Annotated in this window: 49 protein-coding genes and 1 pseudogene (1 of these 50 only partly in view); 40 read left to right on the top strand and 10 right to left on the bottom strand. The window is 37.3% G+C overall.

Features of this window, described 5'->3' with window-relative positions; all coding sequences use genetic code 11:
• The 3 genes in view from GMD78_RS04640 to ulaA are tightly spaced (at most 36 nt apart) and all read left to right on the top strand, a layout consistent with a single transcriptional unit that may run on beyond the window.
• Positions 1-474 carry the final stretch of a PTS sugar transporter subunit IIA gene (locus GMD78_RS04640; protein WP_155667557.1) on the top strand. The gene continues 1,632 nt to the left of window position 1, outside the view, so 474 of the gene's 2,106 nt are visible here — the last part of the coding sequence; its start codon lies beyond the left edge, outside the window; its stop codon occupies positions 472-474.
• 24 nt (positions 475-498) lie between these two features.
• Complete coding sequence (locus GMD78_RS04645; RefSeq protein WP_155667558.1) at positions 499-765, top strand: PTS sugar transporter subunit IIB; 267 nt, start codon at positions 499-501, stop codon at positions 763-765.
• Between the two features lie 36 nt (positions 766-801).
• Complete coding sequence (gene ulaA, locus GMD78_RS04650; protein ID WP_155667559.1) at positions 802-2,166, top strand: PTS ascorbate transporter subunit IIC; 1,365 nt, start codon at positions 802-804, stop codon at positions 2,164-2,166.
• 112 nt (positions 2,167-2,278) lie between these two features.
• Here ulaA and gloA2 read toward each other — a convergent pair whose 3' ends face one another.
• Positions 2,279-2,665: an SMU1112c/YaeR family gloxylase I-like metalloprotein gene (gloA2, locus tag GMD78_RS04655; protein WP_155667560.1), complete on the bottom strand. Its 387-nt coding sequence runs from the start codon at positions 2,663-2,665 to the stop codon at positions 2,279-2,281.
• Positions 2,666-3,047: 382 nt separating this feature from the next.
• Here gloA2 and GMD78_RS04660 point away from each other — a divergent pair, with 382 nt between their 5' ends.
• The 5 genes from GMD78_RS04660 (at position 3,048) to glpX (ending at position 6,527) form a co-directional block, all read left to right on the top strand.
• Positions 3,048-3,452, top strand: coding sequence for a hypothetical protein (locus GMD78_RS04660; protein WP_155667561.1), 405 nt, complete (start codon positions 3,048-3,050; stop codon positions 3,450-3,452).
• A 23-nt stretch (positions 3,453-3,475) separates the two neighbouring features.
• On the top strand, positions 3,476-4,258 hold the full coding sequence (locus GMD78_RS04665) for a hypothetical protein (protein WP_155667562.1): 783 nt from the start codon (positions 3,476-3,478) through the stop codon (positions 4,256-4,258).
• A 59-nt stretch (positions 4,259-4,317) separates the two neighbouring features.
• Positions 4,318-4,767 (top strand): hypothetical protein, encoded by a 450-nt coding sequence (locus GMD78_RS04670; RefSeq protein ID WP_155667563.1) that lies wholly within the window; start codon positions 4,318-4,320, stop codon positions 4,765-4,767.
• Positions 4,760-5,338 (top strand): signal peptidase I, encoded by a 579-nt coding sequence (gene lepB / locus GMD78_RS04675; RefSeq protein ID WP_155667564.1) that lies wholly within the window; start codon positions 4,760-4,762, stop codon positions 5,336-5,338. The genes GMD78_RS04670 and lepB overlap by 8 nt, the downstream gene beginning before the upstream one ends.
• A gap of 247 nt (positions 5,339-5,585) precedes the next feature.
• Positions 5,586-6,527, top strand: a complete 942-nt coding sequence (glpX, locus tag GMD78_RS04680; protein ID WP_343042118.1) for a class II fructose-bisphosphatase — start codon at positions 5,586-5,588, stop codon at positions 6,525-6,527.
• 83 nt (positions 6,528-6,610) lie between these two features.
• Here glpX and GMD78_RS04685 read toward each other — a convergent pair whose 3' ends face one another.
• Positions 6,611-6,928, bottom strand: a complete 318-nt coding sequence (locus GMD78_RS04685; protein ID WP_155667565.1) for a CHY zinc finger protein — start codon at positions 6,926-6,928, stop codon at positions 6,611-6,613.
• Positions 6,929-7,064: 136 nt separating this feature from the next.
• Positions 7,065-8,465, bottom strand: a complete 1,401-nt coding sequence (gene hpaB, locus GMD78_RS04690; RefSeq protein ID WP_155667566.1) for a 4-hydroxyphenylacetate 3-monooxygenase, oxygenase component — start codon at positions 8,463-8,465, stop codon at positions 7,065-7,067.
• Positions 8,466-8,659: 194 nt separating this feature from the next.
• Here hpaB and manA point away from each other — a divergent pair, with 194 nt between their 5' ends.
• The 7 genes from manA to GMD78_RS04725 all read left to right on the top strand — a co-directional run bounded on the left by manA (position 8,660) and on the right by GMD78_RS04725 (position 15,522).
• Positions 8,660-9,616 (top strand): mannose-6-phosphate isomerase, class I, encoded by a 957-nt coding sequence (gene manA, locus GMD78_RS04695; RefSeq protein WP_155667630.1) that lies wholly within the window; start codon positions 8,660-8,662, stop codon positions 9,614-9,616.
• 25 nt (positions 9,617-9,641) lie between these two features.
• Complete coding sequence (locus GMD78_RS04700; RefSeq protein WP_155667567.1) at positions 9,642-10,499, top strand: ROK family protein; 858 nt, start codon at positions 9,642-9,644, stop codon at positions 10,497-10,499.
• 61 nt (positions 10,500-10,560) lie between these two features.
• Positions 10,561-11,424, top strand: coding sequence for an aldose epimerase family protein (locus GMD78_RS04705; RefSeq protein ID WP_155667568.1), 864 nt, complete (start codon positions 10,561-10,563; stop codon positions 11,422-11,424).
• A 384-nt stretch (positions 11,425-11,808) separates the two neighbouring features.
• Positions 11,809-13,302: a BCCT family transporter gene (locus GMD78_RS04710; RefSeq protein WP_155667569.1), complete on the top strand. Its 1,494-nt coding sequence runs from the start codon at positions 11,809-11,811 to the stop codon at positions 13,300-13,302.
• 228 nt (positions 13,303-13,530) lie between these two features.
• The gene (locus GMD78_RS04715; RefSeq protein WP_155667570.1) at positions 13,531-13,668 is read left to right on the top strand and encodes a hypothetical protein; all 138 of its coding nucleotides are present in this window, start codon (positions 13,531-13,533) and stop codon (positions 13,666-13,668) included.
• A 244-nt stretch (positions 13,669-13,912) separates the two neighbouring features.
• Complete coding sequence (locus GMD78_RS04720) at positions 13,913-14,722, top strand: LCP family protein (protein WP_155667571.1); 810 nt, start codon at positions 13,913-13,915, stop codon at positions 14,720-14,722.
• A 224-nt stretch (positions 14,723-14,946) separates the two neighbouring features.
• Complete coding sequence (locus tag GMD78_RS04725; protein WP_155667572.1) at positions 14,947-15,522, top strand: REP-associated tyrosine transposase; 576 nt, start codon at positions 14,947-14,949, stop codon at positions 15,520-15,522.
• Between the two features lie 66 nt (positions 15,523-15,588).
• Here GMD78_RS04725 and GMD78_RS04730 read toward each other — a convergent pair whose 3' ends face one another.
• Positions 15,589-16,713 (bottom strand): amidohydrolase, encoded by a 1,125-nt coding sequence (locus GMD78_RS04730; RefSeq protein WP_155667573.1) that lies wholly within the window; start codon positions 16,711-16,713, stop codon positions 15,589-15,591.
• 265 nt (positions 16,714-16,978) lie between these two features.
• Between GMD78_RS04730 and GMD78_RS04735 the strand changes: the two genes are divergently transcribed.
• Positions 16,979-18,772, top strand: a complete 1,794-nt coding sequence (locus tag GMD78_RS04735; RefSeq protein ID WP_343042119.1) for a S9 family peptidase — start codon at positions 16,979-16,981, stop codon at positions 18,770-18,772.
• A gap of 59 nt (positions 18,773-18,831) precedes the next feature.
• On the opposite strand, the gene GMD78_RS04740 is transcribed toward GMD78_RS04735, so the two are convergent.
• Both GMD78_RS04740 and GMD78_RS04745 read right to left on the bottom strand, forming a co-directional pair.
• Positions 18,832-19,104, bottom strand: coding sequence for a DUF3006 domain-containing protein (locus tag GMD78_RS04740; protein WP_155667574.1), 273 nt, complete (start codon positions 19,102-19,104; stop codon positions 18,832-18,834).
• 19 nt (positions 19,105-19,123) lie between these two features.
• Positions 19,124-20,404: an MBL fold metallo-hydrolase gene (locus GMD78_RS04745; RefSeq protein WP_155667575.1), complete on the bottom strand. Its 1,281-nt coding sequence runs from the start codon at positions 20,402-20,404 to the stop codon at positions 19,124-19,126.
• Between the two features lie 299 nt (positions 20,405-20,703).
• On the opposite strand from GMD78_RS04745, the pseudogene GMD78_RS22005 reads away from it, so the two are divergent.
• Positions 20,704-20,913, top strand: a pseudogene (locus tag GMD78_RS22005) (DUF3006 family protein); the annotation flags it as partial.
• Positions 20,914-20,942: 29 nt separating this feature from the next.
• On the opposite strand, the gene GMD78_RS04755 reads toward GMD78_RS22005, so the two are convergent.
• Entirely contained in the window at positions 20,943-21,722 is a 780-nt protein-coding gene (locus GMD78_RS04755) for a Cof-type HAD-IIB family hydrolase (protein WP_155667576.1), read from the bottom strand.
• Positions 21,723-22,230: 508 nt separating this feature from the next.
• On the opposite strand from GMD78_RS04755, the gene GMD78_RS04760 reads away from it, so the two are divergent.
• The 5 genes from GMD78_RS04760 (at position 22,231) to GMD78_RS04780 (ending at position 29,054) form a co-directional block, all read left to right on the top strand.
• Entirely contained in the window at positions 22,231-23,514 is a 1,284-nt protein-coding gene (locus GMD78_RS04760; RefSeq protein WP_155667577.1) for an L-lactate MFS transporter, read from the top strand.
• Between the two features lie 78 nt (positions 23,515-23,592).
• Entirely contained in the window at positions 23,593-25,944 is a 2,352-nt protein-coding gene (locus GMD78_RS04765; protein ID WP_155667578.1) for an FdhF/YdeP family oxidoreductase, read from the top strand.
• An 11-nt stretch (positions 25,945-25,955) separates the two neighbouring features.
• Positions 25,956-26,753, top strand: a complete 798-nt coding sequence (gene fdhD / locus GMD78_RS04770; RefSeq protein ID WP_155667579.1) for a formate dehydrogenase accessory sulfurtransferase FdhD — start codon at positions 25,956-25,958, stop codon at positions 26,751-26,753.
• A gap of 171 nt (positions 26,754-26,924) precedes the next feature.
• On the top strand, positions 26,925-27,935 hold the full coding sequence (moaA, locus tag GMD78_RS04775) for a GTP 3',8-cyclase MoaA (protein WP_155667580.1): 1,011 nt from the start codon (positions 26,925-26,927) through the stop codon (positions 27,933-27,935).
• A 216-nt stretch (positions 27,936-28,151) separates the two neighbouring features.
• Positions 28,152-29,054 (top strand): Gfo/Idh/MocA family protein, encoded by a 903-nt coding sequence (locus GMD78_RS04780; protein WP_155667581.1) that lies wholly within the window; start codon positions 28,152-28,154, stop codon positions 29,052-29,054.
• Between the two features lie 47 nt (positions 29,055-29,101).
• Here GMD78_RS04780 and GMD78_RS04785 read toward each other — a convergent pair whose 3' ends face one another.
• Both GMD78_RS04785 and GMD78_RS04790 read right to left on the bottom strand, forming a co-directional pair.
• Positions 29,102-30,709 (bottom strand): glycoside hydrolase family 43 protein, encoded by a 1,608-nt coding sequence (locus tag GMD78_RS04785; protein WP_155667582.1) that lies wholly within the window; start codon positions 30,707-30,709, stop codon positions 29,102-29,104.
• A gap of 97 nt (positions 30,710-30,806) precedes the next feature.
• Positions 30,807-32,003 (bottom strand): ROK family transcriptional regulator, encoded by a 1,197-nt coding sequence (locus GMD78_RS04790; protein WP_155667583.1) that lies wholly within the window; start codon positions 32,001-32,003, stop codon positions 30,807-30,809.
• A 228-nt stretch (positions 32,004-32,231) separates the two neighbouring features.
• On the opposite strand from GMD78_RS04790, the gene GMD78_RS04795 reads away from it, so the two are divergent.
• The 3 genes from GMD78_RS04795 (at position 32,232) to GMD78_RS04805 (ending at position 35,372) form a co-directional block, all read left to right on the top strand.
• On the top strand, positions 32,232-33,548 hold the full coding sequence (locus GMD78_RS04795; protein WP_155667584.1) for an extracellular solute-binding protein: 1,317 nt from the start codon (positions 32,232-32,234) through the stop codon (positions 33,546-33,548).
• Between the two features lie 109 nt (positions 33,549-33,657).
• Entirely contained in the window at positions 33,658-34,536 is an 879-nt protein-coding gene (locus GMD78_RS04800; RefSeq protein ID WP_155667585.1) for a carbohydrate ABC transporter permease, read from the top strand.
• 14 nt (positions 34,537-34,550) lie between these two features.
• On the top strand, positions 34,551-35,372 hold the full coding sequence (locus GMD78_RS04805; protein WP_155667586.1) for a carbohydrate ABC transporter permease: 822 nt from the start codon (positions 34,551-34,553) through the stop codon (positions 35,370-35,372).
• A 46-nt stretch (positions 35,373-35,418) separates the two neighbouring features.
• On the opposite strand, the gene GMD78_RS04810 is transcribed toward GMD78_RS04805, so the two are convergent.
• Positions 35,419-36,042: a YesL family protein gene (locus GMD78_RS04810; RefSeq protein ID WP_155667587.1), complete on the bottom strand. Its 624-nt coding sequence runs from the start codon at positions 36,040-36,042 to the stop codon at positions 35,419-35,421.
• A gap of 179 nt (positions 36,043-36,221) precedes the next feature.
• Between GMD78_RS04810 and xylA the strand changes: the two genes are divergently transcribed.
• From xylA to GMD78_RS04885, 15 genes are all read left to right on the top strand, one after another.
• On the top strand, positions 36,222-37,547 hold the full coding sequence (gene xylA / locus GMD78_RS04815) for a xylose isomerase (RefSeq protein WP_155667588.1): 1,326 nt from the start codon (positions 36,222-36,224) through the stop codon (positions 37,545-37,547).
• 34 nt (positions 37,548-37,581) lie between these two features.
• On the top strand, positions 37,582-39,081 hold the full coding sequence (xylB, locus tag GMD78_RS04820; RefSeq protein ID WP_155667589.1) for a xylulokinase: 1,500 nt from the start codon (positions 37,582-37,584) through the stop codon (positions 39,079-39,081).
• A gap of 114 nt (positions 39,082-39,195) precedes the next feature.
• Positions 39,196-40,179, top strand: coding sequence for an aldo/keto reductase (locus GMD78_RS04825; RefSeq protein WP_155667590.1), 984 nt, complete (start codon positions 39,196-39,198; stop codon positions 40,177-40,179).
• Positions 40,180-40,200: 21 nt separating this feature from the next.
• On the top strand, positions 40,201-41,202 hold the full coding sequence (locus GMD78_RS04830; protein WP_155667591.1) for a Gfo/Idh/MocA family protein: 1,002 nt from the start codon (positions 40,201-40,203) through the stop codon (positions 41,200-41,202).
• Positions 41,203-41,369: 167 nt separating this feature from the next.
• On the top strand, positions 41,370-42,362 hold the full coding sequence (locus GMD78_RS04835) for a sugar-binding protein (RefSeq protein ID WP_155667592.1): 993 nt from the start codon (positions 41,370-41,372) through the stop codon (positions 42,360-42,362).
• A complete protein-coding gene (locus tag GMD78_RS04840) occupies positions 42,359-43,771 on the top strand; it encodes a sensor histidine kinase (protein WP_155667593.1) in 1,413 nt (470 codons plus the stop codon). Before GMD78_RS04835 ends, GMD78_RS04840 begins: the two co-directional genes overlap by 4 nt.
• 169 nt (positions 43,772-43,940) lie before the next feature.
• On the top strand, positions 43,941-45,368 hold the full coding sequence (locus tag GMD78_RS04845) for a response regulator (protein WP_155667594.1): 1,428 nt from the start codon (positions 43,941-43,943) through the stop codon (positions 45,366-45,368).
• 99 nt (positions 45,369-45,467) lie between these two features.
• Positions 45,468-46,760 (top strand): ABC transporter substrate-binding protein, encoded by a 1,293-nt coding sequence (locus GMD78_RS04850; protein WP_155667595.1) that lies wholly within the window; start codon positions 45,468-45,470, stop codon positions 46,758-46,760.
• A 112-nt stretch (positions 46,761-46,872) separates the two neighbouring features.
• Complete coding sequence (locus tag GMD78_RS04855) at positions 46,873-47,802, top strand: carbohydrate ABC transporter permease (RefSeq protein WP_155667596.1); 930 nt, start codon at positions 46,873-46,875, stop codon at positions 47,800-47,802.
• Positions 47,802-48,623, top strand: a complete 822-nt coding sequence (locus GMD78_RS04860; protein WP_155667597.1) for a carbohydrate ABC transporter permease — start codon at positions 47,802-47,804, stop codon at positions 48,621-48,623. Before GMD78_RS04855 ends, GMD78_RS04860 begins: the two co-directional genes overlap by 1 nt.
• A 413-nt stretch (positions 48,624-49,036) precedes the next feature.
• A complete protein-coding gene (gene araD, locus GMD78_RS04865; protein ID WP_155667598.1) occupies positions 49,037-49,729 on the top strand; it encodes an L-ribulose-5-phosphate 4-epimerase in 693 nt (230 codons plus the stop codon).
• 13 nt (positions 49,730-49,742) lie between these two features.
• Positions 49,743-51,410: a ribulokinase gene (locus tag GMD78_RS04870; protein ID WP_155667599.1), complete on the top strand. Its 1,668-nt coding sequence runs from the start codon at positions 49,743-49,745 to the stop codon at positions 51,408-51,410.
• Positions 51,411-51,431: 21 nt separating this feature from the next.
• The gene (gene araA / locus GMD78_RS04875) at positions 51,432-52,916 is read left to right on the top strand and encodes an L-arabinose isomerase (protein WP_155667600.1); all 1,485 of its coding nucleotides are present in this window, start codon (positions 51,432-51,434) and stop codon (positions 52,914-52,916) included.
• Between the two features lie 136 nt (positions 52,917-53,052).
• Entirely contained in the window at positions 53,053-54,183 is a 1,131-nt protein-coding gene (locus GMD78_RS04880) for a GntR family transcriptional regulator (protein ID WP_155667601.1), read from the top strand.
• Between the two features lie 117 nt (positions 54,184-54,300).
• The coding region (locus GMD78_RS04885; RefSeq protein ID WP_343042128.1) for an HTH domain-containing protein at positions 54,301-54,469 on the top strand (169 nt) is incomplete at its 3' end.

The raw sequence follows: 54,469 nt of genomic DNA on the forward strand, positions 1-54,469 counted from the left end.
CAACAAGCAAAGGAGGTTCGAAAACCATTGCTCAATGAATTATTAACAGAAAAAACGATCCAGTTTAGAGAGAGAGTTTCAAACTGGGAAGAAGCTATCCGAGCAGCGGCTGAGCCTTTGGTATTACAAAAAGCAATTCGCCCTGAGTATGTTCAAGCGATGATCGATAACATACATGAACTTGGTCCTTATATCGTAATCGCCCCAAACATTGCGCTACCACATTCAAGGCCAGAAGCAGGTGTGGAGCGATTAGGAATGAGTTTTCTAAGATTAAAAGAGCCTGTATATTTTTCTGAAAAAGAAAAACATCGTGTACAGCTTATCGTTGTTTTAGCAGCAATTGATAATGAAACACATTTAAAAGCATTGTCTCAGTTAACAGAGATATTATCCAATGAATCTAATGTAAAAAAGTTAATAGATTCAGAGAAAATAGAAGAAGTTTTAGAGATTATTAATCAAATTAAATAAAAAATTTATTAAGGGGGATTTGTCATGAAGAAGATTTTAGTAGTTTGTGGTAATGGATTAGGAAGTAGCATGATTGTTGAAATGAATGTAAATGCAATTTTAAAAGACCTAGGAAAAGAAGCAGATGTTTCTCATACGGATCTTGCAACGGCAAAATCTGAACAAGCTGATGTATATCTTGGATCTGAAGATATTGTGGAAAGCTTAGAAGATGGGAAGAAAAATGTTGTGAAATTAAAGAATCTAATGGATAAAAATGAGTTGCGAGAGGCTTTAGAGAATAATCTCTAATCATCTTTATTTAAAAAATGAAGGGAGAGTTTATGAATGGTAGATTTAATTATGAATGATGTCTTAGGGACACCGGCGATTTTGGTTGGAATTTTTGCCTTAGTTGGTTTAATTGCTCAGCGCAAAAATATTGCTGATGTAGTTTCTGGTACATTGAAAACGATCATGGGTTTTGTGATTTTAGATGCTGGGGCAAATGTTATCGTTTTGGCATTAGGTCAATTTTCTAGTATGTTTAATGAAGCATTCAATGTAGATGGGGTAATTCCTAATAATGAAGCAATTGTGGCAGTTGCCCAGCAAAGTTTTGGAACTGAAACGGCGATGATTATGTTATTTGGTATGATTGTAAATATTTTACTTGCTCGTTTTACGCCGTATAAGTACATTTTCCTTACTGGACATCACACGATGTTTATGGCGTGTATGATTGGTGTTATTTTAACAACTGGAGGAATTACTGGGGTAACTATGGTAGTTGTTGGATCTATTATTCTAGGTGCTTTAATGGTATTATCTCCAGCAATGTTACAACCATTTACTAGAAAAATCACTGGTTCTGATGATTTTGCAATTGGACACTTTGGTTCAATTGGTTATTTTGTATCCGCTTTAGTAGGTAAAGCAGTTGGGAAAAATTCAAAATCAACAGAAGAATTAAAAGTACCTAAATCGCTAGGATTTCTACGTGATACATCCGTTTCTGTATCATTAACCATGGTGATCTTATTCTTCGTTGTTGCGGCATTTGCTGGTCCAGCATTTATTGAATCTGAGTTAAGTGGTGGGCAAAACTTTTTAGTATTTGCTTTCTTGCAAGGGTTAACATTTGCTGCTGGTGTGTACATCATTTTAGCAGGTGTTCGAATGCTATTAGGTGAAATTGTTCCAGCGTTTAAAGGGGTTGCAGATAGGATTGTTCCAAATGCAAAACCTGCACTAGATTGTCCGGCAATTTTCCCATTCGCAGGAAATGCGGTTATAATCGGTTTCTTATTTAGTTTTATTGCGGGATTAATTAGTATGTTCCTATTGCCATTATTTGGCTTGAAAGTAATCGTGCCAGGTTTAGTACCTCACTTCTTTACTGGGGCAGCTGCTGGGGTGTTCGGTAATGCAACTGGTGGACGTAGAGGTGCTGTCATCGGTTCGATGGCGAACGGATTTTTAATTAGTTTCCTACCAGCATTGCTGTTACCTGTTCTTGGTACACTAGGATTTGAAGGTACAACCTTTGGGGATGCTGACTTTGGTGTAGTCGGTATCGTTCTTGGAAATCTTATTAATCTAATTCAGTCAAATCTATTATTCATTGTTATCGCATTAGCTTTAATTGCTGGCTTATTCGCATTAGGTTGGAAAAAAGTACAAAAAGTAGAAGAAGAAACAAAAGCAGCATAAAACCAGATATAAAAAACACTTGGTTTACCTATTAGCGTAGGAACCAAGTGTTTTTTGGTTTTAATTCGAGTGGTGCCTGTCACTTGTCGAATTTCGACAAGTGACAGGCACCTTATTTTTCATAAAGTTCAATTGGTAATCCATCAGGGTCAGGAAAGAAGGTGAATTTTTTCCCTGTTGTTGGATCCATGCGAATTGCTTCTGCTACAATCCCATGTTGTTCTAATTCTCCAATAGCCTCGTCAACAGAATCTATTTCAAATGCTAAATGACGTAGACCTACCGCTTCTGGGTAACTAGGTCGATTTGGTGGTGAAGGAAAAGAAAATAATTCGATTTGATAGGCGTCTCCGAGTGCTAAATCTAATTTAAATGACTCTTTTTCTTCACGATAAGATTCTCCAACAATTTGCAATCCTAATACCTCTGTATAGAATTTCTTTGATTTTTCATAGTCTGAACAAATGATGGCGACATGATGAATTTTTCGTAGCTTCATAGACTTCTCTCCCTTCCACTCGGCTCCATTAAGACAAGTATACCGATAGATTTGATTGATTACTAGAGAAGAAGTATCTTTTATAGATCCGACATAGTTCGAGGTTTTGCAGGTACTTGTAACTATCCTATGCATAGAATGAACTAGTACGATATGTGATAGTTTGAGATATTATGATGTAGTTTTACATGGTTCGATAGGAAGTGTTCATTTCTTTTGTTGGTTAATGTATAAAAATGTAAGCAATGTAACTTATTTACTACTTAATATTTGGTGATTTTATCCGATTTAATCTTTCGAATTTTTTGTTAATGTGGGTACAGATAGATAAAAGACACCGTTTTAGTAGTCAAATTTTCATACGAAGAAAGGATAGGTGATAGTGAGGAAAATAGTAGTTTGTATCTTTTTAACTGGATTTGTTTTCCTATTTACAACGATTTTTACCCATGCTCAAAATGGGAACAATCTATTAGATCTCTACTTAAATAAACTAGAAGGTCTTTTAATGGAAAAGAAAAATACGTTAATAGATCTATTCGAAAATCAAAAAAATTTGTCTGATCGACGTCATGAAGAATTACTAGCCTTCTATAAAGAAATAGGTAGAGAAAAAAGCAGGAATGTAACCAATTATCAGCAAGACTACCTTTCTCGTATTGCAGAAACTAGGGACATCTTGGGAGAAAGAAACCTCGAAGATTTTGAAGAAGGAAAAAAACAAGAACTTCGTGAGGAAATTGGACAAGATGTAAAGCAGTATCTGGAAGAGTTATTACAGGAATAAAAAAATGAGAGGGAGTTTTGGAAATGAAATTAGGTTTAGGAACGGTGAAGGGAAAAATTGTTGCAGGAGTTTTAGCTGCTGGTGTGATTTCAGGAACAGGGGTTGTATTTGCCAATACTGATGCGGGAGAAAATTTAAGAGAATGGTATAACAGTATGTTTAACCAATCTGTTGCAACTATTGAAGAAGACGTAACGGCTTATGGTGAGAGTCAATTACCTGGATTACTCGAAGAATACGAAGGGTTGAAGACAGATGCAGAGCTGGATATTGATTTAACAAGAGAACTAGAAACAAACGAGTCATTAAATGAAATTTTGGCAGCTAAAATGAGTCATATTGAGTCATTAGATGAGGAGCAACAGGCAATCTTAGAAAGTATCGGTGCGGAATACTATAACGTGTTTCTAGATGGTTATTTTGAGATCCAACGATTACAAGCTGAAGGGCTGGCATATGCCACAAATGACCTAACAGATTTTACAGATGAGGTTGGACAAGAAGCAGTTACGCAAATGACTACGGACTTAAACACTGCTAGAGATGAGGCGGTTACAGAATTGGAGGATGCTATTCGTGAAGCGAAGGAGACTTTGACGGCAGAGATCGAAAACCAAGAAGAAATCACTACAAGAAACTTGATGAATCAAATTGATTGGCATATTGAAGATTTACGTGATGAGGTACAAGACTTATTGACAGGACTTGTAGAGGAGCAGCAAGCCATCATCACAGCTGCTGCACAAGAGTTGGAAAATGATGCTTTGGAAGCTTTAGATGAAGTAGTTTCCGGTATCAACGAGTAAAAGTAAAATCCCCACCGCCTTTGTGGTGGGGAAATTTCTATGAAGGAGGTAAAGGTAAGATGCAAGAGAAAATGCGGAAGATTGTAGTTGGAACTCTTTTTTTAATCATAGTTGTTGGAGGTAGTTTTACAGTTGTGTTTGCCGATCAGGATATCGGAGCAATGTTAACCAATTGGTTTGATCAGAAAACGGATGAATCGATCGGAGAGATAGAGAAAGTCATTTCGCAAGAGCAGAAAAAACAAACTGATCGTTTAAAGGAAGAGTTGCAATTAGCGATTGAAGCGGCGGAACAGGACTTAAATGAGTTTGTGCAGATGGAAAAAAATCAGCGGGCAGAAGAATTGAAGCGTTACTCAGATGAATTAATCAAAGAAATAGATATCGATAATGATGAGATAGAACAGGAAATCTTGGATGAGTTCGATCGTATATTGAAACATGCGAAAGAAGAAATGGAACAAATTTTAGAGGAAGTAGAGGACAACGGGGGAAATAGTAATGACTAAGGTACAAGAGGCAAACCTAGTGGATGCTGCTTTATCTCAGGAAAAGGATGCATCTCGTGATAATCGTTCTAGTGTGATGAGCTGGATTATGTTTACGGTGTTGATCGTAGGGGTCTTTTTGTTATTTAGGTTTGTCATTGGTTTTGCTGTCATAGCAGGGAATTCCATGAATCCAACCCTTGAAGATAACGATATCTTGTTGACGAGTGGAGTATTCTACACTGTGGAGCGGAGCGATGTCATTGTTTACCGAGATACAAATGGTTTCGATGTGATCAAACGGGTGATTGGAATGCCAAATGAAACAGTAGAAATTAAAGATGGCGTTGTTTTTGTTAATGGTACTCCGTTAGAAGAAAACTATGTCACAGGGATTCCTAATGATATGCCGAAGAAGGTGGTTAATGAGGGAAGTTATTTTGTGATTGGTGACAACCGACAACCAGGAGCAAGTTTGGATAGTAGAGATAAAGATGTAGGAACGATTTCAGATGCTCAGGTACAAGGAAAAGCAATTCTATCTATCTTTCCATTTGGAACGATGAAAGATTCGGCGAAAATCGAGGAGTGACAAGTAACAAAACAAGTTAAACATAAGTGGACGACAAATAACGACAAATAACGACAAGTGACAGGCACCTGTCTATTAATGTGACACATTTGACTTTTAGTATATCCTATATTAGGATTATGTATGTCGATTAGGATGTAATGAGTGTGTTTAGTAGATTAAGAGTAACACATTATTATTCATTACTGATTACATTCATGTAAGTATAAATTATAAACCATGAATAACATAAAGGAGTTTTTACAGGGTGGAACATTTACTAAAAGGTTTTCTTAACGTAACAGAAAAGGCTACTGTAGCTACTTTACCTTGGGTTGGTAAAGGAGATAAAAATGAAGCGGATCGTGCTGCTGTAACATCAATGCGAGAAAACTTGAGGCAACTTGATATGCAAGGTGTAATAGTAATCGGTGAAGGTGAGATAGATGAGGCACCGATGCTATATATTGGTGAAAAAGTTGGCAATGGAGAGGGTACTGCGGTTGATATTGCAGTAGATCCCATTGATGGAACCACCCCGACGTCAGCAGGAAAAGATAACGGTATAGCGGTAATAGCTGCAGCTCCTAAAGGAAGCTTGCTACATGCACCAGATATGTATATGGAAAAATTAGCTGTAGGACCAGAAGCCGCTGGGAGAATTGATATTGAGGCTCCTTTAGTTGATAATTTATATCATGTTGCGAAAGCAAAAGGTAAAAAAATGTCAGAAATGAATATCTTTGTTCAGGAGCGACCTAGACATGAAGAGGCTGTTCGTATAATGAAAGAAGCCGGTGCTACGGTGCATTTGTTCCGTGATGGTGATGTTATCCGTGCGATCACGCCAAGTATGGGGAATATGGATATGGATATGTTTTATAATATTGGCGGTGCACCTGAAGGCGTTCTGTCAGCAGTTGCAATAAACTGCCTAGGTGGAGAAATGCAGGCGAGACTATCATTTAGAAATGATGAAGAATATGATCGTTGCCTGAAAATGGGGCTTGATAATCCTAAAGCAGCCTTAAGACATGATCAATTAGTTAGCTCTGAACAAGGGTTATTTATTGCAACAGCTATTACAAATACCTTGTTCCTAAAAGGTGCGAACGAAGATGAAGACGGACTTGTAACGGAAAGCTTAGTAATAGATGGAACCACGAACGCCTGGAGGAAAGTTGCAACCAATCATTTAGTTACTGTATAACACAATGAAAACAACCTCGAATGGAAAATCCATTCGAGGTTGTTTTGTGTTCGACAAATTTCGAGGAGTGACAGGCACCGATTTCATTCCATTTCAAAGTAAATATGATAATGGTTCTGACAACCTTCATTAAATGATGATTGACATGTTGGGCAGGTGTTTGTTTGTACATATTCTGTAATAGTGAGTTCGGTTTTACAGACACCACATAATATTGCCTGCTCGTCAAACTCCTGTTTCGGCCATTTAATTATGCTATGGCCTTCACTTTCCTGATGACATTTATAGCATGGATAATATTTATTACAGCATTTAAATTTAATCGCTACAATATCATTTAGCGAATGATAGTGAATACAACGTGTTTCTTCATCAATAGTTGGCCCGTATACTCTTGGCATAAACCATCCTCCTTGCTAGTCTGTGTCGTAATTACTACTTAGTGTACTACAAACTAAAAGCTAGTAGGAGGAGAAACCTCTATTCGACATTAAACGACAAATAACGAGGAGTGACAGGCACCATAGGAATATAGCATTAGTTAAAGGTGTAGTTTTGATAAAGGTCACTTGCTATGGTACTTGGGTTACCGAAGAAGAATCGTTCGTATTGAGTTTGCCGGGTGGCGAATGGACTCATGGTCAGGTCCCAGGCTCGTCGAAAGAGTTCCACTCGATCTTTTGCAGGATGTTTGGCACTTTGTAAATACTGATCAAGATCTTTTCGAATGGAGGATTCAAAATCCGACTCAGTTGGGATAGTAACCATTCCACTTGCCCCTAGAAGCTGGATGATTTCGATAAGCCTAGGATAGATCTTTGGAAATGTGCAGCTAGCTACTTGTAATGAAGTTAAATCAGGTCTCATTAAACCAAACTCATCAACTGCAGCTTTGGTTTCGGCCTGTAGAAGGAGTGCCTTCATTGTCTCGATCGCAATAATAATTTCAGCCATTTTTTCATGAACATGACCGTAACCACTAATATCAATGCTTTGCACGATTTCCTCTGTAACACTTGCGATGAATTCTAATTTTACTATTTGCCTATTAATCACTTGATGCAAGGCAAATGGACGGAATGCACTTTGACTTAAAAAGCTATTTGCTACTTGGATATTTTTGTAGAAAAAAACTCGATCCCAAGGAACTACAACTTTATCAAATACGACTATCGCGTCCATTTCTTCAAAACGGGAGCTTAACGGATGATTAAATTCCCTATCTCCAAGAGCAAAGGACTCTCTGCAAATAAATTTTAAACCGTTCGTATCGGAAGGAATGGAAAATGCAAATGCATAATCGGGATCATTAATGCCTCCAGGGGAAATCACAAGAATTTCATCTGTCATTCCACCTTGTGTGGCTAATAGTCTAGCACCTTTAATAACTAGACCATCATCGATTTCATCTATAATTTTGGCAGCTATCGGTTCATCAGTTTCCTCTAAATAAAAGGGTGAACGATTGACTTGTGGATTAATAAACGTATGTGTGAAGGATAAATCCTTTTCCCTAGCTAGTTCATAAAAGTTTATGAGATTTTCAGGAAAACAGTTTTCTTTTCCTTCTAATAAACTAGCAGAAGCAGAAAGCGCCATTAGAATGCTATTCATATAATCTGGACTTCTACCGAGCATGCCATGATTTGTTTTAGCCCACTTTTGAATCATTTGACTCCGTTTTATAAGGTCATCCTGCGTTTTTGGTTGTTGGTATGATATTCCGATTTTATTACCAGTTTTGGGAGAAGTGTAGGTCATGACGTCTATTAACTCAGGGTCGTGCTGTAAATCATAAAGTGCTGCTTGACTTTTTATTGCCCCCTTAAAGGCAGCGTGCTCTGAAATTTCCCCGGTTAACGGCTCTCCGTTATACCAAATAGTAGTTTTTAACTGATTGATTCGCTCGATATATTCATTACCTGATATAGCAGGCATCTATATCCACCCCTAATAGTTGTAAAAAACCTTATATACCAATATATTTAGATACCAGCAAATCGTACCTTGTCATCAAGAAAAAACTATTCGAAAATAACCGTTGTTGACAGGATTCGACAAGTGACAGGCACCTGTCGAAAATGGTACATTTAGGGTAGTGAGTTTTTATGTATGGGGGGATATTTATGGTTATGTATAATGAGCCGGTTTTTTTGGAGCCTGTTTTGCAGGAGCGTATTTGGGGTGGAAAGAAGTTACGTACAGAATTTAATTATTCGATACCTTCTGACCAAACCGGTGAGGCATGGGTGATTTCAGCTCATCCCAATGGACCTAGTAAAATTAAAAATGGTTTTCTTGCTGGGAAGACATTGGAAGATGCTTGGCAGGAGTACGGAGAATTATTTAATAAGAATACGGAAAATAACGAGGCATATCCATTACTTGTAAAAATATTGGATGCGAATAGCGACTTGTCTGTTCAGGTTCATCCAGATGACCATTTTGCTCGTGAAGTAGAAGGACAACCATATGGGAAAACGGAATGCTGGTATGTGTTAAGTGCTGAAGATGGTGCGGAATTAGTTCTAGGACACCACGCACAAACAAGAAAAGAGCTTGAACACATGATGGAAGCTGGTGAATGGGACCGACTTCTAAAGCGAGTAAAAGTAACAACTGGTGATTTTGTATATGTACCAAGTGGCACGATTCATGCTATTGGAAAAGGAATCGTCATTTTAGAGACACAGCAAAGCTCTGATATTACCTATCGTGTCTATGATTATGATCGCACGGATGCTGCTGGAAATAAGCGCGAGTTGCATTTGGAACGTTCTAAAGAGGTCACAACAGTTCCGCACCAGGATGCAAAAGTTAATCAACGTGTAGCAGTAATTAACGATTTAACTTCGAAAAAGTTAGTAGAAGAAACGTACTTTACAGTTTATCATTGGCAGCTAAGTGGAAAGGCCTCATTAGCAATGGAACAGGACTTTTTACAAGTAAGTGTTATAGAGGGAAATGCAGAAATAATAATGAATGGTAAAAGTTTTCCGATAGAAAAAGGGACTCATTTTGTGATTCCCCATGGAATAACATCGTACGAAATTACGGGAAATGCCGAAATGATTGTATCACATGAATAATTTTTCTTAACCGGAGGGGATTTCTATGCTTGTTGGTGGAATAGAAGCTGGAGGAACAAAATTTGTATGTGCTGTTGGTGATACTTCTGGAAAAGTTGTTGATAAAATTTGTTTTCCAACACGGGACCCAGAAACTACGCTAGACGAAGTGCAACACTTCTTTGCCAAATATGAAATAAGTGCAATTGGTGTCGGTAGCTTTGGACCCATTGATTTACGTCGGGATAGTAACACCTACGGAACTATTTTGAACACCCCCAAAACAAAATGGAAACATTATGATATACTAGGAAGGTTGGAGCGAGATTTTTCTGTTCCCGTTTTTATTACAACCGATGTAAATGCTGCTTGTTTAGGGGAATACAAATATGGAGCTGGAAAAGATGTAAACAGTTGCTTGTACATAACGATTGGTACAGGAATTGGTGCTGGATTCGTACATGATGGGATCATTTTTCAAGGGAAAAATCACCCTGAAATGGGCCATATTTTTGTTCCCCAACATAAAGACGATGATTTTAAAGGTGTCTGTCCATATCATGGAAATTGTTTGGAGGGTCTTGCTTCTGGACCGGCGATTGAACAGCGTTATGGTAAAAAAGGCCATTTACTAAGTGATGATCAGCAGGTTTGGGAATTAGAAGCTTTCTATATAGCGCAGGCTATCGTGAATTACACAGTGATGCTATCACCAGAACGGATTATTTTAGGTGGCGGTGTGATGAAGCAAGAGCGATTGTATGAGCTAATACGTAAATATTTTATGAAGCAGATGAATGAGTATGTACATGTCGGTAATATAGATGAATTTATCGTTGCCCCTAAACTGGGTGATCATCAAGGAATAGTTGGTGCTTTTGGGTTAGTTGATGGTGTGGATTGAGTTTAGGATAGCCAACGTGTTTACGTTTTAACCACAAGGATAAGCAGATAGGAGACTGGTTATGTATCAGATTCAAACGTTTGAGGAGCAATCCTTTACGATGTATCAACTAAGTAATGCAGATGATAGTGCTTGGGTGACTATTTGTCCAGAAAGAGGTGGAATCATCACCTCCTTTGGTGTTGATGGGAAGGAACAGCTTTATATAAATAAAGAGACGCTATATGATCGTAGTAAAAATATTCGTGGTGGCATTCCGATTCTGTTCCCTATTGCTGGACAACTAGAGGAAGGGAAATATGAATGGGATGGGGAAACATATAATATGCCAAATCATGGTCTAGCTCGAATATATCCTTGGGAAGTGGTAGAGAAGAAGCAGGATGAAACACAAGCATCCATTACCGTTCGTTTTGTAAGCAGTATTAGCACGAAAGCAGTATATCCATTTGATTTTGATGTGTTATTTACGTACACGATTCGTGCGAATGAGCTTTTGATTGAACAAAGTTTTGGAAATGTATCAGACCAAGCAATGCCGATGTATGTTGGACTCCATCCTTATTTTAAAGCCAGTCAGAAAAATGTTGTGTTGAAGACAGATACTACGAAATTATTTGATTATAGTGATGAATCGGTACAGGATTTTCAAGGTAGCGTAGACATGGAAAATCGCAAGGAATCCGTTGTATTACTTGATGCAAAAGCGCGTAAGGTTTCGATGGAATTAGGAACTGGACAGGAAGTTCATATGGAAACCGGGGCAGAGTATAAGTACACAGTTATATGGACGGAAAAGGGCAAAGAATTTATCTGCGTAGAACCCTGGATGGCAATGGCGGGGGAATTGAATCGAAAAGAAGAGCTCGTCATGATTGAACCAAAAGAAACCCTCGACACATTTGTAAGATTTAGAGTAGAATAAGGGTGCCTGTCACTTGTCGTAAATTGTCGAATAAATGAATGGTAAACTGTTAATGTGTTGGGGAAATTCCCTCAAGGTATTAACAGTTTTTTTTGCAGATAGGAAATTATAAACTTTCCTATCCTACATTAGTGTAATTATGGCATTCATCTTAAGGGCTTGGCGAATGCCAAGTCTGCTAATTTTTTGGAGATTGCTAAAGGTTGTCTAGATCAAGTTTTATTAGGTTTTAGCATTTTAAAAAGCAAGCGGAATAATAGAAAGTGGTTTGAAATAATTTAAGATGGGGTATATCCTATTTATAGGAGGTGATTGGCAATGGGGTGAAAATCATAATGTTATACTGCAAAAAAACTGAATAATAAAAATTTAATGGGGGTAAACATGAAGAAAGTATCAAGTGTATTTTATGTTACAGTATCATTAGTCATCATTGCAGTTTTTATCGGGGCAATGTTTCCCGAGTTGTCAGAACAGGTAACCACCAACATTAACGCATTTCTATCCACGACATTTGGTTGGTACTACATGTGGGTAATGACCTTCCTGATTATCGTTTCCATTTTCATTATCTTTAGTCCATATGGAAAGATTCGCTTAGGAAAAAATCATGAACGACCTGATTTCTCTACATTAACATGGATTGCTATGTTGTTTTCGGCAGGATTAGGTATTGGGCTTGTGTTTTACGGTTCAGCTGAACCACTATTCCACGCATTTTACGATGCTCCATTATCAGAACCAGGTACGGAACAAGCTTTCAAAGAAGGGCTTGCTGTTACGTACTTTCATTGGGGAATCCACGGTTGGGCAATGTACGGCATTGTCGCTCTCGCACTAGCTTATTTCCAATTTCGTAAAGATGAACCTGGATTGATTTCCGCAACATTAAAGCCGTTGTTCGGCGATAAAATGAATGGTCCTTGGGGAAAGTTAATTGATATCCTTGCAGCGTTTGCAACTATTTTTGGTGTTGCAACATCACTCGGTTTTGGTGCTGCGCAAATTAATGGAGGTTTGTCTCATCTTTTTGGAATTGAAGTTAGTTTTCCTACACAATTTGTTATAGTACTAGTTGTAACGGTATTGTTTTTAATTTCTGCATGGTCGGGCTTGAGTAAAGGAATTAAATATTTGTCAAACGCCAATATGGTAATCGCGGTATTTCTATTTATAGCGGTTATAACGGTTGGACCGACATTATTGATTTTAAATATGTTTACTGAAACATTTGGAATTTACTTGCAAAACATCGTGAATTGGAGTTTCCGTACGGCTTCCTTAGAAGGAGATAATCGTGCATGGTTAGATGGATGGACTATTTTCTACTGGGCATGGTGGATTGCTTGGGCACCGTTTGTTGGAATGTTTATTGCTCGAGTTTCTCGTGGTCGTACAATTCGTCAGTTTATGGTTGGTGTGATCGTTGTACCAACATTAATTATTGGTATTTGGTTTGCAACATTTGGAACAACAGCTGGTGATGTACAACGTAGTGGAGCAATTGATTTAACTCAGTTTTCAACGGAAATGGTATTATTCAATATGTTTGATCAATTACCAATTTCAGGTATTTTATCGTTGCTTGCAATTCTACTAATCTTTACATTTTTCATTACATCAGCAGACTCCGCAACATTTGTATTAGGGATTCAGTCTACCCATGGCTCATTAACACCACCAAATCAGGTTAAAATTATTTGGGGTCTAGCGCAGTCATCGGTTGCATTAGTTCTACTATATGTAGGTGGACTGACAGCATTGCAGAATACCATTATAGCTGCAGCATTTCCATTCTCGTTCGTTATGATCTTAATGGTGATATCCTTATTAAAAGCATTAAATAATGAAGTACAGACAGCTAAACGAAAGAAATAACTAAGAAACGGTCTTTGAATGTGTTTGTCGGTGCCTGTCACTTGTCGAATAAGTGATAGGCACTATTTTTTGGATAAATTAAAAAGTATAAAACATTCCTATTCTGCATAAGTGTAACTAAGGTATTTGTCATAATGGCTTGGGATATGCAAAGTGTTTATGTTTGATTATGCATGAACAGTGTTCGTCCATGTATAAGGATGAAAATAAAAAGTGGAGGCGAAGCGAATGGAGTCCATAGTATTAGCTATAGTGGCATTATTTTTACTTATTATAGGATTGAAGATTGCTAAAAAGGCTATCAAAATTCTTTTATTTATTGGAGCAATTATTTTAGGATTATATCTGTTGAAAGACTTTTTTTGATGTAAGTTGAATGGAAGATTGTTATCCGGATCGTAAATAGTGCATAGGATATGTCATTACTGTATAAAACAGGGTTAATATAATCATTATTTCCCGGGGAATAATTTGTCGAACGGTAAATTAGAATAATATATTTAGGTTTAAGTTTCATAGTGTTACCTGCTATCTGGTTAGATAAAGTAATTATTGGCAATAATATCTAGTAAAATTCCAAGGTTATTGGACGTTTTACTGGAGGTTTCCTATGAAAAAATTAATCACGATAGCAGCTCTTTGGATAGTTGGATTGTTTATTATAATTGGATACGATTGGATTTCTACAGCACCGGAATCATCGGATAATAACATGGATTCCATTTATAAGAGTGTCAGTGAAAAGGTGAAGAATAAAATGCAGGATGTACTACCACCTACAAGAGATTATGAGGATAAACCAAATTTACAAGGCGATTCAAGGAAGCATATTTTATTTATAAGTACAGATGAGCAACACACGATTAATGACTTGGGGGCTATTCTAGTATTAGACCCTGTCAAGGAAGAATTCAATTTGATTCAATTGGCTGAAGAAGGAATAAATCTTTCAAGTATTGAAGGACTAGCTGTAGATGATACACAAGAGGCAATTGAGGTTGTTGAATCGGAATTAGATTTGGAAGTAGATCATTTTATAAAACTAAATGGGAATGTACTACCTGAGATGATAGATTCAATGGGAGGAATAACGATAAGTTCTTCTCAAGGGGATACAGATGCTAGTAAAGAAGAAATTCACCTAAGTGGTGAGGAGACGATGGAATTCATTCTATCCGGGAATCAAGGATCATTAGCTGAACTAGAACAAATGCAGCGTCAAATGTTGGTAACGGAAGCTGTGATGGAAGAATTAACAAGTTCTATGTCCCTCCAATTGGCGACTACGATGTTTAGTGCAGTAGGTGACAAGATAGAGACAGACTTAGGGTTGGGTGATTTATTGGGGATGTTTTGGACATATGCACGAATGGAAGAAGAATTAGAATCAATACCAGCTAATGGTGATGGAAATAACTAGAGCGTCTTTGAATTCGACAAGTGACAGGCACCTGTCGAAAAGATATGAAATTAATGAAATAGGTTTAAGATGATAATTTAATGCGATATGGATGGAAAAATTTCATATGGTGGGATACGAACTTTGATTTTAAAGTGATTTTACTTTCATAAAATGAGTTTTTAGCATTTAGACAATTATCTCCGTCTCAAATATTATCTTAGGAGAGAGGAGGTGAAAGTTAAATGCCAAGAAATAGACGAGTTTGGATACCTGAATATTTCTATCATATCGTATGCCGTGGAAATAGGCGGGATCCGCTTTTTAGAGAGGATAGTGATTTTCGCATCTTTCTGTACCTGTTACAACATGTAAATAAAGCAGCCCCTTTTGAGCTTGCCTCGTACTGCCTCATGACAAATCATTTCCATCTACTTCTGCGTTCTAAAAACCAACCTACTTCCAAAGTGATGTCGCTAATTAATAAACGGTATGCCGATTATTTTAATAATAAATATGATTTAACCGGCCATGTGTTTGAAAAACGGTATTTTGATAAGTTGATTGGAGATCGGTATGGAGTTTTGCGGATCAGTCAATATATTCATCTAAATCCGGTCGAAGCTGGAATTGTACAGAAAGCGGAAATGTATCGTTGGAGTAGTTATCGTTATTATTTGTATACTGCCGACGAACGTTTGTTGAGTATGAATACCATTTTGGAAAGCTTTCCAGGCGGAGAATTAGAAAAAAGAGAACTATATCGTCAATTCACAGAAGGAGAAGATATAAGATTAGAAATGGAAAGTGAATATAAATAGGTGCCTGTCACTTGTCGAATTTCGACAAGTGACAGGCACTACTCGTTTTTGGCACTACTCGCCTTCTTAAACTTCCTTCCCATCAATAAATACTTGTTCTGCTTTGTTCCTTAGGTCAAATGGATTGCCTGTCCAAATAACAAAATCTGCGTCTTTTCCAACTTCAATAGACCCAACGCGGTGAGCAACACCGATATGTTTAGCTGCATCTAGAGTGAGAGCTTGAAGTGCTTGTTCTTCTGTAATTCCACCTCTAATTGCATGAACTGCGCTAGTCACTAAGTACTCAATTCCTACAACTGGGTGATCCGTCGTTATAGAACATGATATTCCAGCATCCAGTAATGTTTTTATCGTTGTCCAGCCTTTGTCTTTGAGCTCTACTTTCGAACGTGTAGACATGGTTGGACCAACTGATACACGCACATCTTTGTGTTTTGCGATATAATCTGCGATATGATGACCTTCTGTGCAATGTTCAATCGTAATATCAATATCAAATTCACGTTTGATGCGGAGAATTGTTAAAATATCATCTGCTCGGTGCGCATGAACGCGTAATGGAATTTCTTTATTAATTACTTTTGCTAGATTTTCCAAGTCTAGCTTTCTTTCGTTTTGATCTCCATTTATGTAATTTTGCGTTTCAATTAGTTTTTCACGAAGTCGTGCCGCAACGCCCATTCGTGTAACAGGCATTTTTCCTTTATCTCCATGAACTCTTTTTGGGTTCTCTCCCATTGCAGCTTTCATACCAGAAGGTGATTTAATAACCATGTCATCAACAATATGGCCAATAGTTTTTAAAACAACCATTTCTCCTCCGATGACATTAGCACTTCCCGGCATGACTTGAACGGTAGTAATACCTGATTTACGAGCATCTTCAAACCCCTTTTCCATTGGATTAATCCCATCTATTGCTCTTACTTGGGGAGTAATTGGGCTACTTGTTTCATTAAAATCACTACCCTCTTTGCCTACGCCTTCCTCAGCTACACCTAAGTGAGTATGTACATCGATAAGACCAGGTGTAACAACCTTTCCAGCCGCATCGATTACTTGGTAGCTAACAGGTATATTTGTATCGTCTGTTATCTCTTCAAACTTTCCATCCTTAACAAGAATCGCTTTGCCCTCTAATTTTTTACCTGTTCCATCATAGATCGTTGCATGTTTAATCACAAGCATAACTAAATAAATCCTCCTAATTTTTGGAAGGTGCCTGTCACTTGTCGAATTTCGACAAGTGACAGGCACTACCCATTTTTTGTCATTATACCATTGATAAGGGAATGTATGGTTTGTTAATGCTGAATAATAGTGGAATTTTCTAAAATAATTGATTTAATAAACAAATTACTTTATGATTTTTCATAACACCTTGATTGGACAGATATCTATATAAATTCAGACTTTTAGTATAAGAAAGACACGTTGAAGGAGAGGGATACAAATGAAACTGATGACAGAGGAGCAGTTACTACTTGCTTATTTAAAAACGCATGGTGCAACGGCACCTAAGGTTATTCCAGGCAAAAGAGAGGTTACCTTTTTATCTAAAGCTACAGGTATTCCTCAAGTATGGAAATGGAGTCAAAAGGAAAACTCCCCGCAACAATATACGGAATTAAAGGATAGGGTTATGTCTGTCCATCATTCTCCAACTGGGACGAAAACGATTGTTGGAATGGATCACCATGGGAACGAAAAACAACAGTTATTTTTATTAACTGAAAATGAATCGAACGTGGATGAGCTTGTTGTTTCTAAGGATCATTTCCATCGATTCGGTGGTTGGTCACCGAGTGAAGAGAAAATCTCCTTTGCAAGTAACCGGCGTCATCCAGGTTATTTTGATGTGTATATTTTTGACCTAGAAAATAACACGGAAGAATTAGTTTATCAGTATGACGGTAGCTGTGCGCCCGTTTGTTGGACGAAGGACGGTAAGAACCTTATATTACGTTTGATTGATACAAATATTGATCAGTCGCTTTATGTTCTAAATTTAGAAACGAAGCAGTTGAAACAAATAGGACCTAAAGATATGAATGGTAGATATGGATCAATAATTGTAACGGGAAATGATGAGGGAGGAATTTTGCTAACGGACGCAGGGCGGGATACATTGGCCATATTTCATTTTTCTTTTCAAAACCCATCCATATTAAAGGAAGTCTTAGAAATAGATGGCTGGGATATTGAAGAAATCGAGCTATCTCTAGATGAATCAAAACTATCATTTACTGTTAATGAGGGCGGAATTTCTAAATTAGGAATCTATCAGTTAGATAGTCATACCTTCAATTATGTAGACGGATTACCATCTGGAGTGTATGATTCACTTTCCTGGTTAAGTAATCATGAGTTAATTGTTGGGGTGAAAAGCTCTATACATCCAGGGGATATATGGCTGGTAGATTTGCAGAAAAATGAAACGGAAAGACTTACTACTGTAGGGGAGGAAAAGTCTATCAGTCATTTATGGATGGAGCCGGAATTATGTAGCTTTTCCTCTTTTGATGGATTAGAGGTTCCCTATTTCTTATATGGGAAAAAGAACGAAGAACAGCCTGTTGTCATCTACGTACACGGTGGCCCAGAAAGTCAAATTCGTTCCGTTTTCAACCCTGTAATTCAATATTTAGCGGCTAAAGGATTTGCTGTAGCAGCACCGAATGTTCGTGGAAGCATGGGATATGGTAGAAAGTATGTAAAATTGGATGACGTTCGGAAGCGAATGGATGCCGTAGCAGATTTAAAATGGTTAGTCGAGGACCTGGTCAGAAGCCATGGCGTAGATGAAAATAAAGTTGGAATTATGGGGCGAAGCTATGGTGGATTTATGGTTCTAGCTGCGTTAACGCACTATCCAAACGTTTGGGCGGCTGGAGTCGATATTGTTGGAATATCTCATTTTAAAACATTCTTAGAAAATACTGGACCATGGCGTAGGAAAATTAGAGAGTATGAATATGGTTCATTAGAACACGACGTTGATTTCTTTGAGGAGATCGCGCCGTTAAACCATACCGATAAAATCACTGCACCATTACTTGTTTTTCACGGGAGAAACGATGTCCGTGTCCCAGTTAGTGAAGCAGAACAATTAACAGCTGACTTAAAGAAACAAGGAAAGCCGGTTGAACTGATTGTATTTGAAAACGAAGGACATCAAACAGAAAAGCTAGAAAACCACATAACCATGAACACCAAAATTGTAGAATTCTTTAGGAAATATTTGTAAGGTGCCTGGCACCGACAAAATTCGACAAATTTCGAGGAGTGACAGGCACCGACAATAGGTTATTTCTTTTTAAATTTGCTTCCTTGGTTTTTGGCTCTTAGTTTTGCTATTAGGTTGGATGTTTTATTGGTTGCTGCTTGGGTAGCTTTTTCGTTTATGGCGAGGATGGTAAAATCTCCATCTTCGTTTTTTTCTAGAGTGAAATAGGTATTAACCTCGCTACCGGCTGGTAGGGTATCTTTTGAAACGACTAATTCTTCCTTAAGCTCCTCAATAAGAATAACTGCTTGATTTTGATCTTCAAAACGATCAAGTACACCTTGCACCTGCATAGTTGAAACCTCCTATTCTTTACTCCACACAAGCTATTCCTTCATCTTTAATATCTTGAATTCTAGCAGGACCAATTCCATTAATAGCGCTGAGGCCATCAACAGATTTATATGGTCGTTTTTCGATTAATTCCTCTGCCCGGACAGTTCCAATATGTTTGATTTGTTGTACCTCTTCCACCGAAGCACTATTAATATTTACACAGCTTCCAGAAGGATTTGAGCTTTGATTAGATTTTTCTTCTTTTTCTGTTGTTTCATTTGTATTAGTAGCTGAATGGTTACTTTTTGGACTGATCGTACCATCTTTATTTGTGAGAATGTCATATTCTTTACCGTCGGTTTCAATAATAATTGTACCATGGACGTCTGTTCCAAATAGCTTTATTCCCAAATTCTGAATATGGGACACTACTTCAGCATGGGGGTGTCCATAGCTGTTGTCAGCTCCAGCACTATAGATGGCAACATCTGGTGAAACAGCTTCGATAAATGAAGGATCACTTGATGTGCTAGAGCCATGATGCCCAAGCTGTAAAATATCTGCGTCTAGATTAATTCCAACGTTCATCATTCTTCTTTCCGAGTTTGTATCTGCATCACCGGTAAATAAAAACTTCACATCTCCATAGGTAAACAATGCGGAAATGGATTCTTCGTTTGTCTTACCTGTGATTTTATCTGGATAAATGACCTCAATATTCATGTTACCCATTTCAAAGGATTCACCAGTTCGTGGTTCATAATAGTCCGCACCACTAGTTAAAACGGCCTCTAACGCATTTTGGAAGGTTTTCGATGTGCTTTCATTACCCGACATCCAAACCTCACCTACATCAAATGTTTGAACGACATCTTCTAATTGACCAACATGATCGGCGTCAGGGTGACTAACAATTACTAAGTCCAAGGTAGAGACATGTTGTGACTGTAAATAATTAACAACTTGATTTCCTCGCCAATCCCCTGTGTCAAAAAGTATAGTAAATTCCTCAAACTGAAGCAGTGTTGCATCAGCTTGCCCAACGTCAATGTAATGAACCTCTAATCCGGTTAGGGATTCGTTGTTTGCAGTCTTTTCTTCTGCGTCAGTCGTAGTCGAAACCTCTTCACTATTAATCTCCTCTTCATCAGTTTGTTCTGTTTCTTCAGAAGTATTGCTACTGTCTACACCTGAGCTATGTTGATCTTCCGTTACCGTTTCATTAGTTTGGTCAGGATTAGGTTGCTCTTTTATACCTTGCCCGCAAGCTATTAACAAGATAGCGATAAGCATGGATAAAAACAAATGATTTTTCAAGTAAAATTCCCCCAATTGATGTCAGTTCTCAGTCTCTATTTTACTTGATTATGGTAACAAAAATGTGTATTAAATACTAGGTTGATTCTTATGGAAAGGGGGTGGAAACAGTTATAGGTTACTTTTATTGCTTGAAATGGTGATTTAGGAATAGGGAGAGGTGCAATAAATTACTTTTCTCTAGTGAAAAAATGAATGATTAAGCTTTCTTCAATCTAGGTTTTGTCATTGTAGGAGTGTGCACGATATAAATTATCTTGGCATAATGAGGAAAATGAAAAAAAGACGGAGGGAAAGATATGGGAATTGTAACGATCGTTTTATTTGGATTTACTTGTATACACCCAAGTGGGGTGTACGGTGTACTTGATCGGATTGAAGATCAAGTACATGCCGTTATTCTATTGGAAGATATAGATGAGGAACTGATTGTACCAATAGACAAATTACCACCTGGAACAAAAAAAGACACCTGGTTCAATATAATAATTCGACAAAATCCGACAAGTGACAGGCACCGACAATGGCACCTGCGCTATTATAGTAGTCCTACCATTTTAAGGCCGTGTTGGATGCCGTTGTCTTCTACGGATTTGGTTACGTGCTGGGCTACGGATTTCACTTCTTCTTCTGCATTCCCCATGGCTACACTGTTTTTAACAGTTGATAACATCTCGATGTCATTTAGTCCATCCCCAAATGCGAATATGTGTTCTTCAGAAAATCCTAATTTTTCAGCTGCTTGTTCAATTCCTTTTGCTTTGGAACCACCTTTTGGAGTAATATCTACAGAATATGGGTGCCAGCGAACGAAATTGAAATCACAAAAAATTTGTTCATACTGTTTTTCTTCTCCTTCTTCACAGAAAAGCAGGGATTGATACAGTTCTCGACCACTGTAATAATGTGGGTCATGTGTCGGGAATTTTTCAATTTTTAATGTTGAAATACTTTCATTAATATAATGATGTTCTGGCACATTTGCTTTCATGTCCTCGTGATCCATAAATACAACTGGATGATTTTTTTCAAGAGCCATTTCTGATAATTTTTTAAGAGAGGGAATGTTTAATGGATTTACATATGCCACTTCTCCTCGAACGACTACGTACTGTCCGTTATAGCTAACAAACGTATCTATATCTAATTCCTTACGTAGATCTTCGTACATAAATGGAGCTCTTCCTGTTGCAATAGCTACTTCATGTCCTAATGCTTTTAATTTGAAAATCGACTCTTTTGTAGAATGAGGTAATTCCTTTTCTCCATTAAGTAATGTTCCATCAATATCAAAAAAGATAACACTATGATTGGTCATAATTTCAGTACTCCTAAACTATTTTATTTACTACACTCATTCTAAATCGTGAAAGGCCTTTCATGTCAACTTATAAACCTAACCTTTTCTAATAAAAGCAATATCATAGTTAGTCACTCATACAATTAAAAAAGCACCAATCTGTTACTTTTTAGAGGGCTTCATAGTACCCGTGAAAAATTTATAACTATTAACACTGTGGTTATAGTGTTAATTGATTGATATGTATTTATTTTAATGCTAATATAACTAATAATTTAAATAATTTATAATATTATTTACTATGCTTGGCTTTTACCAAGCCCTTATGGCAAGAGCCTTTTGATGCACTTAATAAGAAAATTTTCTTATCTGCTACATCATACATCCTAAAATAACTACTTTCTTCTTCAGTCAACTACATAAAACAGTCGTATTGAAATCCAATCCAAGTTAAATAGCAATGTCAATCCACATTCACTCAGAGTGGACCTGACGTTCTATATAAAATTATTTAGGGAGGGTTCTTATGGACAAGGTCAAAAATCGGTGGCTAATCGCTGCTTCGGCAGTAGGGGTACACCTATCCATTGGTTCAGCATATGCATGGAGCGTGTTTACCAATCCAATGGTCAATCAGTTTGGCTGGGACCAAACGCAAGTGTCTACTGCTTTTAGTATTGCTATTTTCTTCTTAGGATTTTCGGCAGCATTTATGGGTAGGTTTGTTGAAAAAAGTGGACCTAGAAAGTCTGGTATGCTCGCAGCATTATTCTTCGGAGTAGGTGTAGCTGGTTCCGGGCTTGCAACGGCCACAGAATCATTATTATTATTATACCTTTTTTACGGGATTATTGGTGGTATTGGGTTAGGGATTGGTTATATCTCTCCAGTATCCACATTAGTAAAATGGTTCCCGGATCGTCGCGGTCTTGCGACTGGTCTAGCAATAATGGGATTTGGATTTGCAGCGATGATTAGTGGACCTGCTGCAGCATCGTTAATTGAATCTGTTGGTATTTCTAATACATTCTTTATTCTAGGTGCGATATATTTTGTAGTCATGACCGTGTCTGCTCAATACTTAGCTCCACCTCCAGAAGGTTGGAAACCAAAAGGGTTTACGGAGAAACAAGAAGCTGATACAGCAAAAGGTAAAATTAAAGAAGATTTATCACAGCTTACAGCCAATGAGGCCATTAAAACCCGCCGTTTTTGGATGCTATGGTTCATGTTATTTATTAATGTAACCTGTGGTATTGCTATTCTTGCAGTTGCTTCACCAATGGCACAGGAAATTACTGGCATGACTGCAATTGCAGCGGCGGCAATGGTTGGAATTTTAGGTGTGTTCAATGGTGGGGGGAGACTTGCATGGGCGTCATTATCTGATTATATCGGACGACCAAATGTTTATACCGCATTTTTTATCATTCAGATCGTGGCATTTTTCATGCTACCATATGCGACTAATCCATTAGTATTCCAAATTTTATTGTTCGCCATTTTAACTTGTTATGGCGGTGGATTTGCTTCTGTACCAGCCTACATTGGTGATTTATTTGGTACAAAACAACTGGGGGCAATCCATGGCTATATTTTAACGGCATGGGCAATGGCAGGGGTTGTCGGTCCAATTCTATTATCATTGATTTATGATTCTACGAATAGTTATAATGTAACTATGATGATCTTTGGAATCATGTTCGTTATTGCATTTGCGATTTCACTTTGGATTCGTGTCGATATTAAAAGATTACGAGGTAAGCAAAACAAATCCGTTCAAAAAGTGGGCGTTGCAAAGCAAGCATAATTATTTTTTAAGGGTCCGATTCCTATTTGGAGTCGACCCTTATGGTGCATATGAAATACGTATTAGGAGGGGAAGTTGTTGGGAAAAACGAAGCATACTGGTCCAGTTAAGCTGTCCAAAAAGCCAGATCCAAGTCTTTGGGTAAGTAAAGTCCCATTTGGTCTGGGAAAAGTTAAGCCACATCATATCCGTGATACGATGAAGGTTGTATGGGAAAATAAAGATAATCTACCGTATGCAACCCGCATTTTAACCCAAGGTGTTTGTGATGGATGTGCCCTTGGTGTATCTGGGCTTCAAGATCAAACATTAAAAGGACCACATGTTTGTACAACGCGCTTAAATGTTCTTCGGTTAAATACGATGTCAGCTATTAAAGAAGATGTGTTACACGCAGAAATTGATGAACTTCGCAAAATGAGCAGTACGGAATTACGAAAACTTGGAAGAATTCCATACCCAATTATGAGGGAGCCTGGTGAAAAATCATTCCGTCGTATTTCTTGGGATGAGGCCCTTCATAAAATTTCCGAGAAAATGAAAGCGCTTGATCCAAAACAATATGCTTTTTATACGACATCACGTGGGATTACAAACGAAGTTTATTATACGCTAGGAAAAGTAGCTCGTTATCTTGGGACGAATAATATTGATAACGCGTCAAGAATTTGTCACTCGCCATCTAAAACAGCTCTCAGCCGCTCCGTTGGTGTTGGAGCATCGACATGTAATTATAAAGACTGGATCGGCACAGATGTCCTTGTATTTTGGGGATCTGTTGCGGCAAATAACCAGCCAGTATCTACTAAATACATGTATGCTGCAAAACGTAAAGGGACGAAAATTATTGTAATTAATCCGTATCACGAACCGTCTATGGATAACTATTGGGTTCCATCGATTCCAGAATCAGCTTTATTTGGTACGAAAATTGCTGATGATGTGTACCAGGTTAATATTGGTGGAGATATTGCCTTCATGCACGGAGTAATGAAACATTGGTTTGAAATGGAAGCAGAAGAGAGCGGCTCAGCAATTAACCATGATTTTGTTAAAGAGCATGTGAATGGGTTTCATGAATTAAAAGAAAAAGTAACTGCCTATAGCTGGGAGCAATTAGAGAAGTCTTCTGGTTTATCAAAAGCTCGAATGCAGGAGTTAGCAAAACTATTAGCTAAGTCGAATTCAGCAGTTTTTGTTTGGTCGATGGGATTAACACAGCATCGTTTTGGGACGGATAATGTCTCACAAATTGCAAATCTAGCATTGCTTCGTGGGTTTATTGGTAGAGAACATTGTGGACTGATGCCAATACGTGGCCATTCCGGAGTGCAAGGATCTGGAGAAATGGGTGCCGATCCATTTGTACTTCCTGGTGGAGGAATGGATGAAAAAAATAGAAAACGAGTTGAGAAGATTTGGGGATTTGATATTCCGAAATGGCAGGGAGACATAGTTGGTGTTTCATTGGAAAATGCTGTTTTACCAGAAGATCATGAGCGAAAATTGAAATTATATTATATGTCAGGTGGTAATTTCCTAGAAACGATGCCAAATCCAGATTTTGTAAAAGAATGCTTGGAAAATGTGAACATACGTGTTCATCAAGATATAATTTTAAATACATCTACCTTAGTAGACGCCAAAGAAGCAGTTATTGTATTGCCAGCAATGACTAGGTATGAACAGCCTGGTGGTGGAACATCCACTTCTACCGAACGAATGGTTTATTTTTCACCGGAGATTAAGGGACCTAGAATTGAAGAGGCAAGACCAGAATGGGAGATTTATGTTGATCTTGCAAAACGGATTAAACCAGAGGAAAAGCATTTAATTGATTTTAAGGATCCATTTGAAATTCGTGAGGAGATTGCAAAAGCTGCTCCAAATTATGATGGTATTCAACACTTAAAAGATCGTGGTGATGTATTCCAATGGGGTGGTGCTTGGTTATGTGAAGATGGAATCTGTCCTACTCCTGATGGAAAAGGAAATCTGATTGCAATGGATATACCAGAGCTTCGTAAGCCTGAAGGTCATTTCTATGTAACCACACGTCGTGGAAAACAATTTAATTCGATGATTTATGATGAAAAGGATCCATTTAATGATGCGGACCGCTATGATGTTTTAATGAATGAATCCGATGCGAAGGAGTTAGGGATTAAAGAAGGGCAACCAGTAGTTGTTTATAATCAACATGGCTCCTTTAATGGTAATGCTAAATTTGTTTCCTTAAAATCTGGTAATGTGGAGGTCCATTGGCCGGAAGGGAATGTGTTGATTCCAAAAGGTGTTTATGAACATTTAGCAGGTATTCCAGAATATAATACAGCAGTAATCATAGAAAAAGCGGAAACGTATTTTGCTCATAAGGATACAAAATATGTAGAAAAGCGTATTGAAGAACTTGAAATGGAAACAAGTTAGAAGGTGATGGTATGAACGATACCAAACAGGAGGGGTGGGAGACAATCCGATTTGATGGAATGTCTCCAACAATCCTGGATGAGGAAATTGCTACGGAATTTGCCCTAACTATTGTTTTAAATGGTGAGGAATTTGCGACAATGGTTTGCTCTCCTACCGATTTGCAGGACCTAGTCGTTGGTTTTCTTGCTTCAGAAGGAATCATTCGATTTGTTGAGGAAATAAAGGATATTTCACTAGATGAATCGATGGGATTTGCGTATGTAGAGCTTTATAAAAATCTAGATCTTATGGAGCAGGATCATTCGAAACGAGTAATTGGCTCATGCTGTGGAAAAAGTCGCCAATTCTACTTTAAAAGTGATGTTAGAACATCTAAAACCATAACGAGTAACCTTACACTATCTGTTCAGCAGTGTTATGCATTGATGCAACAGCTGCAGGATGGCTCTGATCAATTTAAACGAACAGGTGGTGTACACAACGCAGGTCTTGCAACAATACATGAATTATTGCAGGTTCGAACAGATATTGGTAGACATAATGCACTCGATAAAATATATGGGCATATTCTGCATAATCACATTTCGGTGAAGGATAAATTAATCGTATTTAGTGGTCGTATTTCCTCGGAGGTGCTACTAAAAATTTCAAAAATTGGTGCTGGCATCCTTCTTTCGAAATCAGCACCGACGGATTTAGCATTGAAATTGGCGGAAGACCTTGGGATTACAGTAATCGGTTTTGCTAGAGGAGATAAGATGAACGTTTACACACATCCACATCGCATATTGGAAACGAATGTATGACAGATCAGACTATTTTACGGAAAATCCACATAAACTTTAGTAAACTTGGTATTCGTCAAGCTTTATGGAGAATGCCATAGTTGCACTTATTTAGGATAGGAAATTTATACTTTCCTATCTTCTAAAACATTCTAGTAGAATAGAAGAAAAGTAATCTTTAGGAGGGATCCCTTGGCTAGTATTACAGATAAATTTGGTCGACCACTACGGGATCTGCGTATTTCTGTCACAGATCGGTGTAATTTTAGGTGTACGTATTGTATGCCAAAGGAGATATTTGGGAAAGACTATCCGTTTTTACCAAAAAACCAATTATTAAGCTTCGAAGAAATTGAAAGGCTAGCAGCTAGCTTTGTCAACCTAGGGGTAAAAAAAATACGCTTAACTGGTGGAGAGCCCTTGTTACGCAGGAATCTACCTGAGTTAGTAAAAAAACTATCAACTATTAATGGGGTAGAAGATATTGGTTTAACGACAAATGCTAGTTTGCTTGAAAAAATGGCAAGCGACATAAAACAAGCAGGGCTAGATCGTATTAATGTAAGTCTAGATGCGTTAAATAATGAAGTCTTTCAATCGATTAATGATAGTGGGGTCACTACGGAACGGGTATTAAAAGGAATCGAGAAGGCAAAGGAAGTCGGTCTAGAAGTAAAAGTAAACATGGTCGTTAAAAAAGGAATGAATGAACAAGAAGTCATTCCAATGGCCAAGTATTTTAAAGAAAAAGGAATTACACTGCGCTTTATTGAGTTTATGGATGTAGGGAAAACTAATGGCTGGGATTTTAGCAAGGTAGTTACCAAACAGGAATTATTCCGAGAGCTTTCCTCCCATTTTGAATTAGAGCCAGTTGACCCTGCTTATGTCGGAGAAGTGGCAAAAAGGTATCGTTATGTAGGTACAAATACAGAGGTTGGCTTTATTACGTCCGTGTCGGAATCATTTTGTTCTACTTGCACGAGAGCAAGAATTGCAGCAGATGGTAAGCTGTATACCTGTTTATTCGCAGGAAATGGATTTGACTTTAGAGAGTTACTCCGCTCTGGAGCGGATGATGAAAAAATCCGTTCCACGATTACATCCATTTGGAACAAACGTACCGATCGTTACTCCGATGAACGAACGGAAGAAACTGCAAAACATAAAGAGAAAATCGAAATGTCCTATATTGGGGGATAACCATTAGGGGTGCGCGTCCCTAAAAGAGTCTGTCACTTGTTGAAATTCTACAAGTGATAGACTCTTTTTTGCATATTGGAAATTCTAAGCTTTTCTTTCCTGCATAAGTGCAACGAAGGCTTATATCATAAAGGCTTGGCAAAAACCAGGTTTTCTAAGTACAATAGGAAGTAGATTTTGTTTGAATTGATCTAGAATAGAAAGAAGTGATGGTCTATGAGAAAGGTTCGGATTGGGATTGTTGGTTTGGGGTCTATAGCTCAAAAAGCTTATCTACCCATTTTGACTAGGGAAACAGATTGGACATTAGTAGGTGCCTATTCACCTTCAGAAGAAAAAAGAAAACGCATTTGTAAGGAATATCGAATGCAGGAATACCATCAGCTTCACCATTTAATGGATGAAAGTGATGCTTTATTTATTCACAGTTCAACGGAGTCTCATTATGAAGTGGTATCACTAGCCTTACAGCACGGCGTTGATGTATATGTTGATAAACCACTAGCTGCTACGGTTGAAGAAGCAGAAGAATTAGTAGAATTAAGTAAACATCATCAAAGGAAGCTAATGGTTGGATTTAATCGTAGATTTGCACCAATGTATGTAGAAGCGAAGAAACGTGTGAAAAACTTAGCCTGGATTCGTTTTGATAAGCATCGTGCGAATAGTGTTGGACCGAATACATATGATTTTACAATGCTCGATGACTACCTTCACTTAGTTGATACAGCTAGATGGTTAGCAAACGGTGATCTAACTCCAACATATCAGCAAATTCAAGTAAATGAACAGAATCAACTTCTCTATGCAAGTCATTTGTATGAATCGAATAATAAGATATCTTTCCATACGTCAATGCATCGAAAGGCTGGTACAAGCATGGAACAACTGGAGCTTGTCGGTGAGGATGCAATTATTCGAGTGAAAAATATGAGCGTCATGGAAATAGAAGAAAATAATCAAATATCTACGAAAACACCACCATCATGGGAAACCGTACTTAAGCAGAGAGGATTTGAAGATGCGATTAAGCATTTTATTGACTGTCTAAACCATGATCATCAACCTGCTGTAGATGGGGAAGAGGCATTAAAATCACAAATTCTTATAGAAAAATAGGTGCCTGTCACTTGTCGAATTTCGACAAGTGACAGGCACCTTAAAACTTATTTCTCACGATAAACAAAATAATCAAAGTCAGCGTGTAAGCTACGACCAGATGTATCCTGACACTGCATTCCCACGAATGCACCAGTGAAAAATCCACCACCTTGAATGTAATCATCAGACAGCTTATACGATTCAAATGTCACAGGGACTTTTGTCCAATTCTCACCATCAAAGGAATAGGAATATTGATAATGATGTGTCTCGACATCCACACGAATATAAACATATTCTACATCTTCAGGAATAATGATTTCATTTCCTTTCAATGGTTGTGCAAAGATAAAGTTATCACAAGTGGTTAAATCAAGAATTCTACCTTTTTCTTCATGCCAAGTTACCTGTAATGCTGTCCAATTTTGCGTATTATAGTAATTCACTAAACCTGCAGCCTGTTGAAACGAATCTGGGTTAAATGCTACTTTTGTTTCGGCAGTGAAATTAAAATGTTGCCAGCGCCTTGCCACAAAAGCTTGGGTAAACTTTGATGTTAGAGATTCCTTTCCATAAAGACGTAAATGTCCTGGATTGTCAGTTAGAGAAAGAATTTTCTCCCCTAATGGAATTCGTAATGACTGATAATGAAGATTCAATTGTTCGGTGTTAAAGTCATCTTTTTCTTCAACATCTGGTCCCCATGTTACTTCTTCCATGTTTGGACCTTCAATTTCGCTAGCTGGTTGATTCCCACCAACGACGTATGGCCAATCATTACTCCACTCTAATCGTTGGATAGCTGTTTCCCTACCTAGAGGACAATAACCTCTTGGATCAAGGAGAGGTTGCCCATCTCTTGGTAATGGTCGACCTGTAAGGTGTACTAAAAACCATTCATCTGTGTGCGTGTGAACCATTGATGCATGTCCAGCTTTTTGTAAAGGATTTCTTGGGTATGGGAAAGACGTAATTAATGGATTGTCAGGATGCACCTCATACGGTCCCCAAATATCCTTTGAACGTGCGATTGTTGCTTGATGGTCGTATTTTGTTCCACCTTCAGCAGTCAATAGATAGTAATAGCCATTCATTTTATATAAATGTGGTGCTTCGGTAAGCATAATATCTGTACCTTTAAAAATAATTTCAGATTTACCGACAAGTTTTTGTTCCTCTACACTGTATTCTTGCATGACGATTCCATAAAAATTATGATTTCCGACACGGTGATCCCAAAACATGTTAACAAAGTATTTTTTACCATCGTCGTCATGGAATAAAGATGGATCAAAACCGGAGCTATTCATGTGAATTGGCTCAGACCACTCGCCGTCAATCGTATCGCAGGTAACTAGGTAATTATGGCAATCCTTCCATTGACCTTCCGTAACTTTTACATCCGTATAAATTAACCAAAACTTGCCATCACTATAGGATAAAGCAGGTGCCCAAATTCCACCAGAATCAGGGTTTCCCATCATATTTAATTGACTTAATCGATTCAGCGGTCTAGAAACCAGACGCCAATTTTTAAGATCTTTAGAATGATAGATTCCAACACCTGGGAACCATTCGAATGTGGAAACAGCAATATAGTAATCTTCTCCTGCACGACAAATACTTGGATCTGGATTAAATCCAGTTAGGATGGGATTATGAATTTTGTTCATGTTTATTCACCTCAAATAAAATATTTTAAAAAGAATGCGCTTTCTTTTATCGTTTATTTCTACCCCTATGATTACGTTGGTAACCATAGGGGCCATCTTACATCACATTAGACTTTTCTTTATCAAGTAAGAAGAAGTTTTCTACGGAAAAAGCCGCGACACCCAATGCACTTGAGTGGGTTGATAGCTCGGAAAAATTAATCTGTAGGTCTTGCTGTTGGAACCATAACGTTTGTTTGGTCATGCGGTTTTTTAATGGCTCGGTTAACCATTCCTCTGCAAAAGCCATTCGATTACCGATGATTATTTGTTCTGGATTAAAGGTATTAATAATGTTATTAATACCGACTCCTAGGTAATCACCAATTTGTTTAAACTGATTGATTGCCTCTACATCACCATCTTCAGCAAGGGAAATCAACCATTCTAAAGAGATTTCGTCATTTTGGATTGCTGTAATCCCTGATTTTTCAGCATTTTTAACTAATGCTTGTTCAGATGCATATAATTCCCAACATCCTTCATTACCGCATCTGCACTTTGTTCCTCCAGTTTCAATGGTCATATGACCTAACTCACCGGAAAATCCATGATGCCCTTTATATAAGCTACCATTTAAAATAAGACCTACACCGATCCCAATCCCAACACTTACATAAATAATATGATTGAAGTCTTTTCCAACCCCAAATTGCTTTTCTCCATAAGCACCGGCGTTAGCTTCGTTTTCAATGATCACTGGAAGCTTATATTTTTCTTCCATAACATTCTTAAGATCAACATTTTTCCAGCCAAGGTTAGGTGCAAGAAGTATCTCTCCACTTTTACTAACCGTTCCTGGTACACCAATTCCGATCCCAACGATGCCGTACACACTTTCAGGTGTATGCTTCATTAAGTAATCCACCATTTCAAATAGTTTTAGTTCAATTTCTTCATAAGATAAGTCTTTGAACTTTACTATTTTTTCATGACAGATATTCCCTTCAAGATCAGTTAGGACTCCGAGTAAGTAATTAACACCTAAATCTATTCCAATGGAAAATCCAGCATGTTGGTTAAAAAGCAACATGACAGGCCTTCTACCACCATTTGATTCACCTGGTCCAGATTCATAGATTAACTGTTCTCCTAAAAGTTCACTTACCAAGGAGGATACAGTCCCTTTGTTTAAACCGGTCATACTAGCTATGTCTGCCCTAGAAATAGGTGAGCGGGATCTTATCGTATTTAATACTAATGCCTTATTCTCTTTTTTTACTACATGCTGATTCCATGTTCTAGTTTTCTTCATCTTCACCGACTCTCTCTCTATGGAATTTATAAAACCTTTTACTGAAAGAATTCTAATTTCGTTAGCAGGAATTCTTCCAATCTATAAAATGATTGTTATTTAAATATAGTATATCATTTTATGATCCTATTATAAACTTTGTTTATCCACTAGACAAACAAAAAACTTTTTGATATTCTATAGTTGAGCTTAGATACTAAGCATCAAAAAATATAGGGGGCTTTTTTAATGAAAAATAAGAAAGCGATTACATTTTTTGTAGCAATACTAGCTTCACTTTTAGTACTTGCTGGATGTGGGTCAGATGGGGATGACAGTTCTTCAAATGGTAACTCTTCTAGTGGCGATTCAAAAACAGTGAAATTTATGCATCTTTGGCCTGAAGGAAGCTCGAAAACACATAATGAAATTGTAAGCGAAATCATTGCAGATTTTGAAAGTCAACATGAAGGCGTTGAAATTGAGTTAGAAGTTTTAAGCAATGAACAGTATAAAGATAAAATTCAAGTTTTATCAACATCAGATGAACTTCCTGATGTAGGGATGACTTGGGCAGCAGGTTATTTACAACCTTATGTAGAAGGGAATAAATTTGCTCCACTAGATGATCTTCTAGACGGGGATTTGAAAGATCAGTTCGTATCTGGAACTGCTGAAGCATATGCGATCGATGGAAGCACATATGGCCTTCCGTTAGAATTAAACATTGCAACTGTATTCTATAATAAAGCGATTTTTGATGAGTACGGATTAGAAGCACCTGAAACGTATGAAGAATTAACAGATGTAATTCAAACACTAAATGATAATGGCGTAAATCCGATTGCACTAGGAAACAAGGACCGTTGGACAGGTTCTTTATGGTATATGTACCTAGCTGACCGTATTGGTGGAAGTGATGTATTAACAAATGCTATCAACCGTTCGGGTTCCTTTGAAGATCCGGCATTAGTTGAAGCGGCAAACAAAGTTCAAGAGCTAGTAGAAATGGATGCTTTTGTAAATGGGTTTAACGGACTTGCGGATGAGGAAGCTAAAAGTATGTTTATGAACGAACAGGCTGCAATGTACCTAATTGCAACCTGGGATCTACCAAACTACACTACAAATGAAGATGTACCACAGGAATTCAGAGATTCAGTTGGTTACTTCAACTTCCCAACTGTTGACGGTAATGGTGACACAAACAGCTTTGTTGGTGGACCAGGAGTTGGACTTTTTGTAGCTGAAAACTCTGATGTGAAAGATGAAGCAAAAGCTTTTGCATCATTCTTTGTTGAGCAATGGGGAGAAAAATCTGTTACACAAGCAGGTGTAATACCAGCTACGAAGCTTGATGCAGAATCATTAGAATTACCACAAATGTATGTGGATGTATTAGAAGATTTAAATTCTGCTAGTAATCTAACATTATTCGCAGATGTTCAAATGAGCCCTGATACAGCTCAGGTACACTTAGACATGATTCAAGCAATCTTTGGAATGGAAGTAACTCCAGAGGAATTTGCTAAAGAACATGAAGATGCTCTATCAGCTGAAGAATAGACTAAATTCTAGAAAAATAGAGTATGGAATAATCCAGTAGCAATAGAAAAGGACATATCCTTCATCTGGATTGTCCTTTTCTACTTTAAACGATTGGGGGTTAAACGGTATGAATAAGGTAATGTCCAATAAATGGATCATCGCATTATACGTTCTCCCTGCTCTCCTATTAATAGGTATCCTAATTTTTATCCCGTTAATTTTAACCGGGTATTATGGGTTAATGGATTGGGATGGAGTTGGAGCAATGGAGTTCATTGGTCTTGATAACTATATTGCAGCCCTACAGGATCTGAAGTTTTGGGATAGTGCCTGGCATTCCTTTTTATTAGCAATTTTTTCTACACTAAGTTTAGGAATTTATCTAGCAATCTCACTTATTCTAGCATCTAAAATTAAAGGTGCTGATCTGTTGAGAAAGATTTATTTAATACCGATGCTATTGTCATCTGTTGCAATCGCACAGCTATGGATTAAAGTGTATAATCCATCAAATGGTATGTTGAATTACTTGCTTATGGCTATTGGAGTTGAGAATCCGCCAGCATGGTTGGCTGATACCTCCATTGTATTATACGCCATTTTTATTCCGATATTATGGCAATATGCTGGATTCTATATTTTGATTTATTATGCAGCACTAAAAAATATTCCTGAATCCATTATTGAAGCAGCACGCATTGACGGTGCATCACCTTTCCAAATTGCGTATCGAATCAAATTACCCTTAATTATGAGTGTTGTTAAGGTAACCATTGTTTTAGCAGTGGTTGGTTCGTTAAAATACTTTGACTTAATTTATGTTATGACTGGTGGAGGACCAAACGGAGCAAGTGAAGTTATGGCATCCTACATGTACAAACTAGCCTTTACTAGTAAAGACTTTGGCTACGGTAGTGCAATTGGGTTCTTGCTATTAATTATAACCTTAATCGTAACAGTAATTGTTCGTAAAGCTACTGCAACGAAAGAGGAAATTCAATATTAAGAGGAGGTTTATAGATGGGACGCATCGGCTACTCTTTACTTTATGTGTTTTTAGCAATTGTTGCAGTCTTCCAGATCTTTCCGATCATTTGGTTATTCCTTTTCTCACTGAAGGATAACCGTGAAATCTTTTCTGGATCACCATTTGCGATGCCTACTGAATTTAGATGGGAAAACTATCTTAAGGTTTGGGAAAGTGGTATTGGTATCTATTTTTGGAATAGCATTTGGATTACAGGTGTAGCAATCATCTTAACCATTCTATTAGCTAGTATGGCTACATTTGCGATCACAAGAATGCAATGGAAGCTTAGCAAACTAGTATTGGGTTTGTTTATGGTTGGGTTAATGATCCCTATTCATTCAGCCATTATTCCGTTGTTTAGTATGTTTTTAAGTGTGAATTTATATGACAATCCATTATCGATTGTTATTACCTATACTGCGTATAACTTACCGATTACCATGATGATTTTATTAGGATTCTATTACACATTACCTCGTGAAATAGAAGAGGCAGCAATTATTGACGGATGTTCGATTCATCGAATGTTCTTCCGTATTATATTGCCAATGACAATGCCTGTTATGTCGACAACCGTTATTATTAATATGATTTACAATTGGAATGAATTTGTGTTTGTAAACACATTTATTAGCTCTGATAAATACAAAACATTAACAGTAGGTATTCAAAACTTTATTGGACAGTATATGACCGATTGGGGAGCAATTGGGGCAACATTGATTATTAGTGTCTTGCCAATTCTTCTTGCTTTCGTATTCTTTAGTAATAAAGTGGTGGAAGGTATTTCCGCAAGTGCAGTTAAAGGGTAGGGGTAAACCTCACCTCGATTAGATTAATAGGTGAGGTTTGATTAACTTATTCGATTGATTCTTTCTTTTTTTCGATTCGGTGAAAGGCGTGTAGACATAACCACATTGTCATAAAGGCGTATGTTATACCGCCGAAAATAAAGAATAATGCCGGAACGATTGACATGATAACGTATACAAAAGTAAGGCACAGAATGATCAAAAAGCTGTGAATTGGATTGATTAGCATGATTAGAAAAGCATTTTTAATCAGTTGAAAAACGTTTAAATCATAATGTACAAATGCAGGAAAAATATAAAATAAAAACAATAGAAAGATCACGATAAAAGCAAATAATGGAATGGATGTCCATGATAATAGATGATTCAAATTTACTTGTATGTAAAATAAATCAAGGCCAATTAGAATGAACAACATCGTAATGAAGATGCCTAACTTATTACCTTTGATAAATTCGCTTTTAAAGTAGCTCCAGAATGTCGTAAAAATGGGGAAATCATATTTTCCGCGTAACCAATCTCGAACGATGGCAAACATTGCTAGAGTGGAGGGGTAAAAACCTAATAAGATCCCTCCAACTAGGGTGAAGGCTACCCATAATAAGTTGACATAGGCAAATCGTGTAATCCACTCTAAAGCAGTATAAATAGCACTACTGATATTGTTCATGATGGAACCTCCTCATTACGGTGACAATTTATATCAAACTTTATTTTACATGAAGTAGAGAGAATAATACAGTTATATCAACTTAGTTTATTCGATAGACAAACTAATTAACCGTTGGTATAATTATCTTATGAAAGCATTTGCATGTAGGAAATTACTAAAAACTAGGAGGCAATAATATGTCTTATTTCAAAGATATCAACAAAATTAACTACGAAGGTTCTAAATCTACTAATCCGTATGCATTCAAATTCTACAATCCTGAAGAAGTGATCGGTGGGAAAACGATGGAAGAGTATCTTCGCTTCGGTGTAGCATACTGGCATACATTTACGGAGGATTTATCAGATCCATTTGGTGCAGGTACAGCTATTCGTCCATGGGATAAATTTTCTGGTATGGATTTAGCGAAAGCGCGTGTAGAAGCTGCTTTTGAATTTTTTGAAAAACTAGGTGTTCCATATTTCTGTTTCCATGATGTAGATATTGCTCCAGAAGGTAGTAGTTTAAGAGAGTCCAATCAAAATCTAGATACAATCGTTGCGATGATTAAAGATTACATGAAAGATAGTAAAACTAAATTACTTTGGAATACGGTTAACAACTTTAGTCATCCTCGCTTTGTTCATGGTGCTGGTTCTGCTAATAATGCAGATGTGTTTGCCTATGCAGCAGCAAAAGTGAAAAAAGGTTTAGAAGTGGGTAAAGAATTAGGTGCTGAAAACTATGTATTCTGGGGTGGACGTGAAGGATATGAAACATTACTGAATACAGATATGAAGCTTGAAATGGATAACCTTGGCCGTTTCTTCCATATGGCTGTTGACTATGCAAAAGAAATTGGTTTCGATGCGCAGTTCTTAATAGAACCAAAACCGAAAGAGCCAACTACACATCAATATGATTTTGACGTTGCTAGTGGTTATGCATTCTTACAGCATTATGATCTTCAAGACCATTTTAAATTTAATATCGAAGCAAACCATGCAACGCTTGCAGGCCATACGTTTGAACATGAACTACGCTATGCGCGTGTGAACAATATGTTAGGTTCTGTAGATGCGAACCAGGGACATCCTTTATTAGGATGGGATACAGATGAGTTTCCATCTGATCTATATTCTACAACATTAGCAATGTATGAAATTATTAAAAATGGTGGATTAGGCAGAGGCGGATTAAACTTTGATGCTAAGGTTCGTCGTGGATCATTTACACCTGAAGACTTATTCCATGCACATATTGTAGGAATGGATAGCTTTGCAGTAGGGCTTAAAGTTGCTCAAAACTTAATTGATGATAATATTCTTGAAAATGTTATGAAGGATCGTTATAGCAGCTTTACAGAAGGAATTGGTTTAGACATTGTCGAAGGAAAAACGGATTTCCATAAATTAGAAGAGCATGCATTAGGATTAACAGACATTAAACATCAATCAGGTCGTCTAGAACTGATAAAAGCGAATATTAATCAATACTTGTTAAAAGCTTACGCTGGTGAATAATACGGTATACCACTGGTGGGAATGAGGTGCTACGATGAAGTATGTGATAGGCGTTGATTTAGGAACAAGTGCTGTTAAACTTTTACTTGTTAATCAACATGGTGAAGTAACACAGGAAGTGTCAAAGTCATATCCATTAATTCAAGAAAAAACTGGTTACAGTGAACAAAACCCACAGGATTGGATAGACCAGACGGTATCGGGGTTGTCTGAACTACTTCTACAATTTAAGGGAAATCGAGCAGACATTGAGGGAATTAGTTTTTCAGGGCAAATGCATGGACTTGTCTTACTAGATAACCATCATGAAGTATTGCGTAATGCAATTCTATGGAATGATACAAGAACATCAGCTGAGTGCCAAAAGATATATGATATTGTTGGTGAAAAACGTTTATTAGAAATCACCCAAAATCCAGCATTAGAAGGGTTTACACTACCTAAATTGTTATGGGTTAAAGATCACGAACCAGAAATTTATGAGAAAGCAGCTACATTTGTGCTTCCTAAAGACTATGTACGGTATAAATTAACTGGAAAATTACACATGGAATATTCTGATGCAGCTGGAACATTACTGTTAGATATTCGTGATCGATCATGGAGTAAGGAAATATGTGATATGCTAGATCTTGATCCCGAGCTTTGCCCACCATTAGTGGAATCAACTAGTGAGGTAGGAAATATCACGGAGGATTTAGCAAAGATAACAGGCTTATCTCCAGAAACAAGGGTATTTGCTGGTGGAGCAGATAATGCATGTGGGGCAATTGGAGCAGGGATCTTGGAAGAAGGAAAAACACTTTGTAGTATTGGAACATCAGGTGTTGTTCTATCCTATGAGCCTAGTGAGGATAAAGATTTCAATGGTAAGGTTCATTATTTTAACCATTCGGCTCCAGAGGCTTATTACACAATGGGTGTAACGCTGGCTGCAGGTTATAGTCTAACGTGGTTTAAAGAGGTCTTTGCTAAGGATGAATCATTTGATGAATTATTGGCAGAAGTAGGTTCGACACCAGTAGGATCCAATGGTTTATTATTTACTCCATATTTAGTTGGAGAAAGAACACCACATGCTGATGCCTCTATTCGTTCTAGTTTTATTGGAGTAGATAGCTCACATGAGCGCAAAGATTTTGTTCGGGCAGTCCTTGAAGGGATTACGTTCTCATTAAATGAATCGATTCATATTTTCCGCCAAAGTGGAAAAACAATTGACACGATTGTTTCGATCGGTGGTGGAGCCAAAAATGAGGCTTGGCTACAAATGCAAGCGGATATTTTTAATGCGAGAATTATACGCTTAGACAGTGAACAAGGACCAGGTATGGGTGCTGCTATGATTGCTGCTTATGGTTGTGATTGGTTCGATTCATTACAAGCATGTGCACAAGCATTTTTAAATGAAGACAAAGTATACGAACCAATTGAAAAAAATGTAGCGCAGTATAAAAAGTTATTTCCAATTTACCAAGACATTTACAAACAAACAAAAGAACTAAACCAAAGATTAGTAGAATATAGAAAGTAAAAAAAGGTGCCTGTCACTTGTCGAAATTCGACAAGTGACAGGCACTTTAAAAATAGGTATGCTATTTATAGGGGAAGTTTTTTCAATATTTTAGGGACAGGAGAGTGTATGGTTATGAAGTATAATCAACTAGGGAATACAGACTTGAAGATCAGTGAATTAAGCTTTGGAACATGGGCAATTGGCGGTTCATGGGGAAAGACAAATGATACAGAAGCATTACGCGGCCTGCATCGGGCAATGGATGCTGGAGTTAATTTTTTTGATACAGCTGATGTTTATGGAGATGGCCATAGTGAAGAACTGCTAGCAAAGGCAACCAAAGGAAAAGAAGCAAACATACATATTGCAACAAAGTTTTGTCGTGCTGGAGATATTCATGATCCGAAAACATACTCGATGGATCAGGTACAATCATATTGCGAAAATAGCTTGAAACGATTGCAACGGGATCAACTTGATTTATACCAGATTCACTGTCCGCCATTTGAGATTTTAAAGGATGGTAGTGTATTTGATGTGTTGGAAAAATTAAAAGAACAAGGGAAAATTCGCTATTATGGTGTTAGTGTAGAAACTGTTGAAGAAGGTCTATATGTTCTTGAACATACAAATGCCAGCTCCTTACAGGTTATTTTTAATATATTTAGGCAAAAACCATTACAAGAGTTGTTCCCTAAGGCAATGGAAAAAGGTGTTGGGATTCTTGCAAGGGTACCATTGGCAAGTGGTCTATTGACCGGGAAATTTCAAGTGAATGCAACGTTTGAAGAGGATGACCATCGCAACTTTAACCGTGATGGCCAAGCGTTTAATGTGGGAGAAACCTTTGCTGGGCTTGAATTCCATAAGGGAGTAGAGTTAAGTCGACAGTTGGAGTGGATTGCAGAAGGAAGAGGGAATATGACACGTGCTGCACTGAAATGGATTTTGGAGCAAGAGGCAGTTACGAGTGTAATTCCTGGCTTTAAATCAGTTAAACAGGTTGAAGATAATTTACAAGCATTACAAGTAAAAGGTTTTACGGCAAACGAATTAGAACGCCTGATAGATTTTTACCAAACAGAAGTACACGAGCATATTCGTGGTGCTTATTAATAGAAAGGGAGAGGAATTCTAATGGAAAAAGTTCGTTGGGGAGTGCTAAGTACAGCTGGAATTGCACAAAAAGCATTGCTTCCTGCCTTTGACAGAGCGGAGAATGCAGAGGTTGTAGGGATTGCTACTAGAAGTGGAATGGGAAAGGCTGAAGCAGTAGCGAAAAAGTTTGCCATTGAAAAAACGTATGATCGTTATGAAAAATTACTAGATGACCCAACCATTGATGCAGTATATATTCCATTGCCAAACCATCTGCATAAAAAATGGGTGATGGAAGCTGCAAGAAGAGGTAAACATATTTTATGTGAAAAACCAGCCGCATTAACAGCAGAAGAAGTACTGGAGATGAAGACGGTATGTGAAGAAAATAATGTCATCTTTATGGAAGGATTTATGTACCATTTTCACCCGCAGCATGAACGAGTAAAGGAAATTGTGGACGCTGGGGAAATTGGGGAGGTAAAATACATGCGCGCTGGATTTACGTTTTACCTTGGACAAAAGGATGGCAATATCCGAATGAGTGATCAAAAAGGTGGAGGCAGTATTTATGACATTGGCTGCTATGCAATCCACTCGATTCGAAACATTCTTCGTCAAGAGCCAACTTCCGTTTTTGTAGATGCGATTAAAGATGCAGAATATGGGGTAGATACGGATGCAGTTGGTTATTTAACGTTTGATGGAGGTGTCCGTGCGACATTTGATTCTAGCTTTGGGTTATATAACCGTACGGAGTATGAAGTGTTTGGAACAGAAGGAAGTATACGAGTTCCACGAGCATATCGTCCAGATAAAAATGGTGGCGAAGGAATGATCCTTGTAGAGAAAGCGGGAGTTACTAGAACAGAGACGGTAACGGGTGATCAGTATCGAGAGCAAGTGGAACATATTTCGAATGCTATTTTAACTGGTGATCACAAGCTAAAACATGACTTAAATAATACGATTCATAATATGCGTGTGATCGATGCATGTTTTAAATCTATCGATAGTGGTAAAAAAGTTACAATAGATTAATAGCTAGCCCTAGTTTGTACCCGTTATATGCGGACAAACTAGGGTTTTTTAGTAATGGTTGTGAGTAATTATTGCAAAAGAGAAGCAAGACTGATTTTGTGAATCCGTTTCCATACAATCTGTTTCCGTGCTAAAATAATCAGTACCATAGACAAGTGGGTGAGGGAATGAATCTTACATCGAAAAGCCTAATTTATTTGATTGGCGTAATTCTATTTTTAATTAGTTTTATTGGTATGATTTATTTCGGTTATAAAACATTTTATATAGAAGCGGAAAACAACATGGCCCCACAGGAATATACGTATCATTTTGCGCTAATTGCTGAGGAATCGGCTAATGATTATTGGCGACTAATTGAACAAGGGGCAAAGGAAGCGGCAAAGGAGCATGATATTTATTTAGAATATGTCGCACCGCAGAAGGCTGATAATGATGAGATGCTCAAGCTATTGGATCGAATGATTTCCGCACAGGTGGATGGAATTATTACGCAAGGTATAGAAGGAGATAGATTTATAGATATTGTTCACAAGGCTACTGAACGAGGTATCCCTGTCGTTACTGTTGATACGGATATAAAAAGTAGTGAACGAAAGGCATATGTTGGGACCGATAATTTTTATGCTGGTCAGCTACTAGGAAACGCGATTATTGATCACACGTCTGGTGAACAATATGTCGGGGTTGTTACTGGGCGTTTTGATGCGGTAAATCAACAAGAAAGACTCGAAGGATTGAAGGATGTGATTAAGGATCATCCAAGAATCCAAATTGTCTCTATTAAAGAATCGAATATTACCGAAGTAGGGGCAACGCAGGCAACGTATTCCATGTTAAAAGAATATCCTTCAATTACTGCTTTAGTTGGCACAAGTGCATTAGATGGATTTGGAATGGTAGAGGGACTTCGAGAAATAGCTCCAAATAAAGATCTTTATATGGTTGCCTTCGACGTATTGCCAGAAACCTTGCAACTGATTTTACAAGAACGAATTGATGGAACGATATCGCAAGCTCCAAAGGAAATGGGATATTCATCGGTAGAGGTTATGTTGGACTTACAAACAGGTGACTTGCTTAAGAATGAATTTTTTACAGAAACGAAGCTAATTCAAAAACATGACTTAGAAGCAGAAGAAAATGGTGTTAGGCGATGAAAACAATTCGTGGAAAACTACTCGTCTATTTTTTAGTATTTGTACTTCTCTTTCAAGCTGCAGCTGTATCTATTTTTATAAGCTCTAATGGCCTATTAAGCTCTTATCATGATGGGTTTGAGCGATTCTTGGTATTAAATTCTATTTCACAGTACACGGAGGAGTTATATTTAGATACACAGTTAATTGTTGTTGAGTTCAAGCCAGAAATTTTACCAGATTACTATGAAACAAAGAGCATGTTAGAAACAGAAAAAAATAAGCTCACAGAAATATTTACGGATGTGGAGCGAATTGAACTAAAAAACTACATGAATTTAATTGATACATTTATTCATGAAAGTGAGCTTACGATAGGGTTTGTACTTCGAAACGATATCGAGCAATATACGAATCATTTAGAGGAAACAAGAATTGCTGCTGGATACATTCAGGAAGCAACATTGGAGGTTATTGATAGTGAACTCACGGCATATCAATCCTTCTACAAAGATCTACAGGAACGAAATGAATCCTTCTTTTACTTTATTTTATTTTTATTTGGAACAACTAGTATTCTAGCTATCTTTTTTGCGTTATGGTTTTCAAAAGGAATTACGAATCCACTTAATAAATTATCTCGTGCAGCGAAAGAAGTTTCCAAGGGAAATTTAATCGGAGATCCTATCCAAATTCAGTCCAATGATGAACTGAAATTATTAGGTGATACATTTAATCATATGCGATCAGATATTCACCGTCTTGTAGAGGAGATCAAGGATCAATCGGAATTGGATCGTCTCATTAAAGAGATGGAGTTGAAGCATTTACAAAATCAAATCAATCCACACTTTCTATTTAATACATTAAATACCATTTCGAAAATGGCGTACTTAGAGGATGCAAAACAAACATCTGGTTTAATTGATTCGGTTGCAACCTTGCTACGTCATAGTTTAGGAGATATTGAGAAGCAGGTTGCATTAAAAGATGAGGTCATGGTTGTTAGAGATTATTTCCATATCCAAAAAACCCGATTTACCGAAAGGGTTAAGTTTCAGTTGGAGGTGGATGAGAGCTGTTTAGATACGAAAGTACCTAGGCTTACATTACAGCCATTGATCGAAAATGCCTTTATACATGGGATTGAAGAAATTGAGGAAGGTGGAACGATTACATTATCTATTTATTCCTCTGCTCCATTTGTCGTTATCGAGGTGAGTGATGATGGTGTGGGAATGAGTCACGAAAAAATAAAAGAAATTATGTCACTTGCTAAGGAATCTGAAGATCATGTTGGGCATTCTACTGGAATTGGTTTAAAAAATGTTATAAGAAGGTTGCAATTAACCTATCAAATGGATGATCTTGTAACGATCGAATCCGAGCTTGGAAAAGGGACAACAGTGAGGATTAAAGTACTAAAATAAAGTGAATCTTAAATCGATGAGGGTTCTTTGATCCCCACGATTGTTAGATGAACGAATCGAACATTTACTGGTTGCTCGCCCCACACCTAAACTTCTTTGGACTCACGAAGTTTTGAGGGTGGGGTCTTATAGTCAGTTACATGCGGATAAAGATGGGAGGGATTTTAACATGCGAATTCTTGTTGCAGAGGATGAATTGTTAGAAAGAAAAGCATTCATTAAATTTATTCGTGACACCTTTTCAGACATGGAGGTTGTAGGGGAAGCAGCAAATGGTAGAATGGCGATTGAATTAGCAGAGTCAATGAATCCAGATGTTATTTTCATGGATATTAAAATGCCTGGTATTAATGGGTTAGAGGCAATTGAAAAAATTAATGCAATGAATCCTACCATAAAGTTTATTTTGGTTTCTGCTTATGATTCGTTTGACTATGCAAAACAAGCCATGCGTTTTGGGATTAAGGATTATATTTTAAAGCCAGGTAAGAAAGAAGAAATTGTCAAAGCATTATTACGAGTAAGAAAAGAGATGGAGCAAGAGAGTACATTAAAAAAAGAGAAAATACAAACGGAAAAATTAATGAAGGAACGCTTTTTAGCTAAGTTAATGCATTTACCAATAGATGAAGAAGTGAAAGAGCTTCAGGAAAGGCTCTATCCATCCATGAAAAATGGATGTTTCTTTGTGCTGCATGGTGATTCAGAAATACAAACGGAACGAATAGAAAAAAGCTTATATCAATATATTGATTTTCCATTTATCATGTCAACTGTTGATGATCGTATGGTAGTTGTTATTCTTACAGAAGAAGCATTAGAAAAAGCAGATATATTAAAGCTGGCAAGGAAGATACATGTCGATTTAGGAGAGCAAATTTATATCGGAGTTGGGACATCCTATCCGATTGAAAACCTACCTAAATCCTACCAAGAGGCATATTCAGCTTGCCATCAATTAAAAATAGACCAGGGAAGCAATTATGGATTTTTACAGAAAGGGAAAAGGGACCAAACAGCTGAAGAAATTATAGCTATGATAAGTGATGAAATAGAAAAAGGAAATGGTGATCAAGCAGTAACCATTTTTAAAGATTATCAGCATATGCTTCCTGTTAGTGAACGAGAAAATTTATATATTAAGGTTAAACATATTATTGGAACACTGAATATTTCACAGGTTAAAGGTTCCATATCCTCTTTAAAAACAGAACATGACTGGAGTAGTTTTTTACAGATATGTGGATTAAAGGTAGAGGAGTATTATCAATCAAAACAATTTAAAGTACAGATAACAACCTATATTCATGACCATTTTCATGAAAATTTATCACTAGAAGAAGCTGCTGCACATATGGAGCTAAGTCCAAATTATTTTTCAAATGTATTTAAGCAGGAATTTGGAGAGACGTTTATCGACTATGTCACAAAGGTTAGGATGCAAAAAGCGAAGGAGCTTGTAGAGAATAGTAGCTACTCACTTAAAGAGATCAGCTATATGACTGGTTATAAAGATCCAAACTACTTTAGTAGAGTATTTAAAAAGCATTTTCATCTCTCCCCAAAGCAGTTTAAAAAAGTAATCGTAAAAAAATGAAGATAACCGTAAGATATTACAGAATTTTTCATCTCTGTTAGGAATGCTTGCTTATATAATAGAATTTGAAAGCGTTAACAATATAAAGGGGGATTATACATGAAGAAATTATATGGATTAGTTGCATTGCTTGCTCTTATCCTCGTAATTGCTGCTTGTAGTTCAGATTCATCTGTCGAGTCTGACGGCAATTCTAATTCTAACGATGATGGAGAAGCATCAAGTAAAGTAGAAATTTTTAGTTGGTGGACTGGTGCTGGTGAAGAGGATGGCTTACTAGCTTTAATTGATTTATTTGAAGATCAGCATCCTGATATTGAGGTTGAAAACGCAGCAGTAGCTGGGGGAGCTGGTACAAATGCTAAAGCAGTATTAGCTACTAGAATGCAAGGTAACGATCCACCTTCAACATTCCAGGTACATGGTGGAGAAGAGTTGAACAAAAGCTGGGTAGCCGCAGATAAAATGGAACCATTAAATGACTTCTTTGAGGAAAATGAGTGGATGGATAAATTTCCTGAAGAATTAATTGACCTAGTAAGTAGTGATGGAAACATTTACTCTGTGCCTGTAAATATTCACCGTGGAAACCCTGTTTTTTATAACATGGAAGTTTTCGAAGAGCATGGTATCGAAGTACCGACTACATTTGATGAATTCTTCGAAGCGGCTGAAAAACTAGAGGCTGCTGGTGTTGTACCATTAGCATTAGGGGATAAAGAATCTTGGACTGCAACACAGGTGTTTGAAAATGTCTTACTCGGTGTACTTGGTCCAGATGGATATAATGATTTATTTGCTGGTGAAATTAGCTTTACAGATGAGCGTGTCGTTGAAGCGGCTGAGATCTTTGGTAAAATGCTAGATTATGTAAATGAAGATCATGCATCACGTAACTGGCAAGACTCTGCTCAGCTTGTTGCTAATGGTGAAGCTGCAATGATTAATATGGGTGACTGGGCAAAAGGATATTTTGCAAATGATTTAGGACTAGAAACGAATGTAGACTTTGGTTACTTTGCATTCCCTGAAACGGAGGGCATGTTCCAAGTAATTACCGATACATTTGGTCTACCTAAAGGTGTTGATAATCCAGATGATGTTAAAGAATTCCTAACTGTTCTTGGTTCTGTAGAAGGACAGGATGCATTTAATCCACTAAAAGGATCGATTCCTGCTCGTGTGGATGCAGACCCTGAAAAATATGATGACTATGGTAAAGACGCAATGGAAGACTTTAAGACTGCTAGATTAGTACCAAGTCTTGCACATGGTTCTGCTGCATCAGAAGGGTTTTTAACGAAGGCGAATCAAGCTGTAAACATCTTTGTTACACAACGTGATGTGGATACGCTCCTTGAAGCATTAGAAAACGCAGCACCTGAGATGTAATTCAGTAGATTATTGAGGCTGCCTCCTATACTAGGCAGTCTCTTCTTTATTATTTCATCTATGGTTAAACCCCCTAAACTATCTTGTACCTCTAATTTAAGGAGGAAATATAATGGCTCAAACAAAAACTAGAAAAAAAATATCAAAAGATAACTTAACAGCGATTGCTTTTTTGCTGCCGTCCTTCTTATTAATTCTTGTATTTGTATATGGATTTATTGGATGGACTGGTTATGTTTCGTTAAGTAACTACAATACGATCGTTCCTGATTTTTCATTTGCTGGTTTGAAAAACTATATCTATTTATTTAATGATTTCCGTTTCCAAGCGGATCTACGAAACACCTTATTCTTTACTATTTTCTTTATTGGTTTAGTAATTATTTTAGGATTAGGATTATCGATATTAATTGACCAAAAATTAAAGGGAGAATCTTTCTTCCGTAATGTCTTCTTATTTCCAATGGCCTTATCCTTTGTTGTAACAGGTGTTGTTTGGCAATGGTTATTAAATCCGTCTACTGGATTTAATCAGTTTTTATCTATATTTGGTATCCAGCCGAAATGGTATACAGATACGAATATCTTAGCGGGTTTTGAGTGGGGAAGTATCGAATTTGGATTACCAGTAGCAATACTAGCAGTAGTCATTGCAGCAGTATGGCAGATGACTGGCTTTTCATTGGCTATGTATCTAGCAGGATTACGTGGTATTCCAGACGAATTAAAGGAAGCTGCACGAATTGATGGAGCAAGTGAGTTTCAAGTGTACCGAAAAGTTGTATTACCTATGCTGTTGCCGATTACGGTAAGTGTTATTATCATCATGGCACATATATCGTTAAAAATATTTGATTTAGTTTATGCAATGACAGGCTCAGGTGCAAATTTTGTTACCGATGTACCAGGTGTATATATGTTTGAAACGACCTTTAGAGGTAACTACTATGCCAATGGCGCAGCGATCGCTATTATTATGTTACTATTAGTGGCTATATTCATCGTTCCATACTTGTGGAGTAACAGAAAGGGTGGTCAATAATGGTGTCATTACAAATTAGTAAAATAATAAAATATTTTATTTTAATATTCTTTGCCGTTTTGTTCTTAACACCAGTTTACGTAATTATTGTAACGAGTTTAAAGCCATTAGATGAAGTATCCCTCTCAAGTATGTGGGCATTGCCATCGTCCATTGACTTTAGCTCATACGCTGAGGCATATTCGAAATTAGCACCAAATTTAATGAATAGTATTTACTTGGTAATTCCAGCTACATTATTATCTGCACTACTTGGTGCGATGAATGGATATGTATTATCGAAGTGGAAATTTAAGGGGTCAAATACGATTTTCACGATTATCTTATTTGGAATGTTTATTCCATATCAAAGTATATTGATTCCGATGATTCAATTTTTACGTACCATTGATTTATATAATACCATCCCAGGCTTGATTCTTGTTCATGTGGTTTACGGATTACCGATTACGACACTCATGTTTCGTAATTTTTATGCTAATATTCCAGATGCGATGCTTGAGTCAGCAAAGATAGATGGAGCAAACTTCTTAGGGATATTCAGACATATTATTATGCCACTATCAATAACGGGTTTTGTTGTAGTGGCAATATGGCAGTTCACGAATATATGGAATGAATTCTTGTTTGCTGTTACGATTACGACTTCTGATCAACAACCAGTTATGGTAGCATTACAAAATCTATCTGGTAGTCAGATCGTACAGTGGAATGTACAAATGGCTGGTGCTTTACTTGCCGCATTGCCTACTCTGCTCGTATATATTTTCTTAGGTAAATATTTTGTACGTGGGTTATTGGCAGGCTCGGTAAAAGGATAGTAGGTAGAAGTAGGTTGACGTTGGGATGAAAGTTTTTATTATAGAAAAATATGAACTATGATTCAAAATACTTCAGTTAGAAATCTAACTGAAGTATTTTTTTTGAGTTGATTTTGTAAACACTGTTGCTAATTAGATGTAAAAACAACCTATTAGAATGGAGTGTTTTAGTTTTGTCCTCACTTTTTCTTTTTTTTGCACTCATACTTTTGCCCCTTTGTAGAATTATTTTATAATACCATATTGCATGTACGTACAAATTATATTAGTATTAACGTATAGAAAAATCTCATACGTACATATTTGGTTGTTGCAGATAAAAATCTACTTTCCATATCTGCAACCATAAAGGAGGATATTTGCCATAACGAATTAGCAAATGCTCCGTTTTCTAAAAGAAAGGTGTGGGGAATATGCTAGAGGAGTTAAAACAACAAGTTCTTAATGCAAATAAAGAACTACCAACGTATAATTTAGTAACTTTTACATGGGGAAATGTAAGCGGTGTCAACAGGGAAAAGGAACTCATTGTAATTAAACCGAGTGGTATACCGTATGAGGACTTAAAGCTAGAGGATATGGTAGTTGTCGATTTTAACGGGAATGTTGTGGAGGGGGAGTTAAAACCGTCCTCTGATACACCAACCCATATTGTCTTGTATAAACATTTTCAGAGTATTGGTGGGATTGTCCATACACACGCTCCATGGTCAACAAGTTGGGCACAGGCAGGGAAAGGTATACCTGCTTTAGGAACAACACATGGGGATTATTTTTATGGAACAGTTCCGTGTACACGATCAATGACACAAATAGAAATAAATGGCCACTACGAAGAAGAAACAGGAAATGTTATCGTTGAAACATTTAAAGAAATAGATCCAAGTCAGGTACCTGGTGTATTAGTCCATAGTCATGCACCATTTACATGGGGGAAAGATCCAAAAGAAGCGGTACATAATTCCGTTGTTTTAGAAGAGGTAGCTAAAATGGCAATCCATACTTACCAAATAAATTCTGAGGTATCACCAATGGATCAGGCATTATTAGATAAACATTATTTACGGAAACATGGTGCGAACGCTTATTATGGACAAAAGCAATAAGGGGGATATAACAATGGAGAAAAAGTACTCAATTGGTGTTGATTATGGAACAGAGTCTGGGAGAGCTGTATTAGTATCGTTGGAGGATGGAAAGGAAGTAGCGGATCATGTAACACCTTATCGTCACGGTGTGATTGATGAAAAATTGCCGGAATCCGACGTGGAACTAGGCTACGAATGGGCATTACAGCATCCACAGGATTATCTAGAAGTTTTACAACTTTCCATTCCTGCTGTAATAAAAGAATCTGGGGTTAATCCAAATGACATTATTGGTTTAGGAATTGATTTTACTGCTTGTACCATGCTACCAATCGATGAATTTGGCGAGCCATTAAGCTTTAGAGAAGAGTTAAAAGATAATCCACATAGCTGGTTAAAATTGTGGAAGCACCACGCTGCCCAAGGGGAAGCAAATCGCCTTAATGAAATAGCAGAACAGATGGGAGAGGAATTTTTGCCACGATATGGTGGAAAAATTTCTTCGGAATGGATGATTGCAAAAATATGGCAAATTCTCAATGAAGCACCAGAAGTTTATGAACGAGCAGATAAATTTGTAGAGGCTACAGATTGGGTAATCTCTAAACTAACCAATAATCTCGTGCGAAATAGTTGTACAGCAGGATATAAATCGATTTGGCATAAACAAGATGGCTATCCAAGTAAGGAATTTTTTAAAGCATTAGATCCTAGATTAGAAGATTTAACAGAAACTAAGCTGCGTGGTGAGGTAGTTCCATTAGGGACTAAAGCTGGTGGGCTTAGTGAAGAAATGGCAAACTTAACAGGGTTAAACGCCGGTATTTCCATCGCTGTTGGTAATGTCGATGCTCATGCATCTGTACCAGCAATGGGTGTAGCTGAACCAGGAAAATTAGTGATGGTCATGGGTACTTCTATTTGTCACTTGTTATTAGGTGAAGAAGAAAGTCATGTAGAAGGTATGTGTGGTGTTGTAGAAGACGGAATTATTCCTGGTTTTTATGGATATGAGGCAGGACAATCAGCGGTAGGCGATATTTTTGCATGGTATGTAGATCAAGCAGTTCCAGATTATGTGGAAAAGTCTGCAGAAGAGGAGGGTATCAGTGTACACCAATGGTTGGAGCAAAAGGCGAGTGAATATCAACCGGGTGAAACCGGTCTGTTAGCGCTTGATTGGTGGAATGGGAACCGTTCTGTTCTCGTCGATACCGAACTAAGTGGCATGTTAATTGGCATGACATTACAAACAAAACCTGAAGAAATATATCGTGCCCTATTAGAAGCAACTGCCTTTGGCACACGTAAAATAGTGGATGCTTTCCATGAAAATGGTGTAGAGGTCAATGAGCTTTATGCATGTGGTGGTCTGCCACATAAAAATAAACTTCTCATGCAAATTTACGCCGATGTTACCAATCGCCGGATTAAAATAGCAGATTCCTTTCAAACACCAGCCTTAGGTGCAGCTATGTTTGGAGCGGTCGCAGCAGGAGCTGCTAATGGTGGATTTGATACTATTTTAGATGCAACGAAAAAAATGGCACGAGTTAAAGAAGAAGTCATTGAACCAAACCCTGAACATGTTGCTATTTACCAACAGCTATTTGAAGAGTATACGAGACTTCATGACTATTTTGGTCGTGGTGAAAATGACGTTATGAAGCGATTAAAAGCACTAAGAACAATTAACTAACTACAATTGGAGGATTTAGATATGTTAACGATAAAGCCTTATAAATTTTGGTTTGTAACTGGAAGCCAGCACTTGTACGGAGAAGAAGCATTAAAGGAGGTTGAGGATCATTCGAAAGAGATGACATCCAAAATCAATGAAACTGGTAATCTACCTTTTGAGCTTATTTTTAAAGATGTTCTAACAAATCCGAGTGATATCCATCAGCTAATGTTACAAGCAAATAGTGATGAACACTGTGCAGGAATTATTACATGGATGCACACATTTTCCCCAGCAAAAATGTGGATTGCTGGATTAAAATCACTACAAAAACCATTATTACATTTACATACACAATTCAACCGAGATATCCCTTGGCAAGAAATTGATATGGATTTTATGAATCTAAATCAATCTGCCCATGGGGATCGTGAATATGGATTCATTGGAACACGATTAAATATGTCACGAAAAGTAGTTGTCGGCCATTGGGAAAGTACGGATGTTATAGAAAAGATTTCAAGTTGGATGAAAACAGCAGTAGCCGTTACGGAGGGGACGAATATTAGAGTTGCTCGCTTTGGAGATAATATGCGTAATGTTGCGGTTACGGATGGTGATAAAGTAGAGGCGCAAATGAAATTCGGATGGACTGTAGATTATTATGGAATAGGCGACTTAGTAGAGGAAATGGCTAAAATTCCAGATTCTGAAGCAGAAAAATTATATGAAGAATATCGTACATTGTATGAGATTCCAGAAGAGGCTAGTGATCCCGGTCCAGTGAGAGATGCAATTTTAGAACAAGCGAAAATCGAATTAGGTTTAAAAGCATTTTTAACGAAGCGGAACTATAATGCATTTACAACTAATTTTGAAGATCTACATGGCATGAAACAGCTACCAGGTTTAGCTGCCCAGAGGTTAATGGCTGAAGGATATGGTTTTGCTGGGGAAGGAGATTGGAGAACAGCGGCATTATTACGAGTGATGAAAGTTATTTCAGATAATAAAGGAACTTCTTTTATGGAAGATTATACGTACCATTTGGATCCAGCAAATGAAATGATTTTAGGTTCTCATATGCTCGAAATTTGTCCTACCGTATCTGCGACCAAACCGAAAATTATTGTAAATCCACTCGGTATTGGTGGAAAAGAAGATCCAGCACGACTAGTGTTTGATGGTCGTGGTGGGGGTGGAGTTGTCGCTTCACTTATTGAACTTGGTGGAAGATATCGTTTAGTAGTAAATGAGGTGGATGCGGTGCAACCAAGGGTAGAAACGCCGAATTTACCTGTTGCAAAAGTGTTATGGAAACCAAAGCCAAGCCTGAGTGAAGCTACCGAGTCATGGATCTATGCTGGAGGAGCACACCATACCGTTTTCTCTCTTACAGTAACAACGGAGCAATTATTTGATTTTGCCGATATGGCGAATATTGAATGTATTGTGATTGATGAACATACACAAGTAAGACAGTTACGAAATGAATTAAAATTATCAAAAGCCATTTGGAAATAGGGATACAATGTAGAGATTTGCTTTTGTAGGTCTCTGCATTTTTTTCTTTCGTTTAACGAAATACAGCTCATTCGAAAGGGAAATATGTTATGCTAAACTTATACGAATAAGTAAGCAATAAATAAAAGGTGATATAATGACTACAAAATACAACATGGTGAAAAATGCAATACAAGAAAGAATTATAAATGGAACGTATATACCTCATCAAAAAATAAACTCTGAAAGTGAGTTAATGAAGGAATTTGGAGTGAGTAGACATACCGTTCGTTTGGCAATAGGTGATCTAGTTACCACGGGATGGTTATATCGGGAACAAGGGTCAGGTACTTTCTGTGCAGATCGCAGCACAGAAAATGTATCCAACCAACAAGACAAGCAAAAAAATATAGCCATTGTTACTACATATATTTCGGATTATATATTCCCCTCCATCATTCGAGGAGCAGAGGCGATATTAAGTGAAGCAGGATATCAGGTTAGTATTTTCAGTACGAACAACGATCAAGACAATGAACGCGAGATATTAAAGAAAATACTTTCTCAATCGTTTGATGGTGTGATTGTAGAACCGACAAAGAGTGCGTATACAAACCCTAATATTAATTACTACCTGGAACTAGAACGTCTTTCCATACCCTATATTATGATCAATGCTTATTATGATGAATTAGAGCCTATCCACATTGTCATGGATGATGTAAGGGGAGGATATTTGCAGGCAGAGCATTTAATCCATTTAGGGCATCGCAATATAGTAGGATGTTTTAAAACTGACGATGCACAAGGATCGAGAAGAATGAAAGGCTTTGTCAAAGCTCATCGTAAAAACGGTATTCCGATTGATCCGAAGAATATAATTACCTATACAACAGAGGAAAGAAATACAAAAGCAAGTGAAAAGTTACAGGAGCTCCTTATCAATCGTAGCCATTCTATAACAGGTATTGTTTGTTATAATGATGAACTTGCCATGAAATTCCTCGATGTTCTTAGACAACAACAATTAAATGTACCAGAGGATATTTCTATTGTAGGGTACGATGATTCCTTTTTCTCTGAAGTTTCCGAAGTGAAATTGACTACAATAGATCATCCCAAAAGTGAATTAGGAAAAACTGCAGCGAAAAAGATTATAGAACTAATCAAAATGAAAAATAAACAAAATGGTGAGTTAGACCATCAAATTAATTCTGTTGTGTATGCACCAGAAATTATTATTAGATCATCAACAAAAGAACTTAAAAACTCCCAACCAATAGGATAAATAAAAGCCACCTTATTATATAAAATGTACCCTATAGAGTAGACACTTTAAAAAAAGTCTACCTATAGGGTACTTTTGTGTAATAATAAAGAAAAAAATAGTAAATGGGGAAAGAATATGAGTAAGAGATTGTTTACGGAAAAGGAAATTAAGACATTGTCTAAAAATCTCTATGTAAAATCTGTTAGTGAAAAAGGAATCACTTATACCGATGAGTTTAAAAGGATATTTATCACTGAGAACGAACAGGGTAAATTTCCAAGACAAATATTTGGGGATCATGGAT

It is taken from the genome of Ornithinibacillus caprae, from assembly GCF_009728145.1.
In the GTDB taxonomy this organism is placed as follows: domain Bacteria; phylum Bacillota; class Bacilli; order Bacillales; family Amphibacillaceae; genus Ornithinibacillus; species Ornithinibacillus caprae.

Excerpts from the sequence above, each read along its gene's own strand:
- GMD78_RS04645 (WP_155667558.1), top strand. The coding sequence starts at position 499 with ATGAAGAAGATTTTAGTAGTTTGTGGTAATGGATTAGGAAGTAGCATG.
- ulaA (WP_155667559.1), top strand. The coding sequence starts at position 802 with ATGGTAGATTTAATTATGAATGATGTCTTAGGGACACCGGCGATTTTG.
- gloA2 (WP_155667560.1), bottom strand. The coding sequence starts at position 2,665 with ATGAAGCTACGAAAAATTCATCATGTCGCCATCATTTGTTCAGACTAT.
- GMD78_RS04665 (WP_155667562.1), top strand. The coding sequence starts at position 3,476 with ATGAAATTAGGTTTAGGAACGGTGAAGGGAAAAATTGTTGCAGGAGTT.
- GMD78_RS04670 (WP_155667563.1), top strand. The coding sequence starts at position 4,318 with ATGCAAGAGAAAATGCGGAAGATTGTAGTTGGAACTCTTTTTTTAATC.
- lepB (WP_155667564.1), top strand. The coding sequence starts at position 4,760 with ATGACTAAGGTACAAGAGGCAAACCTAGTGGATGCTGCTTTATCTCAG.
- GMD78_RS04685 (WP_155667565.1), bottom strand. The coding sequence starts at position 6,928 with ATGCCAAGAGTATACGGGCCAACTATTGATGAAGAAACACGTTGTATT.
- hpaB (WP_155667566.1), bottom strand. The coding sequence starts at position 8,465 with ATGCCTGCTATATCAGGTAATGAATATATCGAGCGAATCAATCAGTTA.
- manA (WP_155667630.1), top strand. The coding sequence starts at position 8,660 with ATGTATAATGAGCCGGTTTTTTTGGAGCCTGTTTTGCAGGAGCGTATT.
- GMD78_RS04700 (WP_155667567.1), top strand. The coding sequence starts at position 9,642 with ATGCTTGTTGGTGGAATAGAAGCTGGAGGAACAAAATTTGTATGTGCT.
- GMD78_RS04705 (WP_155667568.1), top strand. The coding sequence starts at position 10,561 with ATGTATCAGATTCAAACGTTTGAGGAGCAATCCTTTACGATGTATCAA.
- GMD78_RS04710 (WP_155667569.1), top strand. The coding sequence starts at position 11,809 with ATGAAGAAAGTATCAAGTGTATTTTATGTTACAGTATCATTAGTCATC.
- GMD78_RS04715 (WP_155667570.1), top strand. The coding sequence starts at position 13,531 with ATGGAGTCCATAGTATTAGCTATAGTGGCATTATTTTTACTTATTATA.
- GMD78_RS04720 (WP_155667571.1), top strand. The coding sequence starts at position 13,913 with ATGAAAAAATTAATCACGATAGCAGCTCTTTGGATAGTTGGATTGTTT.
- GMD78_RS04725 (WP_155667572.1), top strand. The coding sequence starts at position 14,947 with ATGCCAAGAAATAGACGAGTTTGGATACCTGAATATTTCTATCATATC.
- GMD78_RS04730 (WP_155667573.1), bottom strand. The coding sequence starts at position 16,713 with ATGCTTGTGATTAAACATGCAACGATCTATGATGGAACAGGTAAAAAA.
- GMD78_RS04735 (WP_343042119.1), top strand. The coding sequence starts at position 16,979 with ATGAAACTGATGACAGAGGAGCAGTTACTACTTGCTTATTTAAAAACG.
- GMD78_RS04740 (WP_155667574.1), bottom strand. The coding sequence starts at position 19,104 with ATGCAGGTGCAAGGTGTACTTGATCGTTTTGAAGATCAAAATCAAGCA.
- GMD78_RS04755 (WP_155667576.1), bottom strand. The coding sequence starts at position 21,722 with ATGACCAATCATAGTGTTATCTTTTTTGATATTGATGGAACATTACTT.
- GMD78_RS04760 (WP_155667577.1), top strand. The coding sequence starts at position 22,231 with ATGGACAAGGTCAAAAATCGGTGGCTAATCGCTGCTTCGGCAGTAGGG.
- fdhD (WP_155667579.1), top strand. The coding sequence starts at position 25,956 with ATGAACGATACCAAACAGGAGGGGTGGGAGACAATCCGATTTGATGGA.
- GMD78_RS04780 (WP_155667581.1), top strand. The coding sequence starts at position 28,152 with ATGAGAAAGGTTCGGATTGGGATTGTTGGTTTGGGGTCTATAGCTCAA.
- GMD78_RS04785 (WP_155667582.1), bottom strand. The coding sequence starts at position 30,709 with ATGAACAAAATTCATAATCCCATCCTAACTGGATTTAATCCAGATCCA.
- GMD78_RS04790 (WP_155667583.1), bottom strand. The coding sequence starts at position 32,003 with ATGAAGAAAACTAGAACATGGAATCAGCATGTAGTAAAAAAAGAGAAT.
- GMD78_RS04795 (WP_155667584.1), top strand. The coding sequence starts at position 32,232 with ATGAAAAATAAGAAAGCGATTACATTTTTTGTAGCAATACTAGCTTCA.
- GMD78_RS04800 (WP_155667585.1), top strand. The coding sequence starts at position 33,658 with ATGAATAAGGTAATGTCCAATAAATGGATCATCGCATTATACGTTCTC.
- GMD78_RS04805 (WP_155667586.1), top strand. The coding sequence starts at position 34,551 with ATGGGACGCATCGGCTACTCTTTACTTTATGTGTTTTTAGCAATTGTT.
- GMD78_RS04810 (WP_155667587.1), bottom strand. The coding sequence starts at position 36,042 with ATGAACAATATCAGTAGTGCTATTTATACTGCTTTAGAGTGGATTACA.
- xylA (WP_155667588.1), top strand. The coding sequence starts at position 36,222 with ATGTCTTATTTCAAAGATATCAACAAAATTAACTACGAAGGTTCTAAA.
- xylB (WP_155667589.1), top strand. The coding sequence starts at position 37,582 with ATGAAGTATGTGATAGGCGTTGATTTAGGAACAAGTGCTGTTAAACTT.
- GMD78_RS04825 (WP_155667590.1), top strand. The coding sequence starts at position 39,196 with ATGAAGTATAATCAACTAGGGAATACAGACTTGAAGATCAGTGAATTA.
- GMD78_RS04830 (WP_155667591.1), top strand. The coding sequence starts at position 40,201 with ATGGAAAAAGTTCGTTGGGGAGTGCTAAGTACAGCTGGAATTGCACAA.
- GMD78_RS04835 (WP_155667592.1), top strand. The coding sequence starts at position 41,370 with ATGAATCTTACATCGAAAAGCCTAATTTATTTGATTGGCGTAATTCTA.
- GMD78_RS04840 (WP_155667593.1), top strand. The coding sequence starts at position 42,359 with ATGAAAACAATTCGTGGAAAACTACTCGTCTATTTTTTAGTATTTGTA.
- GMD78_RS04845 (WP_155667594.1), top strand. The coding sequence starts at position 43,941 with ATGCGAATTCTTGTTGCAGAGGATGAATTGTTAGAAAGAAAAGCATTC.
- GMD78_RS04850 (WP_155667595.1), top strand. The coding sequence starts at position 45,468 with ATGAAGAAATTATATGGATTAGTTGCATTGCTTGCTCTTATCCTCGTA.
- GMD78_RS04855 (WP_155667596.1), top strand. The coding sequence starts at position 46,873 with ATGGCTCAAACAAAAACTAGAAAAAAAATATCAAAAGATAACTTAACA.
- GMD78_RS04860 (WP_155667597.1), top strand. The coding sequence starts at position 47,802 with ATGGTGTCATTACAAATTAGTAAAATAATAAAATATTTTATTTTAATA.
- araD (WP_155667598.1), top strand. The coding sequence starts at position 49,037 with ATGCTAGAGGAGTTAAAACAACAAGTTCTTAATGCAAATAAAGAACTA.
- GMD78_RS04870 (WP_155667599.1), top strand. The coding sequence starts at position 49,743 with ATGGAGAAAAAGTACTCAATTGGTGTTGATTATGGAACAGAGTCTGGG.
- araA (WP_155667600.1), top strand. The coding sequence starts at position 51,432 with ATGTTAACGATAAAGCCTTATAAATTTTGGTTTGTAACTGGAAGCCAG.
- GMD78_RS04880 (WP_155667601.1), top strand. The coding sequence starts at position 53,053 with ATGACTACAAAATACAACATGGTGAAAAATGCAATACAAGAAAGAATT.